The sequence below is a fragment of the Cupriavidus sp. WGlv3 genome, assembly GCF_023952475.1.
Lineage (GTDB): Bacteria > Pseudomonadota > Gammaproteobacteria > Burkholderiales > Burkholderiaceae > Cupriavidus > Cupriavidus phytorum.
This window is the reverse complement of sequence record NZ_JALHRX010000003.1, coordinates 394,421-450,015: the sequence shown is the minus strand read 5'-3', so window position 1 is coordinate 450,015 and position 55,595 is coordinate 394,421. Positions and strand designations below refer to the sequence as shown.

52 protein-coding genes and 1 tRNA gene (2 of these 53 running past the window's edge) are annotated in these 55,595 nt (G+C 68.5%); 24 read left to right on the top strand and 29 right to left on the bottom strand.

Annotated elements, in window-relative coordinates:
• On the bottom strand, positions 1 to 1,224 hold the 5' portion of the coding sequence (locus tag MKD38_RS08665; protein WP_252675866.1) for an SUMF1/EgtB/PvdO family nonheme iron enzyme. Its footprint begins 33 nt before the window's first position; the window shows 1,224 of its 1,257 coding nt (coding positions 1-1,224); its start codon is at positions 1,222 to 1,224; the stop codon falls past the left edge of the window.
• 147 nt (positions 1,225 to 1,371) lie between these two features.
• Positions 1,372 to 2,466, bottom strand: coding sequence for an L-histidine N(alpha)-methyltransferase (egtD, locus tag MKD38_RS08660; protein ID WP_252675857.1), 1,095 nt, complete (start codon positions 2,464 to 2,466; stop codon positions 1,372 to 1,374).
• Between the two features lie 589 nt (positions 2,467 to 3,055).
• Here egtD and MKD38_RS08655 point away from each other — a divergent pair.
• The 3 genes from MKD38_RS08655 to MKD38_RS08645 all read left to right on the top strand — a co-directional run bounded on the left by MKD38_RS08655 (position 3,056) and on the right by MKD38_RS08645 (position 5,196).
• Entirely contained in the window at positions 3,056 to 3,763 is a 708-nt protein-coding gene (locus MKD38_RS08655; protein WP_252675855.1) for a TerC family protein, read from the top strand.
• A 141-nt stretch (positions 3,764 to 3,904) separates the two neighbouring features.
• Positions 3,905 to 4,699, top strand: coding sequence for a thymidylate synthase (locus MKD38_RS08650; RefSeq protein ID WP_252675853.1), 795 nt, complete (start codon positions 3,905 to 3,907; stop codon positions 4,697 to 4,699).
• Entirely contained in the window at positions 4,696 to 5,196 is a 501-nt protein-coding gene (locus MKD38_RS08645; RefSeq protein WP_252675851.1) for a dihydrofolate reductase, read from the top strand. The genes MKD38_RS08650 and MKD38_RS08645 overlap by 4 nt, the downstream gene beginning before the upstream one ends.
• A 63-nt stretch (positions 5,197 to 5,259) precedes the next feature.
• Here the strand turns inward: MKD38_RS08645 and pmbA are convergent, their stop codons facing one another.
• A complete protein-coding gene (pmbA, locus tag MKD38_RS08640; protein ID WP_252675849.1) occupies positions 5,260 to 6,627 on the bottom strand; it encodes a metalloprotease PmbA in 1,368 nt (455 codons plus the stop codon).
• A 58-nt stretch (positions 6,628 to 6,685) separates the two neighbouring features.
• Between pmbA and yjgA the strand changes: the two genes are divergently transcribed.
• Both yjgA and mog read left to right on the top strand, forming a co-directional pair.
• Positions 6,686 to 7,300, top strand: coding sequence for a ribosome biogenesis factor YjgA (gene yjgA, locus MKD38_RS08635; protein WP_371925657.1), 615 nt, complete (start codon positions 6,686 to 6,688; stop codon positions 7,298 to 7,300).
• Positions 7,297 to 7,935 carry a molybdopterin adenylyltransferase gene (gene mog / locus MKD38_RS08630; RefSeq protein WP_252675845.1) on the top strand — a complete coding sequence of 213 codons (639 nt, stop codon included), beginning with the start codon at positions 7,297 to 7,299 and terminating at the stop codon, positions 7,933 to 7,935. Before yjgA ends, mog begins: the two co-directional genes overlap by 4 nt.
• Positions 7,936 to 7,981: 46 nt before the next feature.
• Here the strand turns inward: mog and MKD38_RS08625 are convergent, their stop codons facing one another.
• Positions 7,982 to 8,863, bottom strand: a complete 882-nt coding sequence (locus MKD38_RS08625) for an AEC family transporter (protein WP_115680734.1) — start codon at positions 8,861 to 8,863, stop codon at positions 7,982 to 7,984.
• Positions 8,864 to 8,939: 76 nt separating this feature from the next.
• Positions 8,940 to 9,566, bottom strand: a complete 627-nt coding sequence (gene orn / locus MKD38_RS08620) for an oligoribonuclease (protein ID WP_252675843.1) — start codon at positions 9,564 to 9,566, stop codon at positions 8,940 to 8,942.
• Positions 9,567 to 9,786: 220 nt separating this feature from the next.
• Between orn and MKD38_RS08615 the strand changes: the two genes are divergently transcribed.
• Genes MKD38_RS08615 through MKD38_RS08605 form a run of 3 tightly spaced genes read left to right on the top strand, consistent with a single transcriptional unit; the run spans position 9,787 to position 12,364 of the window.
• On the top strand, positions 9,787 to 11,034 hold the full coding sequence (locus MKD38_RS08615; protein ID WP_252675841.1) for a M48 family metallopeptidase: 1,248 nt from the start codon (positions 9,787 to 9,789) through the stop codon (positions 11,032 to 11,034).
• Positions 11,031 to 12,002: a ribosome small subunit-dependent GTPase A gene (gene rsgA, locus MKD38_RS08610; protein WP_252675839.1), complete on the top strand. Its 972-nt coding sequence runs from the start codon at positions 11,031 to 11,033 to the stop codon at positions 12,000 to 12,002. Before MKD38_RS08615 ends, rsgA begins: the two co-directional genes overlap by 4 nt.
• A gap of 56 nt (positions 12,003 to 12,058) precedes the next feature.
• Positions 12,059 to 12,364, top strand: a complete 306-nt coding sequence (locus tag MKD38_RS08605) for a putative signal transducing protein (protein WP_062801252.1) — start codon at positions 12,059 to 12,061, stop codon at positions 12,362 to 12,364.
• A gap of 42 nt (positions 12,365 to 12,406) precedes the next feature.
• Here MKD38_RS08605 and MKD38_RS08600 read toward each other — a convergent pair whose 3' ends face one another.
• Both MKD38_RS08600 and MKD38_RS08595 read right to left on the bottom strand, forming a co-directional pair.
• On the bottom strand, positions 12,407 to 13,411 hold the full coding sequence (locus MKD38_RS08600; protein WP_252675837.1) for a CobD/CbiB family protein: 1,005 nt from the start codon (positions 13,409 to 13,411) through the stop codon (positions 12,407 to 12,409).
• Between the two features lie 190 nt (positions 13,412 to 13,601).
• Positions 13,602 to 14,300 carry a pirin family protein gene (locus MKD38_RS08595; RefSeq protein WP_252675835.1) on the bottom strand — a complete coding sequence of 233 codons (699 nt, stop codon included), beginning with the start codon at positions 14,298 to 14,300 and terminating at the stop codon, positions 13,602 to 13,604.
• A gap of 152 nt (positions 14,301 to 14,452) precedes the next feature.
• Between MKD38_RS08595 and MKD38_RS08590 the strand changes: the two genes are divergently transcribed.
• On the top strand, positions 14,453 to 15,373 hold the full coding sequence (locus MKD38_RS08590) for a LysR family transcriptional regulator (protein WP_252675833.1): 921 nt from the start codon (positions 14,453 to 14,455) through the stop codon (positions 15,371 to 15,373).
• 10 nt (positions 15,374 to 15,383) lie between these two features.
• Entirely contained in the window at positions 15,384 to 16,316 is a 933-nt protein-coding gene (gene gluQRS / locus MKD38_RS08585) for a tRNA glutamyl-Q(34) synthetase GluQRS (protein ID WP_252675831.1), read from the top strand.
• A 56-nt stretch (positions 16,317 to 16,372) separates the two neighbouring features.
• Here gluQRS and MKD38_RS08580 read toward each other — a convergent pair whose 3' ends face one another.
• Positions 16,373 to 17,875, bottom strand: coding sequence for a DEAD/DEAH box helicase (locus MKD38_RS08580; protein ID WP_252675829.1), 1,503 nt, complete (start codon positions 17,873 to 17,875; stop codon positions 16,373 to 16,375).
• A gap of 323 nt (positions 17,876 to 18,198) precedes the next feature.
• Between MKD38_RS08580 and MKD38_RS08575 the strand changes: the two genes are divergently transcribed.
• On the top strand, positions 18,199 to 18,345 hold the full coding sequence (locus MKD38_RS08575; protein WP_252675827.1) for a hypothetical protein: 147 nt from the start codon (positions 18,199 to 18,201) through the stop codon (positions 18,343 to 18,345).
• 35 nt (positions 18,346 to 18,380) lie between these two features.
• Here MKD38_RS08575 and MKD38_RS08570 read toward each other — a convergent pair whose 3' ends face one another.
• Both MKD38_RS08570 and MKD38_RS08565 read right to left on the bottom strand, forming a co-directional pair.
• The gene (locus MKD38_RS08570) at positions 18,381 to 19,379 is read right to left on the bottom strand and encodes a Bug family tripartite tricarboxylate transporter substrate binding protein (RefSeq protein WP_252675825.1); all 999 of its coding nucleotides are present in this window, start codon (positions 19,377 to 19,379) and stop codon (positions 18,381 to 18,383) included.
• A gap of 173 nt (positions 19,380 to 19,552) precedes the next feature.
• Complete coding sequence (locus MKD38_RS08565; protein ID WP_252675823.1) at positions 19,553 to 21,181, bottom strand: acyl CoA:acetate/3-ketoacid CoA transferase; 1,629 nt, start codon at positions 21,179 to 21,181, stop codon at positions 19,553 to 19,555.
• Positions 21,182 to 21,370: 189 nt separating this feature from the next.
• On the opposite strand from MKD38_RS08565, the gene MKD38_RS08560 reads away from it, so the two are divergent.
• On the top strand, positions 21,371 to 22,150 hold the full coding sequence (locus MKD38_RS08560; RefSeq protein WP_252675821.1) for an IclR family transcriptional regulator domain-containing protein: 780 nt from the start codon (positions 21,371 to 21,373) through the stop codon (positions 22,148 to 22,150).
• Between the two features lie 518 nt (positions 22,151 to 22,668).
• Here the strand turns inward: MKD38_RS08560 and MKD38_RS08555 are convergent.
• Positions 22,669 to 23,022 carry a DUF1428 domain-containing protein gene (locus MKD38_RS08555; protein ID WP_252675819.1) on the bottom strand — a complete coding sequence of 118 codons (354 nt, stop codon included), beginning with the start codon at positions 23,020 to 23,022 and terminating at the stop codon, positions 22,669 to 22,671.
• 214 nt (positions 23,023 to 23,236) lie between these two features.
• On the opposite strand from MKD38_RS08555, the gene MKD38_RS08550 reads away from it, so the two are divergent.
• A complete protein-coding gene (locus tag MKD38_RS08550) occupies positions 23,237 to 23,431 on the top strand; it encodes a hypothetical protein (protein WP_115710305.1) in 195 nt (64 codons plus the stop codon).
• 37 nt (positions 23,432 to 23,468) lie between these two features.
• Complete coding sequence (locus MKD38_RS08545) at positions 23,469 to 25,712, top strand: phosphocholine-specific phospholipase C (protein ID WP_252675817.1); 2,244 nt, start codon at positions 23,469 to 23,471, stop codon at positions 25,710 to 25,712.
• Between the two features lie 40 nt (positions 25,713 to 25,752).
• Here the strand turns inward: MKD38_RS08545 and MKD38_RS08540 are convergent, their stop codons facing one another.
• From MKD38_RS08540 to MKD38_RS08530, 4 genes are all read right to left on the bottom strand, one after another.
• Positions 25,753 to 26,331 (bottom strand): hypothetical protein, encoded by a 579-nt coding sequence (locus MKD38_RS08540; protein WP_252675815.1) that lies wholly within the window; start codon positions 26,329 to 26,331, stop codon positions 25,753 to 25,755.
• 53 nt (positions 26,332 to 26,384) lie between these two features.
• Entirely contained in the window at positions 26,385 to 27,449 is a 1,065-nt protein-coding gene (locus MKD38_RS08535) for an extracellular catalytic domain type 2 short-chain-length polyhydroxyalkanoate depolymerase (protein ID WP_252675813.1), read from the bottom strand.
• A gap of 158 nt (positions 27,450 to 27,607) precedes the next feature.
• Positions 27,608 to 27,778, bottom strand: coding sequence for a LuxR C-terminal-related transcriptional regulator (locus tag MKD38_RS31130; RefSeq protein ID WP_371925665.1), 171 nt, complete (start codon positions 27,776 to 27,778; stop codon positions 27,608 to 27,610).
• Positions 27,775 to 28,050 (bottom strand): response regulator transcription factor, encoded by a 276-nt coding sequence (locus MKD38_RS08530; RefSeq protein WP_115710313.1) that lies wholly within the window; start codon positions 28,048 to 28,050, stop codon positions 27,775 to 27,777. The genes MKD38_RS31130 and MKD38_RS08530 overlap by 4 nt, the downstream gene beginning before the upstream one ends.
• A 509-nt stretch (positions 28,051 to 28,559) precedes the next feature.
• Here MKD38_RS08530 and MKD38_RS08525 point away from each other — a divergent pair.
• The 5 genes from MKD38_RS08525 to MKD38_RS08505 all read left to right on the top strand — a co-directional run bounded on the left by MKD38_RS08525 (position 28,560) and on the right by MKD38_RS08505 (position 33,506).
• Complete coding sequence (locus MKD38_RS08525) at positions 28,560 to 29,315, top strand: hypothetical protein (protein WP_252675811.1); 756 nt, start codon at positions 28,560 to 28,562, stop codon at positions 29,313 to 29,315.
• A gap of 118 nt (positions 29,316 to 29,433) precedes the next feature.
• Positions 29,434 to 31,143 (top strand): S8 family serine peptidase, encoded by a 1,710-nt coding sequence (locus tag MKD38_RS08520; protein ID WP_252675809.1) that lies wholly within the window; start codon positions 29,434 to 29,436, stop codon positions 31,141 to 31,143.
• A 70-nt stretch (positions 31,144 to 31,213) separates the two neighbouring features.
• The gene (locus MKD38_RS08515; protein ID WP_252675807.1) at positions 31,214 to 32,083 is read left to right on the top strand and encodes a hypothetical protein; all 870 of its coding nucleotides are present in this window, start codon (positions 31,214 to 31,216) and stop codon (positions 32,081 to 32,083) included.
• Between the two features lie 4 nt (positions 32,084 to 32,087).
• Positions 32,088 to 32,918, top strand: a complete 831-nt coding sequence (locus MKD38_RS08510; protein ID WP_252675806.1) for a bestrophin-like domain — start codon at positions 32,088 to 32,090, stop codon at positions 32,916 to 32,918.
• A gap of 48 nt (positions 32,919 to 32,966) precedes the next feature.
• A complete protein-coding gene (locus MKD38_RS08505; RefSeq protein ID WP_252675966.1) occupies positions 32,967 to 33,506 on the top strand; it encodes a glycoside hydrolase family 19 protein in 540 nt (179 codons plus the stop codon).
• Positions 33,507 to 33,563: 57 nt separating this feature from the next.
• Here MKD38_RS08505 and MKD38_RS08500 read toward each other — a convergent pair.
• Positions 33,564 to 33,642, bottom strand: a tRNA-Ile gene (locus tag MKD38_RS08500).
• A 10-nt stretch (positions 33,643 to 33,652) separates the two neighbouring features.
• A complete protein-coding gene (gene rpoD / locus MKD38_RS08495) occupies positions 33,653 to 35,926 on the bottom strand; it encodes an RNA polymerase sigma factor RpoD (RefSeq protein ID WP_252675804.1) in 2,274 nt (757 codons plus the stop codon).
• Between rpoD and MKD38_RS08490 the strand changes: the two genes are divergently transcribed.
• A complete protein-coding gene (locus MKD38_RS08490) occupies positions 35,916 to 36,323 on the top strand; it encodes a hypothetical protein (protein ID WP_252675802.1) in 408 nt (135 codons plus the stop codon). The two genes, rpoD and MKD38_RS08490, sit on opposite strands and share 11 nt — an antisense overlap.
• 106 nt (positions 36,324 to 36,429) lie before the next feature.
• On the opposite strand, the gene dnaG is transcribed toward MKD38_RS08490, so the two are convergent.
• The 4 genes from dnaG to MKD38_RS08470 form a co-directional block, all read right to left on the bottom strand.
• A complete protein-coding gene (gene dnaG, locus MKD38_RS08485; protein ID WP_252675801.1) occupies positions 36,430 to 38,241 on the bottom strand; it encodes a DNA primase in 1,812 nt (603 codons plus the stop codon).
• Between the two features lie 200 nt (positions 38,242 to 38,441).
• Positions 38,442 to 38,891: a GatB/YqeY domain-containing protein gene (locus MKD38_RS08480; RefSeq protein ID WP_252675799.1), complete on the bottom strand. Its 450-nt coding sequence runs from the start codon at positions 38,889 to 38,891 to the stop codon at positions 38,442 to 38,444.
• A gap of 125 nt (positions 38,892 to 39,016) precedes the next feature.
• A complete protein-coding gene (gene rpsU, locus MKD38_RS08475) occupies positions 39,017 to 39,229 on the bottom strand; it encodes a 30S ribosomal protein S21 (RefSeq protein WP_012353470.1) in 213 nt (70 codons plus the stop codon).
• A 134-nt stretch (positions 39,230 to 39,363) separates the two neighbouring features.
• On the bottom strand, positions 39,364 to 40,623 hold the full coding sequence (locus MKD38_RS08470) for a BaiN/RdsA family NAD(P)/FAD-dependent oxidoreductase (protein WP_252675797.1): 1,260 nt from the start codon (positions 40,621 to 40,623) through the stop codon (positions 39,364 to 39,366).
• Between the two features lie 155 nt (positions 40,624 to 40,778).
• On the opposite strand from MKD38_RS08470, the gene tsaD reads away from it, so the two are divergent.
• Entirely contained in the window at positions 40,779 to 41,813 is a 1,035-nt protein-coding gene (tsaD, locus tag MKD38_RS08465) for a tRNA (adenosine(37)-N6)-threonylcarbamoyltransferase complex transferase subunit TsaD (RefSeq protein ID WP_252675964.1), read from the top strand.
• A gap of 87 nt (positions 41,814 to 41,900) precedes the next feature.
• Here the strand turns inward: tsaD and folE2 are convergent, their stop codons facing one another.
• The 4 genes from folE2 to MKD38_RS08445 form a co-directional block, all read right to left on the bottom strand.
• Positions 41,901 to 42,704 carry a GTP cyclohydrolase FolE2 gene (gene folE2, locus MKD38_RS08460; protein WP_252675795.1) on the bottom strand — a complete coding sequence of 268 codons (804 nt, stop codon included), beginning with the start codon at positions 42,702 to 42,704 and terminating at the stop codon, positions 41,901 to 41,903.
• Between the two features lie 211 nt (positions 42,705 to 42,915).
• Positions 42,916 to 44,832: a 1-deoxy-D-xylulose-5-phosphate synthase gene (gene dxs, locus MKD38_RS08455; RefSeq protein WP_252675793.1), complete on the bottom strand. Its 1,917-nt coding sequence runs from the start codon at positions 44,830 to 44,832 to the stop codon at positions 42,916 to 42,918.
• Positions 44,833 to 44,856: 24 nt separating this feature from the next.
• The gene (locus MKD38_RS08450) at positions 44,857 to 45,741 is read right to left on the bottom strand and encodes a polyprenyl synthetase family protein (protein ID WP_252675791.1); all 885 of its coding nucleotides are present in this window, start codon (positions 45,739 to 45,741) and stop codon (positions 44,857 to 44,859) included.
• On the bottom strand, positions 45,738 to 46,043 hold the full coding sequence (locus MKD38_RS08445; RefSeq protein ID WP_115704138.1) for an exodeoxyribonuclease VII small subunit: 306 nt from the start codon (positions 46,041 to 46,043) through the stop codon (positions 45,738 to 45,740). Before MKD38_RS08445 ends, MKD38_RS08450 begins: the two co-directional genes overlap by 4 nt.
• Positions 46,044 to 46,419: 376 nt before the next feature.
• Between MKD38_RS08445 and MKD38_RS08440 the strand changes: the two genes are divergently transcribed.
• The 3 genes from MKD38_RS08440 to MKD38_RS08430 all read left to right on the top strand — a co-directional run bounded on the left by MKD38_RS08440 (position 46,420) and on the right by MKD38_RS08430 (position 49,553).
• On the top strand, positions 46,420 to 47,523 hold the full coding sequence (locus tag MKD38_RS08440; RefSeq protein WP_252675789.1) for an aromatic ring-hydroxylating oxygenase subunit alpha: 1,104 nt from the start codon (positions 46,420 to 46,422) through the stop codon (positions 47,521 to 47,523).
• Between the two features lie 175 nt (positions 47,524 to 47,698).
• Entirely contained in the window at positions 47,699 to 48,622 is a 924-nt protein-coding gene (locus tag MKD38_RS08435; RefSeq protein ID WP_116312884.1) for a DMT family transporter, read from the top strand.
• Positions 48,623 to 48,677: 55 nt separating this feature from the next.
• Positions 48,678 to 49,553 (top strand): sulfurtransferase, encoded by an 876-nt coding sequence (locus MKD38_RS08430; RefSeq protein WP_252675787.1) that lies wholly within the window; start codon positions 48,678 to 48,680, stop codon positions 49,551 to 49,553.
• A 5-nt stretch (positions 49,554 to 49,558) separates the two neighbouring features.
• On the opposite strand, the gene MKD38_RS08425 is transcribed toward MKD38_RS08430, so the two are convergent.
• The 4 genes from MKD38_RS08425 to polA all read right to left on the bottom strand — a co-directional run.
• The gene (locus MKD38_RS08425) at positions 49,559 to 50,461 is read right to left on the bottom strand and encodes a ZIP family metal transporter (RefSeq protein WP_252675962.1); all 903 of its coding nucleotides are present in this window, start codon (positions 50,459 to 50,461) and stop codon (positions 49,559 to 49,561) included.
• 119 nt (positions 50,462 to 50,580) lie between these two features.
• Entirely contained in the window at positions 50,581 to 51,459 is an 879-nt protein-coding gene (locus tag MKD38_RS08420; RefSeq protein WP_252675786.1) for a dienelactone hydrolase family protein, read from the bottom strand.
• 133 nt (positions 51,460 to 51,592) lie between these two features.
• Complete coding sequence (locus MKD38_RS08415; protein ID WP_252675784.1) at positions 51,593 to 52,918, bottom strand: NAD(P)/FAD-dependent oxidoreductase; 1,326 nt, start codon at positions 52,916 to 52,918, stop codon at positions 51,593 to 51,595.
• A 201-nt stretch (positions 52,919 to 53,119) separates the two neighbouring features.
• A protein-coding gene (gene polA / locus MKD38_RS08410; RefSeq protein ID WP_252675782.1) for a DNA polymerase I crosses the window boundary here: on the bottom strand, positions 53,120 to 55,595 show its 3' portion. 344 nt of this gene lie beyond the right edge of the window; 2,476 of the gene's 2,820 nt are visible here — the last part of the coding sequence; its start codon lies off the right edge, out of view — the gene reads right to left on this strand; its stop codon occupies positions 53,120 to 53,122.

Genomic DNA, 55,595 nt, shown 5'->3' with positions numbered 1-55,595 from the left:
GAGGTCGTCTTCGGGCAGCCGCGCCCAGCGCGCGCGCACATGGCGCAGCCGCGCCGGACTGGCGAACGACACCCCGCGCACCGCCTGGTGCGTGCCGAAGCGCCCCACCATGGCGCCGTCGGACGGTGCGGCGACGAAGCCTGCATACGGCTCGTACGGCGTGGCGGTCCACTCGCGCAGCGCGCCCCACTGCAGGCCGCGGTTCTGGGTCGCGGCGAGTTCCCATTCCGATTCCGCCGGCAGGCGCCGCCCGGCCCAGACGCACCACGCCTGCGCCTCGTACAGCGTAACGTGGCGCACCGCCTCGTCGGGATTGAGCGTGCGCAGCGTGCCGAAGCGTTCCAGCATCCACGCGCGCGATTCCTGGTGGCGCGACCAGTAGCGCGGCGCGGAGCGTTCCTGCGTCATCAGCCATTGCCGTCCCGCCGACGACCACCAGGCCGGGTGCTCGTAGCCGCCGTCCTCGACGAATTCCAGGAACTGCGCGTTGCTGACCAGCGCCATGTCGATTTCGAACGCGGGCACGTAGGTCGGCTGGGGCGGCAGCTCGTCGGGCCAGGCAAAGCCGTCGGCATCGCTCCAGCCGAGCGTGAAGCGCCCGCCCGGGAAATGCAGCGTGCCGCCATGTCCGGCGGGCGGCGCCGGCGCCGCGCCGGCGGCCTCCGCGGGGGCCATGCCAAGCGCCTGCAGCAGCGCGGCCACGCCCTCGCCGTGCGCGTCTTCATGCAGCAGCGCGCGGCGGTACGGGTACAGGGTCAGGTCGGTGTCGTCGGGCAGCAGCGCGATCCGCCGCAGCACGCCGTCGAGCACCTCGGCCGCATAGCGCTTGACCACCGCGACGTCGGGCAGCGCGATCTCCCAGCGCTCGTCGGGCCCGATGCGGTCGGGATCGAACCATTCATCGGCGCCGTCCAGCAGCGACGGCTCCGACGCCACCGGCACCGGCACGCCGCCGCGATCGACCTGGCGCACGCCGCGCAGGCACCACCACTCCGCATGCCAGGCAACGTGGCCGAGCGTCCACAGCGGTGGGTCGGCATCGTACTGGCGCGGCACATCCCAGGCGCGGCGGGTCTGCCCGAACGGCGCCAGCCACGCCAGCGTGCGGCTGCGCGTGTCGACCAGTGCCTGCGCCAGCCCTTCGCGCGGCAGCCGGCGCGGGTCCGACCACGTCGCCTTGCCGCCGGTGAAGTAGAGATCGGGAAGCATGGGAAAGCCGCTCATCGGGAAGTCCGCGCAGGGAATGGAGGGTGGACAGCAGCGATCTGGACAGCCGCGGGCAACCGAGGCCGCCGCGGCGCCGGACGTGGCGCGCCGTGGCATGCCGCGCCGGACTGCGGCCATTATGACACTACCCGACCGGCGGGCCGGTCAGCCGCGCGCGTGGAACACCGCGAACCAGCCGCGCGGATCGGACCAGTACACCGGGTCGTCAAAACCGGCGGCTTCGAGCAGCAGCGCGAAGTCCTCGGGGCGGTACTTGTACGAATCCTCGGTATGGATGCGCTCGCCGGCGGCAAATTCGCGCGCGCCGCCGTCCCATTGCACGCGCACGTCGCGGCATGCCTGCAGGTGCATCTGGATGCGCGAGGCCGCGCGGTCGAAGCTGGCCTGGTGGCGCCAGTCGTCCAGCGCGAAATCGGTGCCGACGATGCGGTTCACGTTGCGCAGCACGTTGCGGTTGAAGGCCGCGGTGACGCCCAGTGCATCGTCATAGGCCGATACCAGCGTGGCTTCGTCCTTGTGCAGGTCCACGCCGATCAGCACGCCGTCGCCGCGCCCGGCCGCGCCGCGCAGGCGCTGCAGCAAGGCCAGGGCTTCGACGGGAGCGAAATTGCCGATGCTCGAGCCCGGATAGAAGAACAGGCGCCTGCCGCGCCTGACCCGGGCCGGCAGGTCGAACGGCGCGCACAGGTCGGCGCCCAGGCCGAGCATCGGGATCTCGGGATGTTGCTGCTGCAGCGACGACAGCGTCGCGCGCAGGAACTCGACCGAGATATCCACCGCCACGTACTGCGCCGGGCGCAGGCTGCCGAACAGCCGCGCCGCCTTCTCGCAATTGCCGGCGCCCAGGTCCACCAGCACGCAGCCACTGCCCGCGCGCGCGGCGATGGCGGGCGCCGCGCTGGCAAAGATCGCGGCCTCGGTGCGGGTCGGGTAGTACTCGGGCAGGTCGGTGATGGCTTCGAACAGGCGCGAACCCAGCACGTCGTAGAAGAACTTGGGACTGATGGCCGCCTGCGTGGCGCGCAGGCCGGACAGCACCTGCTCGCGCAGCGCGCCGCTGTCTTCGCGGTACTGCTGCACCAGCTCCGGCTGCGGCGGGCGCTGCGCGCGGCCGTTGGCCAGCGCCACCAGCGCGGGCGGCGCCACGGCATGGCCGTTATGGTGGTTCAGGGGCGGGAGGGGTGTCTGCGGGGCTTTGTGGTGTGAGGGCGGGTTGGGCGGGTTCGGGACAACCGGCATGTCGTTTCCTTGTGTGGTCGCAAATGGGCACTGCTTCACTGCGTATTCCCCAAGGCCGCGCTGTGCATGTCGTGCGCGCCGGTCTCCGCAATGCGCGCCTGTGCTGTCCGGGGCGCATCGGTCGGAGCCGAACCTCAAGGATAGGCCGATCCGGCGGATCGCGCAGCCTCATGGCGGGCCCGATACAAAATCGCCGCCAGCGCGCCGTCATTGCGCAGTCGCACCCGGAGCGCCCCCATGGCGCGCCTGGGCGAGACGATTACGGCACCCCGGCGAACTTGAGTCAGTATCTTTCCTAATTCGGCATGTCGCTTGCAGTTCGTTTATAATCCCGCCCAGCGCGACCCCTGAACGGGTCGTGTCCCTCAAAGGGGAGTAGCTCCGGGGCTTTGCCCTTAGCACAATCGTCATTCCGGGACCGCAGTCCCCGGTTGTGCTGACAACCGGCGCGCATACCGCGCCAGTGGTCGAGCAAGACCTTTGCAACCTGGACTTCATGGTTTGCAAAGGCGCCCCCACGCTCCCGTGCACGTGAATCCAGGCGAACCCAATGCGCGCGCTTGCGCTGATTCGTACCTGAGGAGAGTTCATGGAGTGGTTTACCGATCTGTTCACGATGCAGTTCCTGACGGCCTTGCTGTCCATCGTCGTCATTGACCTGGTGCTGGCCGGCGACAATGCCATCGTGATCGCGCTGGCGGCACGCAACCTGCCGCCCCACCTGCAGAAGAAGGCCATTATCTGGGGTACCGTGGGTGCCGTGGTGGTCCGCTCGGCCATGACGATCGGCGTGGTCTGGCTACTGAAGATTCCGGGGCTGATGCTGGTGGGCGGCCTGGCGCTGGTGTGGATTGCCTACAAGCTGCTGTCCGACGACAGCGGCGAAGAAGGGCATGGCGCGGGCGCCGCGACCCTGTGGGGCGCGATGAAGACCATCATCATCGCCGACGCGGTGATGGGCGTCGACAACGTGCTGGCCGTGGCCGGCGCCGCGCACGGCAGCTTCCTGCTGGTGGTGCTGGGCCTGCTGATCAGCATCCCCATCGTGGTGTGGGGCTCGAGCCTGGTGCTCAAGCTGATGGCCCGCTTCCCGGTCATCATCTACGTGGGCGCCGGCGTGCTGGCCTTCACCGCGGTCAAGATGATCGTGCACGAGCCGATGATCAAGGCGTTCTTCGAAGCCAACCCGGTGGTCAACTGGGGCCTGTACGTGCTGATCGTCGGCGGCGTGCTGGGCGCCGGCTACCTGGTGCAGAAGCGCCGCGAGCAGCAGCAGGAGCCGGCCGGCAGCCACTAAGCCTGCCCCCGGCGCCAGGGCCGCGTGCCCTGGCCCTGCCGCAAAGGACGGGCCGCCCGGAAGGGCGGCCCGTCTTGCTTTAAAATGCCAGCTTCGCGGGCCCAGGTGCCCGCGCCACCTCTTCCATCCCGCCCCGCGCCGATGAAACAGTACCTCGACTTCATGCGCCATGTTTACGAGCATGGCACCGACAAGGCCGACCGCACCGGCACCGGCACGCGCTCGGTGTTCGGCTACCAGATGCGCTTCGACCTGCGTGAAGGCTTCCCGGTGGTCACCACCAAGAAGCTGCACCTGAAGTCGATCATCTATGAACTGCTGTGGTTCCTGCAGGGCTCGACCAACGTGCGCTGGCTGCAGGAGCACGGCGTCACCATCTGGGACGAGTGGGCCGACGAGCACGGCGAACTTGGCCCGGTCTACGGCTCGCAATGGCGTTCGTGGCCGGCGCCGGACGGCCGCCATATCGACCAGATCTCCGAGCTGGTGGCGCAGATCCGCGCCAACCCGGATTCGCGCCGGCTGATCGTGTCGGCCTGGAACGTGGCCGACATCCCGCGCATGAAACTGCCGCCCTGCCACGCGTTCTTCCAGTTCTACGTGGCCGACGGCCGGCTCTCGTGCCAGTTGTACCAGCGCAGCGCCGATATCTTCCTGGGCGTGCCGTTCAATATCGCCAGCTATGCGCTGCTGACCCACATGATGGCGCAGCAGACCGGGCTGGAAGTGGGCGATTTCATCTGGACCGGCGGCGACTGCCACCTGTACAACAACCATTTCGAACAGGTGCAGACCCAGCTCGCGCGCGAGCCGATGGCGCTGCCGCGCCTGAAGATCCTGCGCCAGCCCGACAGCCTCTTCGACTACCGCTACGAAGACTTCGAACTGGCCGGCTACCAGTCGCACGCCGCGATCAAGGCACCGGTGGCCGTATGACGCTGCTGACACTGGTTGTAGCGCGCGCCCGCAACGGCACCATCGGCCGCGACAACACGCTGCCGTGGCGCCTGCCGGAAGACCTGGCGCACTTCAAGCGCACCACCATGGGCGCGCCCGTGATCATGGGGCGCAAGACCTGGGACTCGATCGGCCGCCCGCTGCCGGGGCGCCGCAATATCGTGGTCAGCCGCAACCCGGAGCTGCGCATCGACGGGGCCGAGGTGGCAACGTCGCTGGAAGACGCGCAGCGCCTGTGCGTGGGCGTGGCGGAGATATTCCTGATCGGCGGCGCGCAACTTTACGCAGAAGCCATGCCGAGCGCGGACCGGCTGGTGGTGACCGAGATCGACGCCGATGTCGAAGGCGACGCCTTCTTCCCCGCGATCGACCGCACGCAATGGATCGAAACCGCGCGCGAGACCCATCATTCGGCGGCGAACGGCTTCGACTACGCGTTCGTCACGTACGAGCGGCCGCCGTCGCAAGAATCGTGACCGGCGCATGAAATGAAAAAAAAGCGGGCTTGGGCCCGCTTTTTTTCTGAAAGTCGATGCCGCTCAGTTGCCGGCGATGGTCATCTGCTCGAGCAGGATCGAGCCGGTTTCCTTGGTGCCGCGCACCAGCGCATCCGCGCCGATCGCGACGATCTGCTGGAACATCTCGGCCATATTGCCGGCAATGGTGATTTCCTCGACCGGGTACTGGATCACGCCGTTCTCGACCCAGTAGCCCGACGCCCCGCGCGAATAGTCGCCGGTGACGTAGTTGACGCCCTGCCCCATCAGCTCGGTTACCAGCAGGCCGGTGCCGAGCTTGCGCAGCATGGCGGGGAAATCGTCGCCGGGCTGGGTCAGGCTGCTCGACAGCGTCAGGTTGTGCGAGCCACCGGCATTGCCGGTGGTCTGCATGCCCAGCTTGCGCGCCGAATAGGTCGACAGGAAATAGCCCTGCACCACGCCGTCCTTGACCACGTCGCGCTCGCGCGTGCGCACGCCTTCCTCGTCGAACGGAGCGCTGCCCATGGCGCCGGGGGTATGCGGCTGCTCATGGATCTGGATATGCGGGGCGAACACGGCCTGGCCCAGCGAATCGCACAGGAAGGTGGACTTGCGGTACAGCGCGCCGCCCGACACCGCCTGCACGAAGGCGCCCAGCAGCCCGGCGGCCAGCGGCGCCTCGAACAGCACCGCGCAGCGCCGCGTCGACAGCTTGCGCGCCTGCAGCCGCGCCAGCGCGCGCTCGGCGGCGTAGCGGCCGATGTCTTCGGGCGCGGCCAGCGCCAGCGGCGAGCGCTTGGACGAATACCAGTCGTCGCGCTGCATGCCGCTGCCGCTGCCGGCGATCGGCGCGCACGAGATGAAATGGCGCGAATACGGATAACCGCCGGTAAAGCCGCGCGTGGTTGCCAGCACGAACTGCGAATGCTGGGCCGACACGCTGGCGCCGTCGCTATTGCGGATGCGCGGCGATACCGCAAAGGCCGCGGCCTCGGCGCGGGTGGCGATGTCGATGGCGGCTTCGGCGTCGAGGGCCCACGGGTGGAACAGGTCCAGGTCCTGCGGCGCGCGCTCCAGCAATTCCTCTTCGGCGAGGCCGGCGCAGTCGTCCTCGGCGGTGAAGCGGGCGATGTTGTAGGCGGCCTCGGCGGTGGCGCGCAGCGCGGCCGGCGAGAAGTCCGAGGTGCTGGCGTTGCCGCGGCGCTTGCCGATCATCACCGTGACCCCGACCACCTTGTCGCGGTTCTGCTCGATGGTCTCGACCTGCCCCTTGCGCACCGACACCGACAGGCCGCTGCCTTCGGAGATCTCGGTGGCGGCGTCGGTCGCCCCCAGTTCGCGTGCCACCCGCAGCACATCGGCGGCCATCTCGCTGAGCTGGGCCTGGGTGTAGGTGAAATGCGCGGTCTGTTCGGCGATCTGGTCCATGCTGGGCGGGTGTCATCAAAAGTCCAAGCGGCAATCATAGCAAGATAAAATGCCGGGCATGACGCGAAATTCCCGTAACTCCCAAGGCGCGCGCTTTCCCGGGGGCTTTGCCCCCGAGCCGGAAGACGACGAGCCGAAAAGCAAGTCGCAGCGCAAGCGCGACATGACCGCCCTGCAGGACCTTGGCGCCGAGCTGGAAGCGCTGGCCAAGGACCGCCTGGCGCGCGTGCCCATGCCCGAGGCGCTCGCCGATGCCATCCATCAGGCGCGCCGCATCAACAGCCATGAAGGCAAGCGCCGCCAGATGCAGTACGTCGGCAAGATCATGCGCGGCCTCGAGGACGACGAGGTCGAGGTGATCCGGCAAGCGCTGGAGGGCTTCAAGGGCACCAGCAAGGCCGAAACCGCCCGCATGCATCTGATCGAGCGCTGGCGCGAGCTGCTGCTGGCCGACGACGCGGCGCTGACGCGCTTCCTCGGCGAGCACCCCGGCATCGACGTGCAGGCGCTGCGCAACACCATCCGCAACGCACGCAAGGAAAAAGAGCTGGGCAAGCCGCCGCGCTATTTCCGCGAGCTGTTCCAGGCGATCAAGACGGCGCTGGACCTGAAGGACGGCAAGGGCCGCGCCGCCGAGGAACCTACCCCCGACCATCCGGAGCCCGAGGCATGACCCAGACCACCCAGCCGGTTGTCCGCCACCATCCCGACGAACTCGTCGTCGGCTTCGTATCGATCTCGGACCGCGCCTCGGCCGGCACCTACCAGGACGAGGGCATCCCGGCGCTGCGCGACTGGTTCGGGCGCACGCTGACTTCGCCCTGGCAGGCGGTGGAGCGCCTGATCCCGGACGAGCAGGCGCAGATCTCGCGCACGCTGATCGAGCTGGTCGACGTGGCCGGCTGCGACCTGGTGCTGACCACCGGCGGCACCGGCCCGGCGCGCCGCGACGTGACGCCCGAGGCCACCCTGGCGGTGGGTACCAAGGAAATGCCGGGTTTTGGCGAGCAGATGCGCCAGGTCAGCCTGCATTTCGTGCCGACCGCGATCCTGTCGCGCCAGGTGGCGGTGATCCGCGAGACCGCCAGCCGCGCCGCGCTGATCATCAACCTGCCCGGCCAGCCCCGCGCGATCCGCGAAACCCTGGAAGGCCTGCGCGACGCCGACGGCAAGCCGGTGGTGCAAGGCATCTTTGCCGCGGTGCCGTATTGCATCGACCTGATCGGCGGCCCCTACATGGAAACCGACGAGGCCATCGTCAAGGCCTGGCGTCCCAAGAACGCCGTGCGGGCCAAACCCGCGGCCTGATTCGAACTGCCCCGCCCGCCGGCACGCGGCGCGCGGGCCTGCCACCTCAGCGCAGGCCCAGGTACAGCCCCACCGGCACGAACACCACCGCGGCGATATTGCCGAGCAGCACGATCGACGCCACCTGGTCCGGCTCCTGCCGGAAGTGGTCCGCCACCAGGAAATTCAGCACCGCCGGCGGCAACGCCGCAAACACGAACAGCAGGCCGCGCTGCAGCTCGGTCAACGGCACCCACTGCGCCAGCGCCAGCGCCACCGCGATGCCGGTCAGCGGACACACCGCCGCGCCGACCAGCCCCATGCCCCAGTTGCGCAGGCTCACGTCCTTCATGCGCACGCCCAGCGCAAACAGCATCAGCGGCACAGTGGCATCGCCCAGCAGCTTGACCGACTGGTAGACCGGATCCGGCAGCGTGAACCACGGCCGCGCCAGCGCCAGCGCCACGCCCGCCACGGTGGCCAGCACCATCGGGTTGCGCGCGATCTGCGCCAGCGACGCATGCCGGTTGACGATCTTCATGCCGATGGTGAAGTGCATCAGGTTCGACGCCGCGAACAGCGCCACCGCCGGCGCCAGCCCGGCCGGGCCGAAGGCGAACACGGACAGCGGCAAGCCCATGTTGCCGCAGTTGTTGAACATCATCGGCGGCACGAAGGTGCGCGGATCGACCTTCATCCAGCGCGCCAGCCCCCACGCCAGCACCCCCGAGCCCAGCACCACCGCCACCGCGCAGCCCAGCAGCACCAGCTGGTCGGCCAGCACGAAGTCCTTGCTGACGAAGGCCGACACCACCAGCAGCGGCGCGATCACGTCCAGCGTGGCGCGGTTGATGCCGGCCATGTCCGGATGGGCCTTGCGCCCGTACAGCCACCCGACCAGGATGATCAGGATGACCGGCGTGATGATGGAGACGATGCGCTCGAACATGGTCAGGCGGACGGGCAACGCGCCGTCTGCATGCGACGGCGCGCCGGCAATGGTGGTGTGCTTGCGGCAGCTGCGCTTACGGCGCCGGCGTGCCGGCGGCCGGTGCCTCGGCGGAGGGCGCGGCGCCGGGCGCGGCGTGGCGGATAAAGTGCGTGCGGTAGTAGCGCAGTTCTTCCACCGACTCCAGGATGTCGGCCAGCGCCGTGTGCAGCTGGCGCTTGACGAAGCCCTTGTGGATGACCGGCTCCCAGCGCTTGCACAGCTCCTTGAGCGTCGACACGTCGAGGTTGCGGTAGTGGAAGAATGCTTCCAGCTTGGGCATGTAGCGCGCCATGAAGCGGCGGTCCTGGCAGATCGAGTTGCCGCACATCGGCGACTTGCCCGCCGGCACCCAGCGCTTGAGGAAGGCCAGCAGCTCGGCTTCGGCCTGCTCTTCGGTCAGGGTCGAGGCCTTGACCTTGTCGATCAGCCCGGAGCGGCCGTGGGTGCCCTTGTTCCAGTTGTCCATGCCGTCGAGCACGGCATCGCTCTGGTGGATCACCAGCACCGGGCCTTCGGCCAGGATATTGAGCTCGGAGTCGGTAATCACCACCGCCACTTCGATAATGCGGTCGGTATCCGGCTGCAGGCCGGTCATTTCCATGTCCAGCCAGATCAGGTTGTTTTCGCTTTTGACGGATTTGGCGGCGGCTTGGCTTGTCATCGGGACTGCGGGAGATAGGGATTGGAGGGGAGCGGGCGCGGCGGGGCCGGGCGCGAACAATTTATAATTCTCGCATATCCGTCCGGGACGGCTGCCTGCGCACCAGCGCGGCGCCGTTTTCGGAATTCCCGGACCGCCGCCTGCCCCACCCCGCGGCGCGGTCCCCACGGGCATCCGTCACCTGCAACGCCGGACGCCCGCACCCACAAGGCGCTTGCCGATGTTCACGATTGTCTTTCTCGCCGCCCTGGTGCTGATGGTGCTGACCAAGCTGTGGCTGGCCGCGCGCCAGGTGCGCCATGTCGCGCAGCACCGCCATGCCGTGCCGGCGCGCTTTGCCGACACCATCAGCCTGGCCTCGCACCAGAAGGCCGCCGACTACACCATCGCCCGTACGCGGCTGTCGATGCTGGAGGTGCTGGCCGGCGCCGCGGTGCTGATCGCCTTCACCATGCTGGGCGGGCTGCAGTGGCTCAACCAGTTCTGGGTGGAGGCCTTCGGCCCGGGCTACGCCTACGGCGTGGCGCTGGTCGCCAGCGTGGCGCTGATCGGCGGGCTGGTCGACCTGCCGTTCTCGCTGTATGGCCAGTTCGGCATCGAGCAGCGCTTCGGCTTCAACAAGATGACCTTCGGCCTGTGGCTGGCCGACCTGGTCAAGATGCTGCTGGTGGCCAGCGCGCTGGGCCTGCCGCTGCTGCTGGCGGTGCTGTGGCTGATGGATCGCGCCGGTTCGCTGTGGTGGGTGTGGACCTGGCTGGTGTGGATGGCGTTCAACCTGTTCCTGCTGGTGGTGTTCCCGACCTTTATCGCGCCGCTGTTCAACAAGTTCGAGCCGCTCGACGACGCCTCGCTGCGCCAGCGCATCGAGAGCCTGATGCAGCGCTGCGGCTTTGCCAGCAAAGGCTTGTTCGTGATGGACGGCAGCAAGCGCAGCGCGCACGGCAATGCGTACTTCACCGGCTTCGGCGCCGCCAAGCGCATCGTCTTCTTCGACACGCTGCTGTCGCGCCTGTCGGGCGACGAGATCGAGGCGGTGCTGGCGCACGAGCTGGGCCACTTCAAGCGCCGCCACGTGGCCAAGCGCATCGCCGTGACCTTCGCGCTGAGCCTGGTGTTCCTGGCGCTGCTGGGCTGGCTGGCGACGCGCAGCTGGTTCTACACCGGGCTGGGGGTGGCGCCCAACCTGGGCGTGTCCAACAGCGCGCTGGCGCTAGTGCTGTTCTTCCTGACGCTGCCGGTCTTCACCTTCCTGCTGGGGCCGCTGTCGAGCCAGTCGTCGCGCCGCCATGAATTCGAGGCCGATGCCTTTGCCGCCGACCAGACCGATGCCAGCCACCTGGTGTCGGCGCTGGTGAAGCTGTACAAGGACAACGCCTCGACGCTGACGCCCGACCCGCTCTACAGCGCCTTCTACTACTCGCATCCGCCCGCGGCGCAGCGGATCGACCGCCTGCTGGCGCACGCATGAGCCGCGCCACGCGTCACCGCAACGCCGGCGGCGGCACCGATGCCGGCAACCCGACCGAATCCGCGCTGATCATCGCCGCCCATGGCCGCCACTACGTGGTCGAGCTGGCGGAGGGCGCACGCATGCACGCCTTCCCGCGCGGCAAGAAGAGCCACTGCGCGGTGGGCGACCACGTCAGCGTCGAGCGCGCCGCCGCCGACCAGTGCGTGATCACCCGGGTTTCGCCGCGCAAGAACCTGCTGCACCGCTCGGACCAGTTCAAGTCCAAGCTGCTGGCGGCCAATATCGACCAGGTCATCATCGTGCTGGCCACCGAGCCGGGCTTCTCCGAAGACCTGCTCGGGCGCGCGCTGGTCTCGGCCGAGGCGCTCGGGATCCGGCCGCTGGTGGTGCTCAACAAGACCGACCTGCCCGAACGCCTGGAAGAGGCGCGCGGCCGCCTGGCGCTGTACCGCGGGCTGGGCTACGAGACGCTGGAGCTGTCGGTGCGCGCCGATCCGGCGCAGGCGCTGGCCGCGCTGCGGCCGCGCGTGGCCGGGCTGGCCAGCATCCTGATCGGGCAGTCGGGCATGGGCAAGTCGTCGCTGCTGAACCTGCTGATCCCGGGCGTCGACGCGCAGACCCGCGAAATCTCGGCCAAGCTGGATTCCGGCAAGCACACCACCACCTTCACCCGGCTCTACCATCTGCCGCAGGACTGGGGTACCGTCGAGGGCCGCCAGGGGGCGCTGATCGATTCGCCGGGCTTCCAGGAATTCGGCCTCTACCACCTCAGCGAGGGCATGCTGGAACGCGCCTTCCCGGAGTTCCGCCCGCTGCTGACGGCGTGCCGCTTCTACAACTGCCATCACGTCAACGAGCCCGGCTGCGGCGTGCTGGCCGCGGTGGCCGCCGGCGATATCTCGGAACGCCGGCACCAGCTCTACACGCAGTTGCTGCATGAATCCAGCCAGCAGAAACCGTGGTAAAGGCGCGTGGTGAAGCCGTGGTAAGGTAAGCGCACCTGGCTTCCCGGTGCGCTGTCATGAAACTGCTACTGTCCGCCACGTCCCTCGTCCACGCGGCCCATTGCCAGAACGTCCTGCGCGCGGCCGGCATCCGGGCGGAACTGCGCAATACCTGGCTGGCCGGCGCGACCGGCGAGATCCCGTTCCGCGAGAGCGCGCCGCAGGTGTGGCTCGTAGATGACGAGATGGAGGCGCAGGCGTGGGCGGTGCTCAATGCCGCGGCCAATCCGGTGCCGGGGCCCAGCTGGCAATGCGACCGTTGCGGCGAATGGCACGAGGCGCAGTTTGGCGCATGCTGGCGCTGCGGCGCGGCGCGCGGCTAACCTGCCTTGATCAACTGGCCGCGCTTGCCGGCCAGGCGCTGTTCAACCCACCCACAGCGCCAGCGACAGCATCGCCAGCAGCAGCATCCACAACACCACCGCGCGCCATACCAGACCCACCGCCGACTGCAGCGTGCGCACGCCGGGCTCGGTGCCGAACTCGGGCGGTGCCGGTTCGGGGCCGCCGTTGGCGCCGGCGGCGTCTTCCATGCCGGGCGCGTAGTCCACCGCCGGGCCGGCCACGCTGGTGCGCAGCACCACCGTGGAATCGTCCTCGGCCAGCGGCGTGCCCAGGCGCACGCCCAGCGCGCCGCCGCCGCTCGCCAGCAGGATGCCGTTGACGGCATCGTTCCACTTGCGCGCATGGTTGCGCCAGGCGTAGACCGCGTCCTCGAAGTTGCCGACGATGGCAAAGCCGATCGCGGTCAGCCGCGACGGGATCCAGTCCAGCAGGTAGAAGGCGCGCGCGGCGAAGCGGCCCAGCGCCGGGCTGCGCTCGGTCGACGGCAGGTTCCAGTGGCGGCCCAGGTACTCGGCGGTGCGGTACAGCACCACGCCGCCGGGGCCGACCGGCACCAGGAACCAGAAGAACACGCCGAACACGTGCCGGTGCACGGCGATGATCGCCGCTTCCAGCGTATGGCGCACGATTTCGGACACCGGCATCTCGATGGTGTCGAGCCCGGTCCACTCGTGCAGCAGCGTGCGGGCGGTATGGAGGTCGTCGCGGTTGAGCGCCTCGTGGATATCGGTGAAGTAATGGCTGAACTGGCGGAAACCCAGCGTCATGTACAGCACCAGCACATTCCACGCGAGCGTCAGCGCCACGCTGATCGACGCCAGCAGGTAGTGCACCACGATCACCGCGAGCGTCAGCGGCAGCACCACGGTCAGCCAGGCCAGCGCGGCGTCGCGCGGGCGGCCGGTGTCGAAGGCGTGCTCGGCGCGGTCGCCGAGCGCGCGCACGATCTCGTAGATCGGGTTGTTGCGGCCCAGGGCGCGGAACTGCTCGGCAATCAGCGCCAGGAGAATGGAAACAAAGGTCATCTTGGTACGGGGTGCTCCAAGGGCACGCCGGCCCGTTGGGGCCGGCCGGCGCGACTGGCCAGCGATGTGCCGGCGCAGGCGCAATGCATAGCGAGAAGATAGCACAGCGCTACGCGCGGGCACCCCGGCGCGCCGCGCAAAAGCGAAAGCCCGCCATGGGGCGGGCTCTCGCATGGGGCCGTGAACGGTGTCAGGGCAGGTCGAACACCAGCACCTCGGCGCCATCGCCGTGCGACAGCGAGACCTCGGCCACGTCTTCCAGCCTGGCCGCGTCGCCGGCCTCGAGCGCCTTGCCGTTGACCGTGACCCGGCCGCGCGCCACGTGCACGTAGGCGCGGCGGCCCGGGGCCAGCGTCAGCGTGGCGGCTTCGTCGCCGTCGAACAGGCCGGCGTAGAGCCGGATATCCTGGTGCACCAGCACCGAGCCGTCGGCGCCGTCGGCGCTCGCCACCAGGCGCAGCTTGCCGCGCTTGTCGGCCGCGTCGAAGTGCTTTTCCTCGTAGCCGGGGTCGATGCCGTTCTCGGCCGGCACGATCCAGATCTGCAGGAAGTGGGTGGTGTCGTGCGCGGCGTGGTTGTACTCCGAATGGCGCACGCCGGTGCCGGCGCTCATGCGCTGCACGTCGCCCGGGCGGATCACGCTGCCGTTGCCCATGCTGTCCTTGTGCGCCAGCTCGCCTTCGAGCACGTAGCTGATGATTTCCATGTCGCGGTGGCCATGGGTGCCGAAGCCCATGCCCGGCGCGACGCGGTCTTCATTGATCACGCGCAGCGGGCCGAACTGCACATGCTGCGGGTCGTAGTAGTCGGCGAATGAGAACGAATGATAGGACTTCAGCCAGCCGTGATCGGCGTACCCACGCTCTGCGGACTTTCTGATTTCAATCATTTTGATGGCCCTCCTTGAGCCTTTTCGCCGACAACACCGGCTGGATAACCGTGTTCCGGCATACGTTTTCGCTTTGGATGCTAGGCAGTTTAGGCCTTCAGGCGTATATTTACGGGGACCACCTTAGAAGCAGTCATTCAGAATTTCTGAACATGGCCCTCTCACTAGAATCCCTCGAAGTCCTCGACGCCATCGAACGCAAGGGCAGCTTTGCCGCCGCCGCCCACGAGATGGGCAAGGTCCCTTCCGCGCTGACCTACGTGGTGCGCAAGCTGGAAGAAGACCTCGACGTGCTGCTGTTCGACCGGCGCCGCCATCGCGCCGAGCTGACGCCCGCCGGCCGCGCCCTGCTCGACGAGGGCCGCCACCTGCTGCACGCCGCCGACGACCTGGCGCGGCGCGTCAAGCGCCTGGCCACCGGCTGGGAGGCCACCCTCACCATCGTGGTCGACGACCTGATCAACTTCCGCGCGCTGCTGCCGGTGATCCACGATTTCTATGCCGAGAACAGCGCGACCCGGCTGCGCTTTTCCAAGGAAGTGCTGGGCGGCGCGTGGGACGCGCTGGTCAGCAACCGCGCCGACCTGGTGATCGGCGGCGCCTACGACGCGCCCAGCACGCAGGGCTTCCAGATCCGGCCGCTGGGGTCGGTGCCCTTTGTCTTCGCCGTGGCCGCGCATCACCCGCTCGCCACCGAGGAAGGCCCGCTCACCACCATCCAGATCGCCAAACACCGCATCGTCGCGGTAGGCGATACCTCGCGCAACCTGCCGGCCCGCACCCATGGCGTGCTGGCCGGCCAGGACGTGCTGGTGGTGCCGACCATGCGCGACAAGCTCGAAGCGCAGATCCGCGGCCTTGGCTGCGGCTGGCTGCCGGCACCGATGGCGCAGCCGCATATCGAAAGCGGCGTGCTGCAGGCGCGCGAGACCGTCGAGGTGCGCGCGCCGGGCAACTTCAAGGTGGCCTGGCGCACCAGCAACCGCGGCAAGGCGCTGCAGTGGTGGGCCGGCAAGCTGGAAGACCCGCGCCTGGCGCAGGCGCTGCTGCAGCAACCCGACTTCGCCGGCTGAGGACGGGCTGATGGCAGAGAGGGCTGCAACGGCAGTGCAGAAGAGCGCCGCGGGCGGCTATCGCGGCCGCTTCGCGCCCTCGCCCACCGGGCCGCTGCATATGGGCTCGCTGGTGACCGCGCTGGCCAGCTGGCTGGACGCACGCGCACATGGCGGGCAATGGCTGGTGCGCATCGAGGACATCGACACGCCGCGCTGCGTGCGCGACGCGGACCACGACATCCTGCACACGCTGGCGCGCGTCGGCATGACGCCCGACGAGCCACCGGTGTGGCAGAGCCGGCGCGAACCGCACTATGCCGAGGCGCTGCGCCGGCTCGATGCCGCGGGGCAACTCTACCCGTGCGGCTGCTCGCGCAAGGAGATCGCCGATTCGCTGGTGCATGTGCGCGAGCGACACCAGACCCTGGGCTATCCCGGCACCTGCCGCCACGGCCTGAACGGCAAGCTGCCGCGCGCGTGGCGCGTGCGCGTGCCGGACGGGCCGGCCGCCGTCGTGTGTTTCGACGACCGCTGGCAGGGGCGCCAGTGCCAGAACCTGGAAACCGAGCTGGGCGACTTCGTGCTGCGCCGTGCCGACGGACTATGGGCCTACCAGCTGGCGGTGGTGGTCGACGACGGCCTGCAGGGCATCACGCATATCGTGCGCGGCGCCGACCTGCTCGACTCCACGCCGCGGCAGATCCATCTGCAGCACCTGCTGGGCCTGCCCACGCCGGCGTACCTGCACGTGCCGGTGGTGGTGAACCAGGTCGGCGAGAAGCTCAGCAAGCAGAGCGGCGCTCAGGCGATCGACACCAACGCCCCGCTGGACGCGCTGCGCGAGGCCGGCGCGCACCTGGGACTGTCGCATTCCGCCGGCACGGTCCAGGACTGGCTGGCGCGGGCCACCGACGGCTGGCGCGAGCGGCTCGCTACACCGCCGTTGCCGGCAAAGATCTAGACCCGCCAAAACAAATGGCCCGCGCAGGCGGGCCATTCATCGGAACCACAATCCGTTCAGGACTTGCGCGGCACACCGCCCAGCAAGGCCGCCACCGGCCGCTTGGGCGCCTGGCGGCCGCGCGTGAGCGCCGCGGCGACTTCGTCGGCGGCCTTGGCCTGCGCCACGCTGGCGGGGCTGGGCTCATACGGGCGCGAGAAGAACGGGTCGTCCGAAGCGCGGAAGGCCTGGCGGCTGGCGCCGTGGTCGTGGCGGCGCGGACGGTCTTCGCTGTCGGCGCTGCCGCGCGCGCGGCGCACGTCGCTGCGCTCGCGGCGGCGCTCGCCGTCGGCCAGGCGGGCACGCTCGCCAGTGGGATCGAAGCCCTCCAGCTTGCCGCGCGGGATGCTGCGCTTGATCAGCTTTTCGATATCGGACAGCAGGCGCTCGTCATTGCCCGGCACGTAGATCGACAACGCATCGCCGCTGGCGCCGGCGCGGCCGGTCCGGCCGATGCGATGCACGTAATCCTCGGCGCTGTACGGCACGTCGAAGTTGATCACGCACGGCATGTCCGGGATGTCGAGCCCGCGCGCCGCCACGTCGGTGGCGACCAGCGCATCGATGGTGCCGCTCTTGAAGCCGTCGAGCGTCTGCATGCGCTCGGTCTGGGTCTTGTCGCCATGGATCGCGGCGGCGTTGATGCCTTCGCGCTCCAGATGGCGCGCCAGGCGCGAGCAGCCGATCTTGCTGTTGACGAAGACGATGCACTGGCGCGACATGCCCTGCGCCGCGCGCTGCTTGAGCAAGTGCACCACCGCGGCCTGCTTGTGGCCGTCCTCGACCTGGTACACCGCCTGGCGCACGTTCTCGTTGGTCGAGTTGCTGCGCGCCACTTCGATGGTGACCGGCTGCTTCAGGTAGCTGGAGGCCAGCCGCTTGATTTCCGGCGAGAACGTCGCCGAGAACAGCAGCGTCTGGCGCTGCGCCGGCAGCAGGTTGATGATGCGCTGCAGGTCCGGCAGGAAGCCCATGTCGAGCATGCGGTCGGCTTCGTCCAGCACCAGCATCTGCACCTGCGACAGGTTCACCGACTTCTGCTGCACGTGGTCGAGCAGGCGGCCGGGCGTGGCCACCAGGATCTCGACGCCGCGGCGCAGCGCGTCGGTCTGCGGGTTCATGTCGACGCCGCCGAACACCACCGTGCTGCGCAGGTCGGTGTGCTTGGCATAGCGGGCGACGTTGTCGTAGACCTGGTCGGCCAGCTCGCGCGTGGGGGTCAGCATCAGCGCGCGCACCGGGTGGCGCGCCGGCGAAGCGCTGGCATTGGCCAGCGGCAGCAGGCGCTGGATGATCGGCAGCGCGAAGCCGGCGGTCTTGCCGGTGCCGGTCTGCGCGGCGCCCATCACGTCCTTGCCCAGCAGCACGACCGGAATGGCCTGCGCCTGGATCGGCGTGGGAGAGCTATAGCCCTGCTCGGACAAGGCACGCAGGATGCGCGCGTCGAGGCCGAAGCTGTCGAAGGTCTGCACGGCGGTCGGAACCGCGGTGGTAGGTTCTGGTGCGTTCGTAGTGGTCATGGGTATCGGTATTGGCGGGAGGCGAACCCGGCACAAACGGATACGCGTCTGGAACTCATCTCGCCCTGATCTCGCCCGGCGCCGGCAAGTTTCCGGCGCGGCCCTGCTGGCTACAGCATTTGGCCAAGAGAATCAAAGACTTAGATTTTAGCATCTCTGCCCGTGCAGTGGGCGCTCCGGCACCGCCGTGCGGCGGGCGCGACAAGCCGGCGCCAGGGCGGGCGCACGCGCGCATTGTCAAGACATTGTCATATCGGCCAAGCAAGATGCCGGCGGCGCGGCGGCCATGCCGGACCGCGCGGCTTCCTCACATCGAGACCGACATGGACTTCGAGCTATTTCGCCAGACCTGCCAGCAATTCCTGCGCACCTCCAGCCAGTTCCTTGGACTGGCCGCGGCCGGCCGCCAGGCCGCACTGCCGATGCCGACCCTGCCGGCCAGCCCGCCTCAGGGCCGGCAGCCCGCCTGAACCGCAGCCGGGCCGCCGGCTCGTCATCCGCACGCTCAGTCGCCGCGGATGCCGTTGTCCTGGATCACCTTGCCCCACTTGCTGTAGTCGGCCTTCATACGCGCGGCCAGCTGCTCCGGCGGCATATAGGCGGCCACGGTGCCGGCGCCCAGCATCTTCTGCTGCACGGTCGGATCGGCCAGCGCCTTCTTCAGCTCGGCCGACAAGGTCGCCACCACCTCTTTGGGCGTGCCGGCGGGCGCCAGCAGCCCGCCCCATGCGGTGGCATCGAAGCCCGGGAAGCCCTGCTCGGCCACCGTCTTGACCTCCGGCGTAAAGCTGACACGCTTGTTCGAGCCGACTGCGATCGGGCGCAGCTTGCCGGCCTTGATATGCGGCAGCGCCGCGATCATGTCCGAGAACATCATCGGCACCTGGCCGGCCAGCAGGTCGGAGATGGCAGGCGCGCTGCCCTTGTAGGGCACGTGCTGCACGTCGAAGTTGCCCAGGTTCTTCAGCAGCTCGGTCGACAGGTGGCCGAAGCTGCCGTTGCCGGCGCTGGTGTAGTTGAGCGCGCCCGGCTTGGCCTTGGCCTTGGCGATGTATTGCTGCAGGCTGGTCACGTCCGGCATCGCCTGGGGATTGACCACCATCACGATCGGCAGGTCATAGGCGGCGCCGATCGGCGCGAAATCCTTGAAGATGTCGTAGCCCTTGCGGTTGATCAGGTGCGGAGCCAGCAATGTGGGCGTGGCCAGCACCAGCAGCGTATAGCCATCGGCGGGGCTCTTGGCGACGTTCTCGGCGCCGATGGTGCCGGAGGCGCCGGGACGGTTGTCCACCACCACCGGCTGCTTCAGCGTTTCGCTCATCTTCTGGCCGATGATGCGCGCGGCGGTGTCGGTCGGGCCGCCCGGCGGGAACGGCACCACCAGCCGGATCGGCTTGCTGGGGTAGGTCTCGGCGAAAGCCGGTGCGGCGGCGAGCGGCAGCGTGGCGCTCAGGAGCACGGCGCCGAGGCGGCGCTGGAAGGTACGGCGGCTGGTGTTCTGCATGGTGTGACTGTGTCCTGCGGTGAATCGCGGTGAATCAGAATCGATGCGCGGCCCAGGCCGCGCCGGGATGAAGCGACTGCGGTTGCGTAACGTCATGACAGATCTGGCGTGCCTCCTTGCGAACCGGTCATGGCCGGCCCGTCCGATGGAATGGTTTTGTGGTGCGGCGACCGTTACAGCCGCATGGTGCCGGCCTGGAACAGCCGTGCATCCATCTGGCGCAGGTCGGGCGCCACCGCCACCGGCGTCGCGCACTGGTCGAGCACATCGCGCTGCAGGTCGACGCCGGGAGCGATCTCGACCAGCGTGAGGCGCGCTTCGCCACCCTCGCTGGGGCGCATCTCGAACACCGCGCGTTCGGTGATGTACACCACCGGGATGCCCAGCGACGCCACGTAGGGGCCGTTGAAGCTCAGGTGCGACACCTCCGCCACGATCTTCTTCACGCGGCCTTCGCGCACGATCCGCAGGCTGCCGTCGCCGGCGCGCACTTCCAGCCCGCCCGCCGTCAGCGTGCCCATGAACACCACCGCGCGCGCGCTCTGGGTAATGTTGATGAAGCCGCCGACGCCGGCAATCAGCGCGCCCTCGCCTTCGCCGAACTTGCTGACGTTGACGTTGCCCTCGCCATCGAGTTCGGCCAGGCCGAGGATCGCGAGGTCGATGCCGCCGCCTTCGTAGAAATCGAACTGCGCGGGCTGATCCACCACCGCTTCCGGGTAGGCCGAGGCACCGAAGCTGAGGCCATCCGCGGGCGTGCCGCCGATGGGGCCGGCTTCGACCGTCAGCGTGAAGCCGTCCAGGCCGGCCTGGTGCGCGAGCATCCCCACCGCGGCCGGCATGCCGACCCCCAGGTTGACCACGCGCGGCGCGCGCCGCGCCAGTTCCATCACCGCGCGGCGCTGCACGATGGTGCGCGCATCCAGCGGCCCGGCCTCGGGCGAAGAACGGGCGGCGTCGTCGGCAGCCCCCTCGCCCTGCCACGGCGTCACATAGGCGGGGTTGAAGGCCTCGGCAAAGGTCATCTGGTGGTTGGCAGCGTTGTCGCAGACCACCACGTAGTCGACCAGGATGCCGGGCACGTGGATGGCCTGCAGGATTTCGTGGTGATCGACCACGCTTTCGACCTGCGCGATCACGACGCCACCCGAGTTGTGCGCCGCCTGCGCCAGCGCCAGCAGTTCGTGGTGGAAGGCTTCGCGATGGGTGCTGAGGTTGCCGCGCGCGTCGGCGGCGGTGCAGCGGATCAGCGCGCAGTCGATCGGAAAGCTGGGATAGAACAGGTATTCGTCGCCGCGGAACTCGACCGCATCGACCCAGCACGCCTTGCCTTCGGCGATGGCGCGGCGCGCGCGCTGGTTGACGGCGCCGCCGTGGTAGCGCGCGTCCTGCGCGGTGCGCGGGTCGACAAAGGTGTGCAGGCCGATCTTGGTCATCACGCCGGGCTTGCCGCCGGCGATGGCCCGGTACAGATGGGTCAGCACGCCCTGCGGCAGGTTGTAGCCCTCGCACTGCTCGGCCATGGCCAGCGTGGCCAGCCGCGTGGCCGAGCGCCAGTGGCCGCCAACCACGGTGGCAGTCATGCCGGCATTGCCGAAATGATTCACGCCGCGCGCGCCGCGGTCGCCCTGCCCGGCCGAGTACACCAGCGTCAGGTCGCGCGGCAGGCCACTCTGCAGGAAACGCTGCTCCAGCGCCTCGGTCACGGCCTCGGCGTGGCCGGCGCCGACAAAGCCCGCACTGGCCACGGTCCAGCCATCCTGCACGAGCGCCGCCGCTTCACGCGCGGTGATTACCTTCATTGCTGTCTCCGGTTCTAGTCGTGCCGGCCCGCATCGCTGACGGCACGCTTTCCGTGAATTCGTTTTGCGAACATTTGTTCGGAAAACGCTATGATACGGAGATGCTGCCGGTCGGCGCAAGCCCTCCGCGAAGGCATGACCAGCACGTGCCGGATCGTTCATTTCACCACCGTTCCCTCCAGACGCCCTATGCCGCAAGCCGAAACCGCCAAGAAAGACGAACTGCTGGAATCGCTGAGCAAGGGCCTGGCGTTGCTGCGCCTATTGGGTGCGGGCGCGGAGCGCCTGACCATGCAGGAGGTCGCCGACCAGCTCGACGTGACCCGCGCCGCCGCGCGCCGGCTGCTGCTGACGCTGGAGCACAACGGCTACGTGGCGCAGGACGGCCGCCACTTTGCGCTGACGCCGCGGGTAATGGAGCTGGGCTACGCCTACTTTGCCTCGATGAGCCTGCCGCAGATGGCGCGGCCCTACCTGCAGCAGCTGTGCGAGACCCTGGGCGAAAGCTGCTCGCTGGGCGTGCTCGACGCCGAATCGGTGGTGCTGGTGGCGCGCGAGGAGCCGCGCCAGCTGCTGCGCGTGGACATGGCACTGGGGCGGCGGATGCCGGCCTATGCGCATTCGATGGGCCGGGTGCTGCTGGCCGGCCTGGACGACAGCGTCCTGGAGGCCTACCTGGCGGGCGCGACGCTGCGCAAGCTGACGCCGTTCACGGTCAGCTCGCGCACCACGCTGGCGTGCACGCTGCGCCAGGTGCGCGCCGACGGCTACTGCGTGCTGGTCAGCGAACTGGTCGACGGCTACGCCGGGATCTCGGTGCCGCTGCGCGACCAGGCCGGCAAGGTGGTGGCCGGGCTGGGCTTCAGCATGGTGCTGGGCAGCCGCGACCGGGCCCATCTGGAAGCGCGCTTCCTGGCGCCGCTGCGCGAGGCCGCCGCCCGCATCGAGGCCATCCTGCAGGCGCGCTGAGCCGCGCCCATGTAGAAAAGCCCCGCGTGCCGGGGAGGCAGCGGGGCTCAAACGGTAGCGGGGCAATCGGTTCGACCACCCACGCCGTCGATCTTGGCGCATTGCGCCGACTCGGGCATCCCCCAAATGTGGGCCAATGCATGCGCCGTGGCTGGCAGGCTGCAGCCGCGCCCCGCAAAGCCAGTCAATCATGGCCCTGTCACACGCCGGTAGGAATCCGGGTTTTCGCCGAGCGGGTTTTCGCCAGCTTCCGGCCGGCGACCAGATGCGGTCTACTGGTCTCACATCGACGCCCCTGGCACCGCCCACGCCGGATTGCCACCGCCGATGGTGCTGTAAAACTAGTCCAATGACCGGGAGACAGACCATGGTGACGAAGAAAGAAGAGGCTTTCGTACTGAAGAACCTTCTCGCCCTTGCCGCAGTGGAAACGCTGGGCGGCGCGATCGCACTGGGCATGGTCTTCCACCTGATCTGATACGCCGGCCCGGGCGCGGCCACGCCGGCGCCCGGCCTGATCACGCCTCGACAATCACCTCGAAGCCGCCAAAGATCATCCGCTGCCCGTCGAACGGCATCGGGTCCATGCCTTCCTTCAGCCGCGGGTCTGCCATCGCCGCCTTCATGCCGGTGTCGCGCTGCTCGCGCGACGGCCACAGGATCCACGAGAACACCACCGCTTCATCGTCCTTGCGCTGCACCGCCATCGTGAAGGACGTGACCTTGCCTTCCGGCACATCGTCGCCCCAGCATTCCACCACCTGCAGCGCGCCATGTTCCTTGAACACTGCGGCGGCCTTTTGCGCCACCTCGCGATAGCGGTCGCGATTGGCCTGGGAAACGGCGAGCACGAATCCGTCGATATAGGACATGGGCATCACTCCTGTTCAGGGTAGATCGGTCGCGTCCGCCGGACGCGAATGCATCTGACTACCATAGTCGATCGCCGCGGTCCTTCCCGGACGGAATGGCAGTGACGGGCACCCGCAGGCATCAATGTTCTGTCATCGGCACGTCACCACGCCTTCCTACACTCGCCTGGCTCCGGCTCGCAGCAGCCGCCACCCCAACCAGCCAGGTGACTCCATGCTTCCCCGCAGACTGCCCACCACCCTGGCCGCGATGCTGATCGCGGCGGCCTTGCTCGCCGCCTGCGGCGGCGACGGCGGCCCCACCCTGTCGCCCACTGCAACGCTGGCGCCGAGCGCCCAGCCGGTCAAGCCGGGACAGCCCGGCAAGCCAGACCAGCGGCCCGATCCGGTGATCCGCTGCGCGCCCTGAACCTTCCGCAAGTCCCCACGCCAATTCCGACAAGACCATGGTCTCTCGCCGCAATTTCCTGCAGGCCGCAGCCGGCACCGGCTTCGCCGCCGCCGCGCTGGCCGCGTTTCCGCCCAGCATCCGCAAGGCCCTGGCCATCCCGGCCAACAATGCCACCGGCACCATCCAGGATGTCGAGCACGTGGTGATCCTGATGCAGGAGAACCGTTCCTTCGACCACTACTTCGGCACGCTGCGCGGCGTGCGCGGCTTCGGCGACCGCTTTACCATCCCGCTGCCCGGCGCGCGCCAGGTATGGCAGCAACAGCGCGCCAGCGGCGCGGTGCTGACACCGTACCACCTCGACGGCACCAGCAACAACGCGCAGCGCGCCGCCGGCACCCCGCATGCGTGGCTGGACAGCCAGCAGGCCTGGGACCACGGCCGCATGGCCAATTGGCCGACGTACAAGACCAGCACGTCGATGGGCTACTTCAGGGAGCAGGAGATCCCGTTCCAGTTCGCGCTGGCCAACGCCTTCACGCTGTGCGACGCGTACCACTGCTCGATGCATACCGGCACCGATGCCAACCGCGCCTTCCACCTGACCGGCACCAACGGCCCGACCGCCGCCAACGTCGCCTTCGTCAACAACGAGTGGGACGCGATCGACGGCCTGCCGGCCTCGGCGAACACCGGCTACACCTGGAAGACCTATGCCGAGCGCCTGGAAGACGCGGGCATCAGCTGGATCTGCTACCAGAACATGCCGGACGAATGGGGCGACAACATGCTGGGCGCGTTCCAGCAGTTCCGCCACGCCAACCTGGCGTCGGGCTATCCGGTCTCCAGCGGCGGCGCGCCGGGCGCGCCCTATGCCAACACCGGCCAGCCGCTGCCGTACCACGCCTACGATGCCGCCACCGACAATCCCGGCAACCCGCTGTACAAGGGCGTGGCCAACACCCTGCCAGGCACCCGTCCCGACGAGTATCTCGACGCCTTCCGCCGCGACATCCGCGAAGGCCGGCTGCCGCAGGTGTCGTGGATCAACGCGCCGTCGATCTACTGCGAGCATCCCGGGCCCTCCAGCCCGGTGCAGGGCGCCTGGTTCCTGCAGGAGGTGCTGGATGCGCTGACCGCGGTGCCCGAGGTCTGGAGCAAGACCGTGCTGCTGGTCAACTTCGACGAGAACGACGGGTATTTCGACCACGTGCCCTCGCCCTCGGCGCCGTCGCTGAATCCGGACAAGACCTTCGCCGGCAAGTCGACGCTGAGCGATGCCGAAATGCTGGCCGAGTACTTCAACCAGCCGGCGCCGCCGGGCAGTCGCACCCAGCCCGCGGCGGACGGCCGCGTCTACGGCCCGGGGCCGCGCGTGCCGCTGTACGCGATCTCGCCGTGGAGCCGCGGCGGCTGGGTCAACTCGCAGGTGTTCGACCACACTTCGGTGCTGCGCTTCCTGGAGGCGCGCTTCGGCGTGGCCGAGCCCCATATCAGCCCGTTCCGCCGCGCCGTGTGCGGCGACCTGACCAGCGCCTTCAACTTCAGGACGCCCAACAACGAGGCGCTGCCCACGCTCGGCGGCCGCACCACGCGCAGCGACGCCGACCAGCTGCGCCGCGCGCAGCAGGCCCTGCCCGCGGTGCCGCTGCCCGCCGACATGCAATTGCCGCAGCAGGCCGCCGGCACGCGCCCTTCGCGCGCGCTGCCATATGAGCTGCACACCAGCGCGCGCTGCAGCGCCTTGGGCCAGGTCGAACTGGCGTTCGCCAACACCGGCACGCAGGCCGCGGTGTTCCACGTCTACGACCGCCTCCAGCTGGGACGCATCCCGCGCCGCTATATGGTGGAGGCCGGCAAGTCGCTCAGCGATACCTGGAATGCCTTCCAGGACAATGCCGGACAGTACGACCTGTGGGTGCTCGGCCCGAACGGCTTCCATCGCCATTTCCGCGGCGACACCCGCCGCATCGGCGAGACCGGCATCGCCCCCGAGATCCGCGTCTGCTACGACATTGCCAACGGCGACGTCTATGTCGACCTGATCAACCCCGGCGGCCGCGCCTGCCACTTCCACATCGAGCCGCTGGCCTACCGCAGCGACGGCCCGTGGAAAGCGAGCGTCGGTGCCAACGGCAGCAAGTCGCAGCACTGGCAGCTGGAGCAAAGCGGCCAATGGTATGACTTCGCGGTGACGTGCGACGCCGATCCGGCCTTCTACCGCCGCTTTGCCGGCCGGGTCGAGACCGGCCGGCATACGGTGAGCGATCCGGCCATGGGAACCGCGGCGCAGGGCTGAGGCAGCGGACCCGCGCCGCAGCGCGGGTACTGCGCGGGGTTCAACCGTCCTGCGCCGCGCGCGACCCCGTCGCGCCCGCGACGGCACGCGACGCGCCGGGTTCGGCCAGCGACGACTGCAGCCACTGCGTCCATGCCGGCATCATTGCGGCACTCATTGCCGCGACTTGCGCCGCACAGGTCTTGCCGGCCTCCTGCCAGTCGGTCAGCGCGCGCAGCAGCGCCAGGCCGATGTCGTTGCCATCGCGCGCCTCGCCCACGTCTTCGAGGCAGCGCGCCAGCGCTTCGCGCACGGCATCGTTGTAGCCGGCCCTGGCCTGCGACGCGCGCGCGGCCAGGTCGGCCTCGATGGCATCGAGACCGCGCCACGCGTGCGCGACGCCGGCCAGGTCGAGGCGGTCGCGCTGCGCGCGCCACCATTGCGCTTGCTGTGCGGCGCGTTCTTCGGCATATCGGTTCAGCACGGCCAGCGCCTGGCGCGCCGACGCCCGGGCCGCGGCAGGATCGGCGGCGCTGAAGGGCGACTGCGCGAGCACGGTGGCGGCTTGCAGCTGGCACAGGGTCAGGTCCAGCGCCGTGCGGCTGGCGCTTGCCCATTGGGCTTGCAGGATCGAAAGCATGGCGGATCTCCTTGCGGTGGAGCAGTGGATCGAAGGGGCCGGAGCGGCAGCGCTCACTGCGGCGCGGCGCCGAGCCGGCGGACCATGCGCATGACCGCGGACATCTGCGGCGCCTCGCGCGAGAAGAAGTCCGGCTGGGCCGGGTCGTCGCTGGTATAGCCCCAGAAGTCCCAGCACCCGAGCGGGTTATGGCGCGACGCGCCGACCTGCGGGAACAGCACCACGATGCGGTTGGCCTCGGCACTCTCCAGGTAGCCGGCGCCGCGCACGAAGCGTTCGCCGATGGTGCCCGCGCCCTGCAGGCAGCCATGGAAGGCCACGTGCACGCGGCAAGCCGCAGCACCGCCGTCGTTGCCACCCGCGCCGCACTCGCGCGGCACGTAGGCATAACCGCTGTCGGCAAGCAGCGCCTTGCCGCCGGGATCGAACGCGCGCTGGTCAAAGCGCAGCAACTCACCCGACGGCCGTGCCGCCGGCTTCAGCGCGCCATAGATCCACTGCAGGATCTGCCGCGCCTGCTCGAGTCCGCAGTTGTTGATGTAGGGCGACGCGCTGACCGCGCAGGCGGCGTCGCCCGCCTGGCTGGTGATGAAGGCATGTCCGGCCGCGACATCGGCCACGTACTGCAGCTGCGAAGCCGGCGCACCGGCCAGGGTATAGAACCGCCCCACCTGCGCGGCGACGCGTGGCAGCACGGTCTGGTCGCGCGTGCCGGAAAACACGTAGACGCGCTGCCGCGCGAGGTTCTGCAACGGATCGATGCGGCCATCGCGGGCAAAGGTGCGCGCCGCGTCCAGCGCCGCCTGCGCATCGGGGCCGGTAGCGCCGACCGGCTGCATGCACTGGGTCGCAGCGGCGGTGGCGGGCGGCGTGGGGGCGAACAGGCCGGCGCAGTAGAACGGTCCGCCCGCGACCACGCCGGCGCCGACCATGGTGCCGGAATACGCAACGTGGAACTGCGTGGCCATGAACGCACCGGACGACAGCCCCGACACCGAGGTCTGCGCCAGGTCCGCGCCCAGCGCGGGCAGCGCCTGCGCGGCGACGCCCCCGCTGACGCCGAGCGCGCACGCTGCGGCAAGTGCCCGGTAGCGGGCGGTTGGCTTGCATCGAATCATGATGGCTCCAGCACGGCGACAGGAATCGGAGCGCCGCGCGGATCGCAGCGGGCAGCACGCTGGTCGCCATGCGGCGGCTGCATGGACCATTGTCGGGAGCCACCGCCACGCCGGGCCATTGGGCAAATGCGGTAGCGCGCCACACTGCCACGCACCCGCTATGCATCGCAGGCATGTTGCTGCGGCAACTCCAGCCATCCCTGCTGCACGCTCAGAAACAGCAGGGCGCAGACATTGCTGGCGCCCGCCTTCTGCAGCAGCCGGGCCCGGTGCGTGCGCGCGGTCTGGTCGCTGATGCCGAGCGCGCGCGCGATTTCCTTGTCGCTCAGGCCGCGCCCGAGCCATTCCAGATATTCGCGCTCGCGTTGCGAGAATGGATTATCCGCGGCTGCCGGCCCGCTTTTTTAAACGGCTCATGCTGGCGCGCGAGATAGTACAGGGTCAATTGCGAGGATTTTCGCAATTGCATTTTCGCGAGCAGATGCTCACGGTGCTTGCGCGCCGTGGATACGGAAAATGCGAGACGTGCGGCGATCTCGCGATCGCTCATGCCGCGGGCAATAAAGGCGAGCACCGTCTCTTCCCGAGTGGTGAGGTTCATGCGGAAGACTCCATGCGATGGAACGAGTGGTTCCGTCGCAGGAGCGGCAGCCGCGCGTCAATCTGTGCATCAGTGCATCACAGGACCCTTCGTGCAAGGCTAGTGCGGACCTACGAGCGGAACCGGGGACAGCCCGGTCGGGCTCCAGATCACTGCTTTTGTTTTCGATCTCTTGCGGTGTTGCGCCGGCATGGGAGTTCGCACTTCCCGACAGTGCGATCCGGAATATCCGGATGCCGGCAGCAGAGGCGAATTCTAGGTGCTGGCTTTTATATTTAAAAGCCAATTCATGCTGCGCGATTTTTAATTCTGATTGTTGCCCGGCATTATCCACTGCCAATACCGCATTTGCCCAATGGCGGGGGCACAGGCCGAAAACCAAGAATGATTCCACCTGTCCCGGAGCCGCGCCGATGCGCGGCAACGCGGCAGGCGCGGAGATCGGGCCAGGCATGCGCGGCCCGCCGCCCTTGCTTCCTTAATCCACGCAGTTATTCAAAGGAGTCGTCATGACCTACCCCATCCACGCCGCCGTCCTGGCGCCGCAAGGTGTACTCGGCAATCTCGTCAGCGGTATCGGCAGCCTGCTGCCGTTCGCCGCGCAGCCGATGCTGGTGCCCCAAAGCGCGATGACCGACGCGGTCGCGCCGGCGGTGCGAGACGGCGTGCAGGCCGTGGTCACGCACTATGTGCACCCGGTGATCGGCCATGCGGCCGGCGCCGCCGCCGGCGCGCTGGCCCAGCATATTCCGTTCCCCGAGCCCGGGCATACCGGCCCGATCGGCACCGCGATCTCGACGCATGCGCCGGGATTCATCCAGGCGGCCGGCACCGCCGCGGGCTATCCGACCATCGCCATCCATGGCGCCAACATCGTTCGGGAAGGCGCGCGCTACCTGCCGTTCTCGGCCATGCCCGCGGTCACGCTGGCACCCCAGGGCGTGTTCGGCTCGCTGATCGGCGCCGTGGCACCGACCCTTGGCCATGCCGTCGGCGGCCTGCTGGGCAATGCCAACGTGGGCCAGCAGATCGGCACCGTGGCCGGCCACCTCGGCGGCCTGCTGCCGTTCTCGGCGCAACCCCAGGCTGCGCTGGCCCCGCAGGGCGTGTTCGGCTCGCTGATCGGCGCGGTGGCGCCGACCCTGGGCCATGCCGTCGGCGGCCTGCTCGGCAATGCCAACGTGGGCCAGCAGATCGGCACCGTGGCCGGCCATCTCGGCGGCCTGCTGCCGTTCTCGGCGCAGCCGCAAGTGGTCTATGCCTGAAGGCGCATGACGTCCCGGGCATGACCGTGGCGCCCGACGGCGCCGCCGCGGGCCGGCATACGCGCCGGCCCGCCCGAATCGATGCGCGCGCCGCCTGGCGCCGCGGTGGAGATAGCAAATGGAACGAGACAAGAAAGGCGAGGCCACGCGCGCCGGCGCGGACCGTGCCACCACTACCGGTGCGGGCAACCGCGAGGCCGTGGCGCTGGACGCCGGCCGCAAGCAATACCTGATCGCGCCGCGGCGTCATGCACTGGCCCGTCAGGCGGGCGTGGCGCCGATGTCGGCTAGCGAACTGCACAGCACGGTGACGCAGCTGCCCGGCGTTGAAGTGGTGCATGTGGTCGAAGGCCACAAGAACACGCACCTGCACTCGGTGCGGCCCGACGAGGCCGCCCACACCTATGTGGTCAAGCTCGATGCCGCGCACGCGCAGATGCTGCAGGCCACCGCGCCGCCGCACATGATCGTCGAGGAAGACCATCCGCTCGGCTATGGCCGCAAGGCCGAACTCGAGACCTCCGACCGGCTGCATCCGCAGTCGGCGTTCGACGGCCCGGTGTCGCGCGAAGTGCTGGTGCGGGTGCTGGGCACCGGCGACACGCCGCTGCCGGGCGTGGCGATCACGCTGGCGGGCGATGGCTTTCCGGCAACCGCCACCACCGACGCCAGCGGCGAAGCGACGCTGACGCTGGTGCAGCAGCAGCCCGGGCCGGCGCGCTCGCTGTTCGTGCGGCCGCTGAGCGGCTACTGGAACAAGTATTTGCTGTCGCCCAATGTGGTGTCGGGCCAGCCCAACGTGATACGCGTGACGCCGTTGTCGCAGCCGAATCCGGACGTGCCGCCGCACGGCCGCTTCGGCTGGGGCCAGCGGCTGATGGGGCTGGACCGGCTCACGCGCAGCTTCGGCGGCCGCGGCGTGCGCATCGCGGTGGTCGATTCGGGCGCCGATGCCGCGCACCCGCTGCTGGCGCATATCCGCCATGGCATGGACCTGACCGGCACCGGCGTCGACGCCGGCACCAACGCCAGCGACACCTGGCGCCTCGACACCATCGGCCACGGCTCGCACTGCGCCGGCGTGATCGGCGCGCGGCCGCAGCCGGGCGCGCCGGCGTCCGCCAGTGCCGAGGCCCAGGCCACCATGCTCGGCTTCGCACCAGAGGCGGAAATGCATGCGCTCAAGATCTTTCCGGGCGGGCAGTTCAGCACGCTGCTGCGCGCGCTCGACTACTGCATCGACCACGACGTCGACGTGGTCAACCTGAGCCTGGGCGCGCCCCAGCCCTCGCAGGCGGTCGAGCAGAAGCTGATCGAAGCCGTGCACAGCGGCGTGGCCTGCATCGTCGCTGCCGGCAACTCGGGCGGGCCGGTGCAGTACCCGGCGGCCTCCGCCTCGGTGCTGGCGGTCTCGGCGCTGGGCCTGCAGAGCGAACTGCCGCACGACGTGTGGGAACGAACCCAGGTGGTGCAGCATGCGGCCACGCGCGCCGGACTGTTCGCGCCGACGTTCTCGTGTTTCGGCCCGCAGATCGCGGTGTGCGGCCCGGGCGTGGGCATCATCTCGACCGTGCCGGGCGCCGCGTTCATGCCGGACTCCGGCACCTCGATGGCCGCACCGCATATCGCCGGGCTGGCCGCGCTGCTGCTGTCCGATCCGCAGCTGGCGGCGTGGATGGGTCCGCGCGGACCGCGCCGCGTCGCGGCGCTGTTCCAGCTGATCCGCGCCATCAGTTCGCCGATCGTTGCGCACGACCCGGAGAACCGCTTCGGCGGCGGCCTGCCGCAGTTGCAGAACCTGCAGCGCCTGCTGGGCCGGCCGCAGTAGCACGCGCCTCCCGCCGCGCGGGAAACAACGCGGCCCGGGCCACCGGGCCGCCCTCCTTCTTCCACAGATCATGCGCACGCTAGACTTCACCGCCGCGCCGTTACGGCGCGCCGCTGCCGCGGCTGCCGACACCGTCGCGGCACCGCCCCGGCTTGCCGCGGCGACGGCTGGCCCGTTGCCGCTCGATGGCCAGCTGCGCCGCGAATGCGAGGCCATGGCCAGCCATGCGCTGCGGCTCGGCATCGCGATGCCGGCCGGCTGGACCATGCTGCTCGGCAGCGATCACGAAGCGGCCGCGGCACCGCCGGCTTCGTCGCAGCAGCAAGCCGGAACGGGCCTTGCCGCGCAGCAGCTCGCACAACTCCACCAGGAGCTGGCCCGCGCCATCGCGCCCGCCACGCCGCAATGCATCACGCTGCTTGACGATGAGCGCCGCCGCGCGCATCCGCTGGCCTGCCTGGGGCCCGTGCCGCTGGTGCGCGCATTGACCGGCACCGCGGTGTGCTGCCTGCTGGCGGTGGTGCTGACCGGCTTGCCGGCCGAGGTGTCGATGGAGAACATGCGCGCCGGCATCCTGGCCTCGTCGGGCCGCACGCTGCTGTTCAACATGCTGTTCCTGCTGTTCTGCGCCGGGCTGGGGGCCTCGTTTGCCTCGCTGTTCCAGGTGCACGGCTACATCGCCCGGGGTACCTATGACCCCAAGTACGACGCCGCCTACGCCGCGCAACTGATCCTTGGCATCATGTCCGGGCTGATCCTGGTCGAGATGCTGCCGCCGCAGTTGTTCGATTCGGCCGGCATGCGCAGCTTCGGCAAGCCGGCCTTGTCGATGCTGGGCGGCTTCTCCGCCACCGCGGTGCATCGCCTGCTGCAGCGCATCGTCGAGATCGTCGAGACCGCGGTGCGTGGCAGCACGCCGCGCGAGCCGCGCAAGGAGTAGCGCCATGCTGTTCCTCTACAGCCTGCCCAGCACCGGCATGGCCGCCATCGTGGTCACGGCCATCGTCGCGGTGGTGCTGGCCGGCTATGCGGTCGCGCGCCGCTTCGCGCTGATCGAGCTCGATGCCGAGCAGCGCGCAATGGCGGTGTCGATGGTCTCGATCATCACCACCATCAACTCGCTGCTGGTCGCCTTTGCCGCGATCAACGTCTGGGACACCTACAACGCCGCCGACCGCACCGTCGCCGCGGAAGCCACCGCCGCGGGCGAACTCGCGCGCGACCTGGCCGCATTCGACAGCAGCGCCGCCGATGCCGCCGCGGCGGCATTGCGCACCTACCTGGTGATGGTGGTGCACGAGGAATGGCCGCGCATGCAACGCCTGGGCAAACCCGATGCGCACACCGAACAGCGCTTTGACGCGATGTTCGACCTCGCCAACCGGATCCGTCCGCTCGACAGCCGCCAGACCGTGCTGCTCGGGGAGGTGCTGATGCGCGTCAACGAGATGGTCAAGTACCGCCAGCAACGGATCCTGACGCTGCACGCCGCGATGCCGAACACCTTGTGGGGCGTGATCCTGATTGTCAGCGCCCTGTCGTTCGCGTTGCTGTACGTGCTGCCGGCAACGCCCTTCAACCTGGCGCTGATCACCGCGTGGGCCATCACCATCGGCCTGGCGTTCTTCTTCCTGCTGGCGGTCGACCGGCCCTTTGCGGGCGAATTCAGCGTCAGCGCCGACCCGCTGCAGCACACCATCGACACCCTGGTGGCCAACGGCACGTGGCCGGAGTCGCAACCGGCGTCACAGCCGATGCCATATCCAGCGCCATAACGGCACGCCGCAACGGCCGCCATCACAACAAGGAAACACAACATGCAGATGACCCCGGAACAATTCCGCGCCGCCACCGGATTGAGCGAGCCGCAATGCGCGCGCTGGTTCCCGCGCCTGTGCGAAGCGATGCAGGCGTACGACATCACCGGCGCGGCCCGCATCGCCGCGTTCCTGGCGCAGACCGGGCATGAGTCGCTGGGCTACCAGTTCACGCACGAGTTGTGGGGGCCGACGCCGGCGCAGGCGCTGTACGAGCCGCCGTCGCGCAAGGCCATGGCGCTCGGCAATGTGCGGGCCGGTGACGGCAAGCGCTTCCGCGGCCGAGGGCTGATCCAGATCACCGGCCGCGCCAACTACGCGGCGTGCGGGGCCGCGCTCGGCGCCGACCTGAGCGCCACGCCCGAACTGCTGGAACAGGACGCCTGGGCCGCGCGCTCGGCGGCATGGTGGTGGCGCACGCACGGCTGCAACGCACTCGCCGACAGCGGCGACTTCATCGCGCTGACGCGGCGCATCAACGGTGGCACCAACGGACTGGAAGACCGCCTGCGCCGCTGGAAGGTCGCGACAGCGGCGCTGGCCTGAGTGCGGCACCATGAAAAAAGGGGCTACGGCATTTACCGTAACCCCATTTTACTGCATTGGTGGGCCTCCCGTGAGTCGAACACGGCACCAACGGATTATGAGTCCGCTGCTCTAACCAGGCATGAGCTAGAGGCCCTTGGAAGCGGTTAGTTGCCTTCCAGGAAACTCTTCAGCTTGTCCGAGCGGCTCGGGTGGCGCAGCTTGCGCAGTGCCTTGGCCTCGATCTGGCGGATCCGTTCACGCGTGACGTCGAACTGCTTGCCGACCTCTTCCAGCGTGTGGTCGGTGCTCATTTCGATGCCGAAGCGCATGCGCAGCACCTTGGCTTCGCGCGGCGTGAGCGAGTCCAGCACGTCCTTGACGACGTCGCGCATGGAGCCGTGCAGCGCCGCTTCGGCCGGGGCCAGCGTGTTGGTGTCCTCGATGAAGTCGCCCAGATGGGAGTCGTCGTCGTCACCGATCGGCGTTTCCATGGAGATCGGTTCCTTGGCGATCTTCATGATCTTGCGGATCTTGTCTTCCGGCATCTCCATCTTCTCGGCCAGCGTTGCCGGATCCGGCTCGTTGCCGGTTTCCTGCAGGATCTGGCGCGAGATGCGGTTCATCTTGTTGATGGTCTCGATCATGTGCACCGGGATGCGGATGGTGCGCGCCTGGTCGGCGATCGAGCGCGTGATGGCCTGGCGGATCCACCACGTGGCGTAGGTCGAGAACTTGTAGCCGCGGCGGTATTCGAACTTGTCCACCGCCTTCATCAGGCCGATGTTGCCTTCCTGGATCAGGTCGAGGAACTGCAGGCCGCGGTTGGTGTACTTCTTGGCGATCGAGATCACCAGGCGCAGGTTGGCCTCGGTCATCTCGCGCTTGGCTTCGCGCGCGCGGCGCTCGCCTTCCGACATCTTGCGGTTGACGTCCTTCAGTTCCTTCAGCGGCAGCACCACGCGCGCCTGCAGGTCGATCAGCTTCTGCTGCAGCTCGTGCACGGCCGGCACGTTGCGCTCGACGATGATGCTGTAGCCCTTGCCGTCGGCCACCACGGTGTGGATCCACTCGAGGTTGGTCTCGTTGCCCGGGAAGCGGGCGACGAAGTCCGAGCGCGGCATGCCGCACTTGTCGACCACGATGTTCAGGATGGCACGCTCGAGCTTGCGCACTTCGTCGACCTGGCCGCGCAGCGTGTCGCACAGGCGCTCGACGTTGCGGGCGGTGAAGCGGATGCCCATCAGCTCGGCCTGGATCGCTTCCTGCGCCTTGACGTAGGGCTTGGACTTGTAGCCTTCCTTCTCGAACGCACGACGCATCTTGTCGAACTGCTCGGCGATCACGCGGAATTTCTCCAGCGCGTTCTGCTTCAGCTCTTCCAGCTGGCGCGCGGACGCGCCGGCGCCGGCGCCGCCTTCGTCGTCATCGTCCTCGTCGCCTTCTTCTTCGTCGTCGGACTCGAGGTCCTCGTCGTCGGCGGCGGCGGCCGGGGCCGACGGCGCTTCAGGGGTTTCGTCGGCGTTCGGGTCGATCAGGCCGTCGACGAACTCGTCGATCTTGATCTCGTCGTTGGCGACGCGCTCGGCATGGGCCAGGATCTCGGAGATGGTGACCGGGCACGCCGAGATCGCCATCACCATGTCCTTCAGGCCGGCCTCGATGCGCTTGGCGATCTCGATTTCGCCTTCGCGCGTCAGCAGCTCGACCGTGCCCATCTCGCGCATGTACATGCGCACCGGGTCGGTGGTGCGGCCGAACTCGGAGTCCACCGTGGACAGGGCCGCCTCGGCCTCTTCCTCGGCTTCTTCCTCGCTGGTGGCGGACGGGGCGTTGTCGTTGAGCAGCAGCGTCTCGGCATCCGGCGCCTGTTCATAGACCGCGATGCCGATGTCGTTCAGCGTGGCGACCAGCGTGTCGATCGTTTCCGAATCGACCATGTCGTCCGGCAGGTGATCGTTGATTTCCGCGTAGGTCAGGTAGCCGCGCGACTTGCCCAGCTTGATCAGCGCCTTGAGCTTCTGGCGACGCAGCTCGAGCTCTTCCTCGGTGCCTTGCTGGGTCGAGGCGAACTCCTTGAGCAGGGCCTTTTCCTTGGCCTTGCGGTCCTTGGCCTTCTGCTTTTCGGTCTTCGGCGCCGCCGGTGTTGCCGCCGGGCGCGTATCGTTCTCGTAAAACTCTTCAGTCACGTCGTCTGTTGTGCTGTCGTCGTGCTGCATCTCGGCCTTGGGCTTGCGGCCACGCTTTTTCGGCTCCGGCTTGATTGCCGGCGCAGCGGGACGCTCGGATGCAACGGATGCAGGTGTCGCGGCACGCGCCTTGGTTGCCGTCGCGGCCGCGCCTTGCTTGGCGCCTCCGCTCTTGGCGCCGGCGGCTGCCGCTCGCTTGCTCTCGACTTCGGTATTCTGCTGTTTCGCCACGGTGATACTCTTGCCTTTCACTGGTGCAGATGCTGCTGCAGATGCGGCGACCTTGCCGCTCGTACTGGCGCTCTTGCCGCTCTCGCGTGCCGAAGTCGAGGCCTTTGTCTTTTCGGATGTGCGGGTTCTGGTGGGAGTCGTCACGGCGGGCGCTTGCGCGCGACGCACGGACTTTGATGGCGCAGACCGGGCTGGCGTCTTGACGGTCGCGGTCGATGTCTTCGCCGCCGTGGTTTTCACAGACGCCTTGCCGCTCCCTGATTGGGGAGCTTTAGAGGTAACCCTTTCGGTTGCTTTGGCCTTTGCCATTGGCACGCTCACTTTCACCAGAACTGGAGAGAAAGATTTCGCAATCCAAACCGGCTATTGTAGCACGCCACACATAGCCAGCTCCCTGTCAGGTGAGGTTTTCACCTGAAAAATCAAGGCTTAAGCTCGGCACAGCCGGGCCCGGTCCCTGATCCACTGCTTGTCCAACGCTTGCTGCCGCCTCCCGGTTGAAGGCCAGGGCGCCCGCCGGCGCCTCAGCCCAGTTGCCGCCGCCGGTGGATTTCACCCACCAGCCAGCGCATGCGCTGCTTGGCCGCCTCGTCGGCCGTGCCGGCGACCACCTCCGCCTGCAGGCTGTCGAGTTCGCGCCGCAGCGGCTCGGCCAGCAGCTTGGTGATGGCCGCATCGAATTCCTGTGTTGCAGGTGCCTCTTCAATCTCTTCGCGCAATACCGCCGTGCGCGCCGCGGCATAGACCTCGGCATACGGCGACTGGGCCAAATGCTCGCTGAAGGCCGCGAAATTCACTTCGCCCTGGACGCCGTCGCACGCGCTGACCAGGTGCGCCAGCACTTCGCTGTCGCCACCCTCGCCTTCCAGCAGCAACGCCCGCGCATCCTCGTCCAGCCGTGCCGACAGCGTCGGGTAGCACATCAGCAACTGGATCACCCGCTGCTCCAGCCCGGTCGGGGCCTGGCGGCGCGCGCGCGGGCGCGGCTGGGCGAAGCGCCCGACCCGTGCCGGATCACTGCGCAGGCCGCAGATCGCCTCGATCTCGGCGGGTGTCGTACCAGTGGCATCGGCAAGTTCGCGCACGATCTGCAGCCGCAGCCCGCCCGCCGGCATCGCCTGCAGCAGCGGCTTGGCCTCGTACTGGGCGCGGGCGCGGCCCTCGGGCTGGCGCAGGTCCAGTTCCTCGGTCACCGACTGCAGCAGGAAGCGCGACAGCGGCATGGCATTGCGCACCTGCGCGGCGAAGGCTTCGGTGCCCTCTTCGCGCACATAGCTGTCGGGGTCGTGCTCGGCCGGCAGGAACAGGAAGCGGATGGTCTTGTTGTCGGCCACGTGCGGCAGGCAGGCTTCGAGCGCCCGCCTGGCGGCGCGCCGGCCCGCCGAATCGCCGTCGAACGAGAACACCACCGCGTCGGTCTGGCGCAGCAGCTTCTGCACGTGCACGGGCGTGCACGCCGTGCCCAGGGTGGCGACGGCGTTGGCAAAACCGAGCTGGGCCAATGCCACGACGTCCATATACCCTTCGACCACCAGCACATAGCCGGTTTCCCGGATCGCATGGCGGGCCTCGAACAAGCCATACAGCTCGGTGCCCTTGCTGAACAGCGGGGTCTCAGGGGAGTTCAGGTACTTGGGCTCGCCCTGCCCCATGACGCGGCCGCCGAAGCCGATCACCGCCCCCTTGGTGTTGCGGATCGGGAACATGATGCGGTCGCGGAAGCGGTCGTAGCGCCGCGGCTTGCCATCCGCATCGCGCTTGTCGCTTTCGATCAGCAGGCCGGCCTCGACCAGCGGCGCAGCCACGTTGTCGTCGCGGTAGCTGCCGAACACCGCTTCCAGGCCCTGCCAGTCGTCGGGCGCATAGCCAAGGCCGAACTGGCCGGCGATCTCGCCGGTCAGCCCCCGCCCCTTCAGGTACTGGATCGCCTGCGGCGCGCCGCGCAGCTGGCGGCGGTAGAAATCGGTGGCGCGCGTCATGGCGTCGGACAGCGCCACCGAGCGCGCCTGCTGCTCGGCGCGCTGGCCGGGGGGCAGGCGGTCGCGCTCTTCGGGCACGGTCATGCCGACCGACTGGGCCAGCTCGCGCACCGCCTCGGGATAGGACTGGCCGGAAAACTCCATCATGAAGCCGATGGCCGAGCCATGGGCGCCGCAGCCAAAGCAGTGGTAGAACTGCTTGGTCGGCGACACCGTGAACGACGGGGATTTCTCGTTATGGAACGGGCACAGACCCATGAAATTGGCGCCGCCCTTCTTCAGCTGCACATACTTGCCCACCACATCGACAATGTCGACACGGTTGAGCAGGTCCTGAATAAAGGATTGCGGAATCACCCGACTGACCGTCCTGAGGCTTGGCCGTCCCACGGCGGGCGGCCCTTTTTGGAATGCGTGACCGGTGCGGCGCCCGGCTGCTATCGGAATATTGTAGTGCAGCGCGGAACGGCCGCCCGGATTGCTTCACATCTGCGCGCAACTCCGGTGATTTACACCGAGCTTGCCCGCATCGCGCTTACAACCGATTAAATCAGTATTTACTTTGGTGCAAGCGCGGCCTTGACCAGGGCTGATACGGCGGTCATGTCGGCACGGCCGGCCAGCTTGCCCTTGAGCACGCCCATGACCTTGCCCATGTCTTGCGGGCCGGCAGCGCCGGTGTCGGCTACGGCCTGCTGCACCTCGGCGGCCACCTCCTCGTCCGACAGCGCGGCGGGCATGTAGACCTTCAGCACCTCGACCTCGGCCAGTTCCTTGTCGGCGAGGTCGTTGCGGCCGGCCTGCTGGAACTGCGCGATCGAGTCCTTGCGCTGCTTGATCAGCTTTTCGACTACCGCCAGCACGGCGGTATCGTCCAGTTCCACGCGCTCGTCGACTTCGCGCTGCTTGATCGCCGCCAGCAGCAAGCGGATGGTGCCAAGGCGCTCGGTCTCGCGGGCGCGCATGGCGGTCTTCATGTCTTCGCTGATACGGGCTTTGAGGGACATCGTGATCTTCCAGAAAGTGGGCAGGCACTTACACATGGCGGCGGATGCCGCTCCTGCAAGGCCCATAACGCAAAAACCCGCCGAGCATACGCCACAGCGGGTCAGGGGCAAGCGCGAAGCCGGTGTCAGTACAGCTTCTTCGGCAGCATCTGGCTGCGGATGCGCTTGTAATGGCGCTTCTCTGCGGCAGCCTTCTTGCGCTTGCGCGCGGCGGTGGGTTTTTCGTAAAACTCGCGGGCCCGCAGTTCCGGGAGCAGGCCGTTCTTCTCGATGGTGCGCTTGAAACGGCGCAGGGCAACTTCAAAAGGCTCGTTTTCCTTGAGGCGGATCGTAGTCATTTGGCCGGAAAATGAAAGTATTTTCGGGATGGCGGCGTTACGAAGTTGTGGATTGTAGCACCAACAATCCGGCGCGGAAGTGGCGTGCAACTGGCGTGCCGCGTGTGATTCATACGGCACAAATACAGCTTGACTCAAGCTGCCGATTGCCCGGCGCGGGCCTGCCGTACCGCCTCCGCCGCGGCCTGCCCCGCCGCCACCGCGGAGGCCCAGGCCCACTGGAAGTTGTAGCCCCCGAGCCACCCGGTCACGTCAACCACTTCGCCAATGAAATACAGACCCGGCACGTCGCGCGCCATCATGGTGGTCGACGATAGCCCCCGGGTGTCGACCCCGCCCAGCGTGACCTCGGCCTTGCGATAGCCCTCGGTGCCGGACGGCACGATGCGCCAGTCGTTGAGCGTAGCGCCCAGCTTGCGCAAGGCCTTGTCGGTCACGTCATGCAGCGGCATCGTCGCCGCGACGCCCGCGGCCGCGCACCATGCGTCGGCCAGCCGCGACGGCAGCCGTTGCGCCAGCAGGTTGCCCAGGTGCTTGCGGCTGCCGGCCTTCTGCTCCAGCAGCCACTCGGCGGCGTCCTCGCCATCGAACAGGTCGATCGCGACCGGCGTGCCGGGATGCCAGTAGCTGGAGATCTGCAGCACCGCCGGGCCCGACAGGCCGCGGTGCGTCCACAGCAGGTCCTCGCGGAACGCGCCCGCGGCCTTGCCGCTGCCGGTGGCGATATCGACTTCCAGCGAGACCCCCGCCAGCGGCACGAACGGCGCCCAGTCCTTGCCGTCGAAGGTCAAGGGCACCAGCGCCGGCCGGGTCTCGACGATGCCCAGCCCGAACTGCCGGGCGATACGGTAGCCGAAGTCGCTGGCGCCGATCTTGGGGATCGACAGGCCGCCGGTGGCCACCACCAACGCCCCCGCCCGCACCGTGCCCGCGGCGGTCAGCAGCAGGAAGTCATCATCCTCGCGCCGGATTTCCGCCACCGCGCAGCCGGTCTGCCAGCGCACCTGACCCGCGTCGCACTCGGCGCGCAGCATGGCGATCACGTCCTCGGCGCTGTCGTTGCAGAACAGCTGGCCGCGGTGCTTCTCGTGCCAGTCGATGCCATGGCGGCGCATCAGCGCCAGGAAATCCTGCGGCGTGTAGCGGGCCAGCGCCGAGCGGCAGAAGTGCGGATTGGACGACAGGTAATTGGCGGGCCCGGCCTGCAGGTTGGTGAAATTGCAGCGGCCGCCGCCCGAGATGCGGATCTTCTCGGCAAGCCGGGTGGCATGGTCGATCAGCACCACGCGCGCGCCGTTCTGTCCCGCCACCGCGGCGCACATCATGCCCGCGGCGCCGGCGCCCAGTACCGCCACGTCATACCGGCCGGTCCGGGCCTGGGCTGCCCCGCTCATTGCACGCCTCGCGAATCCATGTGTCTTGCCACCGCCTGAGAAAGGGCAGATTGTAGCGAAAAGCGCGCCACGCGCCGCTGTGCTACCCTGCGCGCTTCCCGCAAACCCTTGTTCCGACGGCTGCTTCCCTGACCGGAGACGGCCTCATGCCTCCCATGCTTGTCCTCGGCATCGAATCTTCCTGCGACGAAACCGGCCTCGCCCTCTATGACACCGGCGCCGGCCTGCTTGCGCACGCGCTGCACTCGCAGATCGCCATGCACCGCGACTACGGCGGCGTGGTCCCCGAGCTGGCCTCGCGCGACCATATCCGCCGCGTGCTGCCGCTGCTGGAGCAGGTGCTGGCCGACGCCGGCCGCACCCGCCAGGACATCGATGCCATTGCCTTCACCCAGGGCCCCGGGCTGGCCGGCGCCCTGCTGGTCGGCGCCTCGATAGCCAATGCGCTGGGCTTCGCGCTGAACGTGCCGATGGTGGGCGTGCACCACCTGGAAGGCCACCTGCTGTCGCCGCTGCTGACGCGCGAGCCGCCGCCGTTCCCGTTCGTGGCGCTGCTGGTATCGGGCGGGCATACGCAGCTGATGGAAGTGCGCGGCATCGGCGACTACACACTGCTCGGCGAAACCCTCGACGATGCCGCCGGCGAAGCGTTCGACAAGACCGCCAAGCTGCTCGGCCTGGGCTATCCGGGCGGGCCGGAAGTGTCGCGCCTGGCCGAGTTCGGGGTGCCCGGCGCGTTCGAGCTGCCGCGGCCGATGCTGCATTCGGGCAACCTGGATTTCTCCTTCGCCGGCCTGAAGACCGCGGTGCTGACGCAAACCCGCAAGCTGGCCAATACCTGCGAGCAGGACCGCGCCAACCTCGCGCGCGCCTTTGTCGATGCGATCGTCGACGTGCTGGCGGCCAAGTCGATGGCGGCGCTCAAGCAAACCGGACACAAGCGGCTGGTGGTGGCCGGCGGCGTCGGCGCCAACCGGCAGTTGCGCGAACGACTGGACCAGCTTGGCAGGCAGCGCAAGCTCGAGGTCTACTACCCTGACCTGGCGTTCTGCACCGACAACGGCGCGATGATCGCGTTTGCGGGCGCGATGCGGCTGCAGGCCGCTCCCGAACTGGCGCGGCATGAATACGGTTATGGCGTGACGCCGCGCTGGGATCTGGCGGATATCCGGTTGCCATCGGCCGCCTGAGCTTGCCACGACACCACGCTAAGGCTCGCAAGCAACAAAAAAGCCACCAAATTTTGGTGGCTTTTTCCATGACAGCGACGGACACAATCAGCCGGCGCGCTTGTCCCGCTCGATCACCGCATACGCGCTGTGGTTGTGGATCGACTCGAAGTTCTCCGCCTCCAGCACATAGGCCACGATGCGCTCGTCCGCATTGAGCCGCATGGCGATATCGCGCACCAGGTCCTCGACGAACTTGGGGTTCTCGTAAGCACGCTCGGTGACGAACTTTTCGTCGGGCCGCTTGAGCAGCCCCCACAGCTCGCACGACGCCTCTTCCTCGGCCATGCGCACCAGCGCTTCCACCGGCAGCTCGCCCGCCAGCTCGACGTTCATGGTGATATGCGAGCGCTGGTTGTGCGCGCCGTATTGCGAGATCTTCTTCGAGCACGGGCACAGGCTGGTCACCGGCACCAGCGCCTTCAGGAACACCCGCGTGGCGCCGTTGCGCACTTCGCCGGTCAGCGTGACCTCGTAGTCCAGCAGCGACTCCACGCCCGACACCGGCGCGATCTTGCTGATGAAGTACGGGAACGTGACCTCGATGCGGCCGGCCTCGGCTTCGAGCTTCTCCAGCATCTTGTCCAGCATCAGCCGGAAACTGGCCAGCTCCAGCGGCGCGCGCTCTTCCTCCAGCAGCGCGACGAAGCGCGACATATGCGTGCCCTTCTGCTCGGCGGGCAGGTGCACGTCGAGGTTGAAGGTGCCGACGGTGGGCACGATGCCGGCCGGGGTCTTCAGGGTCACGGGATAGCGCACGCCCTTCACGCCGACTCGCTGGATCGGGATCTGGCGGGTGTCGGGGCTCGACTGGACGTCGGGCATGATGAAGGCGGGGTTGATGTCATTCATCTACGGTTTCCTCCAGGGTCGCGCCAGGCAAGCGCAAGCCCTTACGGTCGCGGCATTTTCGCAGTCCCTCCATGCCGCGCAACGAGTGTGAAACCACGGGACCCGGCACTGGCGTGCCGACCCGCAGCTGCGAACACAAAAAACGGAGTGTAAGGGAATTCGGACGCACCCGTGGTGCGGTGGCCCGAATCCCCTTGGGGATGGCAGGTGATCAGGCCACGCGCGAGGCGACCGTGACCTGGCGCTGGTCGAGCCCGAAACGCTCGCGCACCGAGCGTTCGATGCCGGCCGCGTCGAGGCCGCATTGCTGCAGCAGGTAGGCCGGGTCGCCATGGTCGACGAAGCGGTCAGGCAGGCCCAGTGTCAGCACCGGCTTGTCGATGCCGGCCTCGGCCAGGGCCTCAAGCACGGCGCTGCCGGCGCCGCCCATCACGCTGCCCTCTTCCACCGTCACCAGGTAGTCGTGCTCGGCGGCCAGGCGCTTGACCAGCGCCACGTCGAGCGGCTTGACGAAGCGCATGTCGGCCACGGTGGCGTCCAGCGCCTCGGCCGCGCCCAGCGCCGGCTGCACCATCGAGCCGAACGCCAGCATGCCGACACGGTGCCCGGCGCGCGCGCCGCCCTCGCGGCGCACCACGCCCTTGCCCACCGGCACCGGCGCCAGGTCGGCGGCGATCGCCGCGCCCGGGCCCGAGCCGCGCGGATAGCGCACCGCGCTCGGGCAGTCCTGCTGGAATGCCGTGGTCAGCAACTGGCGGCACTCATTCTCGTCGGACGGCGTCATCACCATCATGTTGGGGATGCAGCGCAGGTAGGCGATATCGTAGGCGCCCGCGTGGGTCGCGCCGTCGGCGCCGACCAGGCCGGCGCGGTCCAGCGCGAACACCACCGGCAGGTTCTGCAGCGCCACGTCGTGGATCAGCTGGTCGTAGCCGCGCTGCAGGAAGGTCGAGTAGATCGCCACCACCGGCTTGAGGCCCTCGCACGCCAGCCCGCCGGCGAAGGTCACCGCATGCTGCTCGGCGATGCCGACGTCGTAATAGCGGTCGGGGAAGCGCTTCTCGAACTCGACCATGCCCGAGCCCTCGCGCATCGCCGGGGTGATGCCGACCAGGCGCTTGTCGGCCGCGGCCATGTCGCACAGCCAGTCGCCGAACACCTGGGTGTAGGTCTTGCGCGCGGGCTTGGCGGCCGGGCGGATGCCTTCGGCCGGATTGAACTTGCCCGGGCCGTGGTACAGGATGGGGTCGGCCTCGGCCAGCTTGTAGCCCTGGCCCTTCTTGGTGACCACGTGCAGGAACTGCGGGCCGCCGCCTTCGAGCGCGCGCTCGCGGATATTCTGCAGCGTCGGCACCAGCGAATTCAGGTCGTGGCCGTCGATCGGGCCGATGTAGTTGAAGCCGAATTCCTCGAACAGCGTGGCCGGCACCATCATGCCCTTGGCATGCTCCTCGAAGCGCTTGGCGAACTCCAGCACCGGCGGCGCCACCGACAGCACCTTCTCGATGCCCTTCTTGGTGGCGGCGTAGAACTGGCCGCTCAGCAGCCGTGCCAGGTGGCGGTTGAGCGCACCCACCGGCGGCGAGATCGACATGTCGTTGTCGTTGAGCACCACCACCAGCGGCAGGTCCTTGTAGACGCCGGCGTTGTTCAGCGCCTCGAAAGCCATGCCCGCGGTCATCGCGCCGTCGCCGATCACCGCCACCGAGACGCGCTTTTCGCCCAGCGTGCGCGCGCCCAGCGCCATGCCCAGCGCGGCCGAGATCGAGGTCGACGAGTGCGCGGTGCCGAAGGTGTCGTATTCGCTCTCGCTGCGGCGCGGGAAGCCCGAGATGCCGCCCCACTGGCGCAGCGTGCGCATGCGCTCGCGGCGTCCGGTCAGGATCTTGTGCGGATAGCTCTGGTGGCCCACGTCCCACACCAGCCGGTCATCGGGGGTGTTGAAGACATAGTGCAGCGCGATGGTCAGTTCGACCGTGCCCAGGTTGGACGACAGGTGCCCGCCGGTCTGCGAGACCGACTCCAGCACGTAGGCGCGCAGTTCGTCGGCCAGGGTCTGGAGTTCGCGCCGGTCGAGCTTGCGCAGGTCCGCGGGGGCGTCAATCTTGTTGAGGAGTGCGTAGGTCATGATGTCCGTTCGGCCGGCTCTAGTTTAATGCGTGCGCAGCACGATCAGGTCCGCCAGGTCGCGCAGGCGCGCTGCGCGCGCGCCGAAGCCGGCCAGCGCCTCGTACGCCTCGGCACGCAGCGACCCGGCCAGTTCGCGGGCCGCGTCCAGCCCCAGCAGCGACACGTAGGTGGGCTTGTCGTGGGCGGCGTCCTTGCCGGCGGTCTTGCCCAGCGTCGCGGTATCCGCGGTGACGTCCAGAATATCGTCTACGACCTGGAACGCCAATCCCACCGCCGCCGCGTAGCGGTCCAGCGCGGCCAGGCCCTGAGCATCGATCTCGCCACACAGCGCGCCCATGCGCACGCTGGCGCGCAGCAGCGCGCCGGTCTTCATGCGGTGCATGGCTTCGAGCGCGTCGCGCGTCATGGCCCGGCCCACGTTCTGCAGGTCGATCGCCTGGCCGCCGGCCATGCCGGCCGAGCCCGACGCCCGCGCCAGTTCCGCCACCAGCTGCAGCCGCACCGCGGGCGCGATCGGCCCGGCTTCCGCCAGCACGACGAAGGCCTGGGTCTGCAGCGCATCGCCTACCAGCAGCGCGGTGGCCTCGTCATAGGCCTTGTGCACGGTCGGGCGGCCGCGGCGCAGGTCGTCGTCGTCCATGCACGGCATGTCGTCGTGGACCAGCGAATAGGCGTGGATCATCTCTACCGCGCAGGCGGCCGCGTCGCAGGCCGCCGGCGCCGCGCCGCTGACTTCGCCGGCGGCATGGACCAGCAGCGGACGCACGCGCTTGCCGCCACCCAGCGCAGCATAGCGCATCGCTTCATGCAGCGTATGCGGCACCGTGCCGGCGTCGGGCAGCGCGGCCTGCAGGGCAGCCTCGGTGCGCACGCCCTGCGCCTGCATCCATTGTGCGAAGTCGCTCATGCCTCGTCCGTCTCCTGTGCGCCATTGGCACCGTTGCCTTCGCCCGCCAGCGGCCTGAGCGCGTCGCCCTCCAGTACCCGCACCTGCTGTTCGACCCGCTCCAGCTTCTGCTGGCAGTAGCGCACCAGCTCGGCGCCGCGGCGGTACGCCGCCAGCGAGGCCTCGAGCGGCAGTTCGCCGCTCTCCATGCTGGCCACCAGCGTTTCCAGTTCGGCCATCGCCGCCTCGTAGGAGGCGGGCGGCGCCGAGGCGGCGTCGGCGGTGTTGTCGGTCTGGACCGGAGCGGTCGTGGTTTTTGGCATATCAGGCCCTGGAATCTGGAACCCGGGGGAAACCCGGATGGGGAAGCCCGGATTTTACGCCAAAGCGCGGCCATGACCCCATCTTGCAGGGGGATACCGTGCCCCGATCGGGTGCTTCCGATACGGAAGTGACTTGTGCGCTCGGGTCGTCTTTCCGAATGCGCCCGCTACGGCACCCAGAAGACGACCCGGGTCGACTTTTTCGCTAAAAAGGCAAAAAAATCAGTCCCTTAACTTTTCGGGTCGGGTACAATCTTCCGTTCGCCGCCAGGGGTTGCCAGCGCATCCCGCCGGGCGGCAGTCTTTCCCAAATCGATTCCATTTTCGATGGTTGGGTTGTTCACTGCTTTCACCTGTTCATCTGGGAGTGGGGATAATGTCCAATCTCAGCACCGCGCTCAACCTGGCGCCGGCTGATTCGCAACTGCCCGTCGGCGTCTACTTCGACGAAGCGCTGCATCAACAAGAACTCGAACTGCTGTTCAGCAATGGCCCGGGCTATGTCGGCCACGAACTGATGGTCCCGGAAACCGGCGACTACCACACGCTCAAGGCCGAGGACGAAGGCCGCATGCTGGTGCGCAACGCCGCCGGCGTCGAGCTGATGTCCAACGTCTGCCGCCATCGCCAGGCCATCATGCTGAACGGCCGCGGCAACCAGCAGAACATCGTCTGCCCCCTGCACCGCTGGACCTACGACCTCAAGGGCGAACTGCTGGGCGCGCCGCATTTCGACAAGCAGCCCTGCCTGCACCTGAAGCGCTCGCCGCTGCAGAACTGGAACGGCCTGCTGTTCGAGGGCCCGCGCGACGTGCGCGCCGACCTGGCGCGGCTGGGCGTGGCGCAGGACCTGAACTTCGACGGCTACATGCTCGACCACGTCGAGGTGCACGAGTGCGACTACAACTGGAAGACCTTCATCGAGGTCTACCTCGAGGACTACCATGTGGTGCCGTTCCACCCGGGGCTGGGCAGCTTCGTCTCGTGCGACGACCTGAAGTGGGAGTTCGGCGAATGGCACAGCGTGCAGACCGTCGGCCTGCACGCCGGCCTGAAGCGCCCCGGCAGCCCGACGTACCAGAAATGGCATGACGCGGTGCTGCGCTTCAATAACGGCGTGCTGCCCCAGCACGGCGCGATCTGGCTCACCTACTACCCCAACATCATGGTGGAGTGGTACCCGAACGTGCTGGTGATCTCGACGCTGCATCCGATCGGCCCGCGCAAGACCCGCAATGTGGTGGAGTTCTACTACCCCGAGGAGATCGCGCTGTTCGAGCGCGAGTTCGTCGAGGCCGAGCGCGCCGCCTACATGGAAACCTGCATCGAGGACGACGAAATCGCCGAGCGCATGGATGCCGGCCGGCTGGCGCTGCTCAAGCGCGGCACCAGCGAGGTCGGCCCGTACCAGTCGCCGATGGAAGACGGCATGCAGCACTTCCATGAGTGGTACCGCCGCGCCATGGCCTACGCGGGCTAGTGCGATCAGCGCACAACGCAACCTGAAACGGACCGCTACGGCGGTCCGTTTTGCTTTGGCAGGCGATGTGCGCTGCTAGAATCATTGTCCGGCGCGATCGACGCGGAGCCGCAGAGCCCCGCTCGTGCGCCGGCCTTCTCTCCTTCGCTCCTGCCCGCTTCACCGCGCCCTCGCCATGCAATCGCTCTGGATGCTGTTCGCCGCCTTCGCCTTTTCGCTGATGGGGGTTGGCGTCAAGCTGGCGTCCGACCTGTACACCACCGGCGAGATCGTGTTCTACCGCGGCCTGATCAGCGTGGTGATCATGTGGGTGCTGCTGTCCTCGCGCGGGGTCTCGGTGCGCACCCCCTACATGCTGTCGCATATCAAGCGCAGCGTGTTCGGCGTGACCTCGCTGATGCTGTGGTTCACCTCGATCTCGCTGCTGCCGCTGGCCACCGCGATGACGCTGAACTACATGTCGCCGGTGTGGATCGCGCTGATCCTGGGCGCCAGCGCGGCGCTGGCCGGCACCGGCGGCAACGCCGACCGCCGGCTGGTGCTGGCCATCCTGCTGTCGTTTGCCGGCGTGATCTGCCTGCTGCAGCCGTCGGTGGGCAAGGACCAGCTGACCGGCGGCCTGGTCGGGCTGATCTCGGGCATGTTTACCGCATTGGCCTATGTCGAGGTGCGCCAGCTCGGCCAGCTGGGCGAGCCCGAAGGCCGCATCGTGTTCTATTTCTCGCTGGTCGGCATGATCGCCGGGCTGGTGTGGATGCTGCTGGGCGGCACCAGCCCGCATACGTGGTACGGCGCCGGCCTGCTGCTGGCGATCGGCATCCTGGCCACACTGGGCCAGACCGCGATGACGCGCGCCTACAAGCGCGGCAACACCCTGCTGACCGCCAACCTGCAGTACGCCGGCATCGTCTTCTCCAGCGTGTGGGGCATGCTGATCTGGTCCGACCGCCTGAACTGGCTGTCGTGGCTGGGCATGGGGCTGATCATCGCCAGCGGCATCGCCACCACGCTGATGCGCGCGCGCCAGGGCACCGACGCCAAGCCCACGCCCGCCACGCCGGTCAAGTCGCCGGAGGCGGAAGTGCACCCTGAGGTGTAGCATTCGGTAAGCCCGACCGCTCCGGATTTCTTTCTCCGCTCGCTACAGGATTCCCATGCAGAAACCGCTGATTTCCGTCACCGCACTGCAGTCTCTGCTGGCCGGCCCCGGCCGCTGCGTCGTGATCGACTGCAGCTTCGACCTGGCCGACCCCGCCGCCGGCCGCGAAGCCTACCGCACCGGCCACCTGCCCGGCGCCTTCTACCTGCACCTGGACAACGAGCTGTCCGGTCCCAAGACCGGCCGCAACGGCCGCCATCCGCTGCCGGACGCCGACGACCTGGTCGCGCGCCTGCAGGCACTCGGCATCGACGACGACACCCCGGTGGTCGCCTACGACGCCCAGGGCGGCATGTTCGCCGCGCGGCTGTGGTGGCTGCTGCGCTGGATCGGCCACGATGCCGTGGCCGTGCTCGACGGCGGCAAGGACGCCTGGGTCAAGGCCGGCCTGCCGCTGGAGCACGACGCCGCGGCAGAGCCCGAGGTGCCGGGCACGATCCGCCGCGGCAAGTCGCTGGTGCCGACCGTCGATGCGGACGTACTGGTCGACAATCTCGGCCAGGGCCGGCTGCTGGTGGTCGATGCGCGCGCGCCCGACCGCTTCCGGGGCGAGAACGAGACGCTGGACCCGGTCGGCGGCCATATCCCGGGCGCGGTCAACCGCTTCTTCAAGGACAACCTGGATGCGGAAGGCCGCTTCAAGCCGGCCGCGACCCTGCGCGCGGAATTCGGCGCGGTGCTGGGCACGCACGCCGCCGCGCAGGCGGTGATGCAGTGCGGCTCGGGTGTGACGGCCTGCCACAACCTGCTGGCGCTGGAAGCCGCCGGCCTGGGCGGCGCGGCGCTGTATCCGGGGTCGTGGAGCGAATGGTGCGCCGACCCGGCGCGCCCGGTTGCTACCGGGGCCACCGGGGCCACCGGGGCGGCCTGATCCGGCTAGCGTGACGACGCGACGGGCGCGGCGTGGCTGTGGCCGTCGTGGCCGTGAGCGCCGTGGCTGTGGCTGTGGCTCTCGTGCACGCCGTTGGTGATGAACACGATGGCCGTGATCCCCGCCGCCACCAGCACCACCTGGATCGCCGATTCGCGCCAGCGCGGCTTGCGCTGCATCTGCGGCATCAGGTCGCTGACGGCGATATAGATAAAGCTGCTGGCCGCGATCACCAGCACGTAGGGGATCCACCCGCTCAACTGGTCGAGCAGGAAGTACCCGACCACCCCGCCGGCGATCGCCGCCAGGCTCGACAGCAGGTTGAAGGCAAAGGCGCGCGCCTTGGAGAAGCCGGCGTTGAGCAGCACGATAAAGTCGCCCACCTCCTGCGGGATCTCGTGCGCCGCGATCGCCAGCGCGGTGACCACGCCGATATGCGGGTCGGCCAGGAAGGCCGCCGCGATCACGATGCCGTCGGCAAAGTTGTGGAAGGTGTCGCCGACCAGGATGGTCAGGCCGCTGCGGCCCGCTTCCTCGCGGTCATGGCCGTGGTGGTGGTGGTGCCCGTCGCCCTCGTGATGGTGCGAATGGCGCAGCAGCGAGAGCTTTTCCAGCAGGAAGAATCCCAGCAGCCCGGCCAGCAAGGTGCCGAACAGCGCGCGCGGATCGGCGCCGGACTCGAACGCCTCGGGCAGCGAATGCAGCAGCGCAGTGGCCAGCAGCACGCCCACCGAGAAGCTCACCATGCGCTCGACCACGCGGGACGCCACCGTCAGCGACAGCAGCGCCGCACCGAAGATGCTGCCCACGCCCGAGATCGTGGCGGCGAGCAGGATATACAAAAGCGTCGAATGGATGATGGGCTCCCGGGGTGGCGGTGCCGGGCGGCCCCGCCGTTCCGCCCGCATCGCGCCGGGCGGCAAACGCAACAATGTTGCAATAACTCAAAGGCCGCATTGTACGTATCCGCCGGGACTTTGCAATCCTTGCCGTCGGCCGGCCCCACGGGCGGGAGCCGCTTGCCAGGTCAGGCGACGCCGTACTGCCTGAACCAGTCCAGGCACTTCTGCCAGCCGTCCCTGGCATCGGCCTCGCGGTAGCTGGGCCGGTAGTCCGCATGGAAGGCGTGGCCGGACTCGGGATAGACGATAAAGCGCGAGCGCTTGGCGTCCGGGTCGGACGACGACGCCAGCGCGGCCTTCATCCGGTCCACCTGCTCGAGCGGGATGCCGGTGTCCTTGCCGCCGTACAAGCCGAGCACCGGCGCATGGAGCTGGCCGACCAGGTCGATGGGATTCTTTGGCTTGATCGGTGTCGGCTCGGGCGCCAGCTGGCCGTACCAGGCCACGCCGGCCTTCAGGCGCTGGCTGTGCGCGGCGTAAAGCCAGGTTATGCGGCCGCCCCAGCAGAATCCGGTGATGGCCAGGCGCGAGACGTCGCCGCCGTTGGCGCCGGCCCAGGTCACGGCGGCATCGAGGTCGCCCATCACCTGCGCGTCGGGCACCTTGGCGATCACCTGGCGCTGCAGCTCCTGGATCGTGCCGAAGCTCTGCGGATCGCCCTGGCGCGCAAACAGCTCGGGCGCGATCGCCAGGTAGCCCTGCTTGGCAAAGCGCCGGCACACGTCGGCGATATGCTCGTGCACGCCGAAGATCTCACTGATCACCAGTACCACCGGCAGGTTTTTCTTGCCTTCCGGCTGGGCACGGTAGGCCGGCATGCTGAAGCCGCCCGACGGGATGGTGACCTCGCCCGCGTTCAGCCCGGCAAAGTCGGTCTTGATCGCCTGCTGGGCCATCACCGGCAAGGCCGCGGCCGCAAAGGCGGAACCCAGCGCGGTCTTGACGAAACCGCGGCGATCGAAGGTCTGGCCGGGGACCAGGCTGTCCACTTCTGGTTTGAGCATGCTTGTCTCCAGGATCGTTGGTGGCTGGGCCGCCACGCGGCGCCCGCGCCCGATTTTAAGCAGACATGGAGAAAACATGGCGGCGCAGGCCCGCCGGCGCCCCCACCCACAAGCGGGGGGCCCGGGGCATGTGTCAGTGCAGCTTGACGCGCGGACTGGTCTTGCTGCGCAGCCAGTGCGAGACGGTGTCCAGCGCCATCCCGACCGCGCCGTGCAGCGCCATCACGTGCATCCGGTACAGCGAGGTGTACATGAAGCGCGCCATCAGCCCCTCGATAAACATCGAGCCGCCGATCAGCCCGCCCATCAGGCTCCCCACCGCGCTGAAATGCCCCAGCGACACCAGCGAGCCGAAGTCCTTGAAGGCAAACTGCGGCAGCGGCCGCCCCGCCAGCCGCGCGCACAGCGCCTGGTAGAGGAAGGTGGCCTGCTGGTGCGCGGCCTGCGCGCGCGGCGGCACCGAGGTCTGCTTCTCGGGCCACGGGCAGCTGGCGCAATCGCCGAAGGCGAAGATGTCGGGGTCGCCCTCGCTCTGCAGCGTCGGACCGACCACGAGCTGGCCCTGGCGGCTGACCGGCAGGCCCAGGCTGGCCAGCACCGCGGGCGCGGTGATGCCGGCGGCCCACACCGTCAGGTCGGCATCGATGGTCTTGCCGCTGGCGGTCAGCACGGCCTGCGGCGTGACTTCGGTCACGCGCTCGCTGGTAAAGACGTCGACATCCAGCTTCCGGAGCAGCTTGGCGGTCTCGGCCGAGACCCGCTCGGACAGCGCCGGCAGGATGCGCGGGCCGGCCTCGATCACGTGGATGCGCACGTCGCGGCGCGGATCGAGCCGGTGCAGGCCATAGGCGCTGAGCACATGCGCGGTGTTGCGCAGCTCCGCCGACAGCTCGACGCCGGTGGCGCCGGCGCCGATGATGGCCACGTCCACGCGCGGCTGGCCGTCATCGCCAATCCGGCCGCGTCCGTTCTGGGCCCGCACGCAGGCCGCGATCAGCCGCTTGCGGAAGCGCTCGGCCTGGGCCACGGTGTCCAGCGCAATGGCATGCTCGGCGGCGCCCGGCACGCCGAAGAAATGCGTGACGCAGCCGATCGCCAGCACCAGCGTGTCATACGGCAGTTCGCGCGCGGGCAGCAGTTCGGCGCCGTCCTGGTCAACGCAGGCCGACACCGAGATGGTCTTGCGGATGCGGTCGATGCCGGTCAGTTCGCCCTGCTGGAACTCGAAATGATGCCAGCGCGCCTGCGCCGCGTATTCCAGCTGGTGGGTGTTGGGATCCATGCTGCCGGCGGCGACTTCATGCAGCAGCGGTTTCCAGATATGGGTGGGCAGACGGTCCACCAGCACCACCTGCGCCGCGCCCTTGCGGCCGAGCTTGTCGCCCAGCCTGGTTACCAGTTCCAGCCCCCCTGCTCCGCCGCCAACGACGACGATGCGGTGCGTCCTTGTTTCTGTCATGGTCTACCTGCTGCGTTTTTGTAAATTTTTTGCCTGAGGCGCTTACTGAGGCGGTTACTGAGGCGTTTGCCACAGTCTGCTGCATTGCAGCATGACTGGCAAGCGCCGCACGCTGACTCAGCAGTCGCTTCATTCGATACCACCACGCAGGGGCGGCGCGCCGGCCGGGACGCCGGCTCGCCAGGGAGGCCCGGGGCAGCCTCAGTGTGCTTCTTCCCAGTTGGCGCCGCTGCCGACTTCGGCCACCAGCGGCACGCGCAGCTCGGCCACCGTGCACATCAGCTCAGGCAGGCGCGCCTTGACCAGTTCCAGCTCGTGCTCGGGCACTTCCAGCACCAGTTCATCGTGCACCTGCATGATCTGGCGCGTCTGCAGGCCGTCGCGCTCCAGCCAGTCCTGCACCGCGATCATCGCCAGCTTGATCAGGTCGGCCGCGGTGCCCTGCATCGGCGCATTGATGGCTGCACGCTCGGCGGCCTGGCGGCGCGGGCCGCTGCCGCCGTTGATATCGGGCAGCCACAGCCGCCGGCCGAACACGGTCTCGACATAACCCTGCTCGCGCGCGGTCTGGCGCGTCTCTTCCATATAGTGGGCCACGCCCGGGTAGCGCATGAAGTAGCGGTCGATATAGTGCTTGGCGGCCTCGCGCTCGATGCCCAGGTTGCTGGCCAGCCCGAACGCGCTCATGCCGTAGATCAGGCCGAAGTTGATCACCTTGGCGTAGCGGCGCTGCTCGCTGCTGACGGCGTCGCGCTCGACGCCGAAGATCTCGGCGGCGGTGGCGCGGTGGATGTCCTCGCCGTTGGCAAAGGCGCGCAGCAGGTTCTCGTCGCCCGAGATATGGGCCATGATGCGCAGCTCGATCTGCGAATAGTCGGCCGACACGATCACGCTGCCCGGCTCGGCGATAAAGGCCTCGCGGATGCGGCGGCCTTCCTCGGTGCGCACCGGGATGTTCTGCAGGTTGGGCTCGGTCGACGCCAGCCGCCCGGTCACCGCGGTGGCCTGGCCGTAGCTGGTGTGCACGCGCCCGGTCCGCGGGTTGACCATCTTCGGCAGCTTGTCGGTGTAGGTGGACTTGAGCTTGGACAGGCCGCGGTAGTCCAGCAGCAGCTTGGGCAGCGGGTAGTCCTCGGCCAGCTTCTGCAGCACCTCTTCGTCGGTCGACGGCGCGCCGCTGGCGGTCTTCTTCACCACCGGCAGCTTCATCTGGTTGAACAGGATCTCGCCGATCTGCTTGGGCGAACCCAGGTTGAACGGCTGGCCCGCGACCTCGTAGGCCGACTGCTCCAGCGCCAGCATGCGCTGGCCCAGCTCGGCGCTCTGCGCGGCCAGGCGTTCGGCGTCGATCAGCACGCCGTTGCGCTCGACCTTCTGCAGCACCACCGAGACCGGCATCTCGATCTCTTCATAGACCCGGCGCAGCCCCGCCGCGGCCTCGACCTGCGGGAACATCCTGCGATGCAGGCGCAGGGTCACGTCGGCGTCCTCCGCCGCGTATTCGGTGGCGCGGGCCAGGTCGATCTGGTCGAAGCCGATCTGGCTCGCGCCCTTGCCGCACACCTCTTCGTAGGTGATGGCCTTCAGGCTCAGCAGGCGCTCGGCCAGGCTGTCCATGCCGTGGTTGCGGTGCGACGCCAGCACGTAGCTCTGCAGCATGGTGTCGTGTGCAATGCCGCGCAGCCTGATGCCGTGGTTGGCGAACACATGGACGTCGTACTTCAGGTTCTGGCCGAGCTTGGGCCGGCCGGCATCTTCAAGCCAGGCGCGCATGCGCTCCAGCACGAACTCGCGCGCAAGCTGGCCGTGCTCGGGCAGGCCGGCCACGTCAGGGCCGCGGTGCGCCACCGGGATATAGCAGGCCTCGCCCGGCGAGGCCGACAGCGAGATGCCGACCAGCTGCGCCTGCATCGGATCGAGCGAGGTGGTCTCGGTATCGATCGCCACCAGCGGCGCCGACTCGATGCGCCGCAGCCAGTCTTCCAGCATGCCCGGGGTGGTGACGGTCTCGTAGCGGATCTCGGTGGGCGCCGCGTCCTCGGCCGGCGCCGCGCCGGCGTCCGCCGATGGTGCCGGCGCATCGAACAGGCCGCCCTGCACGGGCGCGCTGGCCGCGGCGCGGGCGCGGGCCTGGGCGCGCGCATCGGGCAGGCTTTCGCCGGTGGCCTCGCGCAGCCAGGTCTTGAAGCCATAGCGCTGGAAGAACGCCACCAGCTGTTCCTTGTCCTCGCCGGTCTCGCGCAGCGCGTGGAAATCCGCAACCGACTTGCTCAGGTCGCAGTCGGTCTTGACCGTCACCAGGCGGCGCGCCATCGGCAGCCATTCCAGCGTGTTGCGCAGGCTCTCGCCCACCACGCCCTTGATGCCGGGCGCGGCCGCGATCACGCCGTCGAGCGAGCCATGCTCGGCCAGCCATTTGACCGCGGTCTTGGGGCCGACCTTGGGCACGCCCGGCACGTTGTCGACGGCATCGCCAATGAGCGACAGATAGTCGATGATGCGCTCCGGCGGCACGCCGAACTTGGCCACCACGCCGGGAGGATCGAGCACCTCGCCGCTCATGGTATTGACCAGCGTGACCTGCTCGTTGACCAGTTGCGCCAGGTCCTTGTCGCCGGTGGACACCACCGTGCGCACGCCCTGCTCCATGGCCTGGCGCGACAATGTGCCGATCACG

Bases quoted from the DNA above. Each gene is read 5' to 3' on its own strand.
- MKD38_RS08425 (WP_252675962.1), bottom strand. From the start codon at position 50,461: ATGCGGGCGGAACGGCGGGGCCGCCCGGCACCGCCACCCCGGGAGCCC.
- MKD38_RS08530 (WP_115710313.1), bottom strand. From the start codon at position 28,050: ATGAACCTCACCACTCGGGAAGAGACGGTGCTCGCCTTTATTGCCCGC.
- MKD38_RS08420 (WP_252675786.1), bottom strand. From the start codon at position 51,459: ATGCTCAAACCAGAAGTGGACAGCCTGGTCCCCGGCCAGACCTTCGAT.
- folE2 (WP_252675795.1), bottom strand. From the start codon at position 42,704: ATGAATGACATCAACCCCGCCTTCATCATGCCCGACGTCCAGTCGAGC.
- MKD38_RS08545 (WP_252675817.1), top strand. From the start codon at position 23,469: ATGGTCTCTCGCCGCAATTTCCTGCAGGCCGCAGCCGGCACCGGCTTC.
- MKD38_RS08560 (WP_252675821.1), top strand. From the start codon at position 21,371: ATGCCGCAAGCCGAAACCGCCAAGAAAGACGAACTGCTGGAATCGCTG.
- MKD38_RS08595 (WP_252675835.1), bottom strand. From the start codon at position 14,300: ATGATTGAAATCAGAAAGTCCGCAGAGCGTGGGTACGCCGATCACGGC.
- rsgA (WP_252675839.1), top strand. From the start codon at position 11,031: ATGAGCCGCGCCACGCGTCACCGCAACGCCGGCGGCGGCACCGATGCC.
- MKD38_RS08555 (WP_252675819.1), bottom strand. From the start codon at position 23,022: ATGTCCTATATCGACGGATTCGTGCTCGCCGTTTCCCAGGCCAATCGC.
- gluQRS (WP_252675831.1), top strand. From the start codon at position 15,384: ATGGCAGAGAGGGCTGCAACGGCAGTGCAGAAGAGCGCCGCGGGCGGC.
- dxs (WP_252675793.1), bottom strand. From the start codon at position 44,832: ATGACCTACGCACTCCTCAACAAGATTGACGCCCCCGCGGACCTGCGC.
- MKD38_RS08480 (WP_252675799.1), bottom strand. From the start codon at position 38,891: ATGTCCCTCAAAGCCCGTATCAGCGAAGACATGAAGACCGCCATGCGC.
- mog (WP_252675845.1), top strand. From the start codon at position 7,297: ATGACCCAGACCACCCAGCCGGTTGTCCGCCACCATCCCGACGAACTC.
- MKD38_RS08580 (WP_252675829.1), bottom strand. From the start codon at position 17,875: ATGACCACTACGAACGCACCAGAACCTACCACCGCGGTTCCGACCGCC.
- MKD38_RS08505 (WP_252675966.1), top strand. From the start codon at position 32,967: ATGACCCCGGAACAATTCCGCGCCGCCACCGGATTGAGCGAGCCGCAA.
- MKD38_RS08510 (WP_252675806.1), top strand. From the start codon at position 32,088: ATGCTGTTCCTCTACAGCCTGCCCAGCACCGGCATGGCCGCCATCGTG.
- MKD38_RS08570 (WP_252675825.1), bottom strand. From the start codon at position 19,379: ATGCAGAACACCAGCCGCCGTACCTTCCAGCGCCGCCTCGGCGCCGTG.
- MKD38_RS08605 (WP_062801252.1), top strand. From the start codon at position 12,059: ATGAAACTGCTACTGTCCGCCACGTCCCTCGTCCACGCGGCCCATTGC.
- MKD38_RS08575 (WP_252675827.1), top strand. From the start codon at position 18,199: ATGGACTTCGAGCTATTTCGCCAGACCTGCCAGCAATTCCTGCGCACC.
- MKD38_RS08540 (WP_252675815.1), bottom strand. From the start codon at position 26,331: ATGCTTTCGATCCTGCAAGCCCAATGGGCAAGCGCCAGCCGCACGGCG.
- MKD38_RS08650 (WP_252675853.1), top strand. From the start codon at position 3,905: ATGAAACAGTACCTCGACTTCATGCGCCATGTTTACGAGCATGGCACC.
- yjgA (WP_371925657.1), top strand. From the start codon at position 6,686: ATGACGCGAAATTCCCGTAACTCCCAAGGCGCGCGCTTTCCCGGGGGC.
- MKD38_RS08565 (WP_252675823.1), bottom strand. From the start codon at position 21,181: ATGAAGGTAATCACCGCGCGTGAAGCGGCGGCGCTCGTGCAGGATGGC.
- MKD38_RS08550 (WP_115710305.1), top strand. From the start codon at position 23,237: ATGCTTCCCCGCAGACTGCCCACCACCCTGGCCGCGATGCTGATCGCG.
- MKD38_RS08590 (WP_252675833.1), top strand. From the start codon at position 14,453: ATGGCCCTCTCACTAGAATCCCTCGAAGTCCTCGACGCCATCGAACGC.
- MKD38_RS08415 (WP_252675784.1), bottom strand. From the start codon at position 52,918: ATGACAGAAACAAGGACGCACCGCATCGTCGTCGTTGGCGGCGGAGCA.
- MKD38_RS08520 (WP_252675809.1), top strand. From the start codon at position 29,434: ATGGAACGAGACAAGAAAGGCGAGGCCACGCGCGCCGGCGCGGACCGT.
- MKD38_RS08435 (WP_116312884.1), top strand. From the start codon at position 47,699: ATGCAATCGCTCTGGATGCTGTTCGCCGCCTTCGCCTTTTCGCTGATG.
- MKD38_RS08645 (WP_252675851.1), top strand. From the start codon at position 4,696: ATGACGCTGCTGACACTGGTTGTAGCGCGCGCCCGCAACGGCACCATC.
- rpsU (WP_012353470.1), bottom strand. From the start codon at position 39,229: ATGACTACGATCCGCCTCAAGGAAAACGAGCCTTTTGAAGTTGCCCTG.
- MKD38_RS08535 (WP_252675813.1), bottom strand. From the start codon at position 27,449: ATGATTCGATGCAAGCCAACCGCCCGCTACCGGGCACTTGCCGCAGCG.
- MKD38_RS08515 (WP_252675807.1), top strand. From the start codon at position 31,214: ATGCGCACGCTAGACTTCACCGCCGCGCCGTTACGGCGCGCCGCTGCC.
- tsaD (WP_252675964.1), top strand. From the start codon at position 40,779: ATGCTTGTCCTCGGCATCGAATCTTCCTGCGACGAAACCGGCCTCGCC.
- MKD38_RS08430 (WP_252675787.1), top strand. From the start codon at position 48,678: ATGCAGAAACCGCTGATTTCCGTCACCGCACTGCAGTCTCTGCTGGCC.
- MKD38_RS08625 (WP_115680734.1), bottom strand. From the start codon at position 8,863: ATGTTCGAGCGCATCGTCTCCATCATCACGCCGGTCATCCTGATCATC.
- MKD38_RS08470 (WP_252675797.1), bottom strand. From the start codon at position 40,623: ATGAGCGGGGCAGCCCAGGCCCGGACCGGCCGGTATGACGTGGCGGTA.
- pmbA (WP_252675849.1), bottom strand. From the start codon at position 6,627: ATGGACCAGATCGCCGAACAGACCGCGCATTTCACCTACACCCAGGCC.
- MKD38_RS08525 (WP_252675811.1), top strand. From the start codon at position 28,560: ATGACCTACCCCATCCACGCCGCCGTCCTGGCGCCGCAAGGTGTACTC.
- MKD38_RS08440 (WP_252675789.1), top strand. From the start codon at position 46,420: ATGTCCAATCTCAGCACCGCGCTCAACCTGGCGCCGGCTGATTCGCAA.
- egtD (WP_252675857.1), bottom strand. From the start codon at position 2,466: ATGCCGGTTGTCCCGAACCCGCCCAACCCGCCCTCACACCACAAAGCC.
- MKD38_RS08600 (WP_252675837.1), bottom strand. From the start codon at position 13,411: ATGACCTTTGTTTCCATTCTCCTGGCGCTGATTGCCGAGCAGTTCCGC.
- MKD38_RS08450 (WP_252675791.1), bottom strand. From the start codon at position 45,741: ATGAGCGACTTCGCACAATGGATGCAGGCGCAGGGCGTGCGCACCGAG.
- MKD38_RS08615 (WP_252675841.1), top strand. From the start codon at position 9,787: ATGTTCACGATTGTCTTTCTCGCCGCCCTGGTGCTGATGGTGCTGACC.
- orn (WP_252675843.1), bottom strand. From the start codon at position 9,566: ATGACAAGCCAAGCCGCCGCCAAATCCGTCAAAAGCGAAAACAACCTG.
- MKD38_RS08655 (WP_252675855.1), top strand. From the start codon at position 3,056: ATGGAGTGGTTTACCGATCTGTTCACGATGCAGTTCCTGACGGCCTTG.
- MKD38_RS08445 (WP_115704138.1), bottom strand. From the start codon at position 46,043: ATGCCAAAAACCACGACCGCTCCGGTCCAGACCGACAACACCGCCGAC.